Source organism: Escherichia sp. WS3063 (genome assembly GCF_046486595.1).
Taxonomy (GTDB): domain Bacteria; phylum Pseudomonadota; class Gammaproteobacteria; order Enterobacterales; family Enterobacteriaceae; genus Escherichia; species Escherichia coli.
On record NZ_JBJQKY010000026.1, the window covers coordinates 1 to 56,045 of the forward strand.

Annotated in this window: 64 protein-coding genes and 2 pseudogenes (1 of these 66 running past the window's edge); 22 read left to right on the forward strand and 44 right to left on the reverse strand. The window is 42.8% G+C overall.

The window, feature by feature from the left end; genetic code table 11:
- Window positions 1-852: RNA-guided endonuclease InsQ/TnpB family protein (locus tag ACJHYW_RS19965; protein WP_259637083.1), on the reverse strand; the 852-nt coding region annotated here is incomplete at its 3' end.
- Between the two features lie 58 nt (window positions 853-910).
- Between ACJHYW_RS19965 and tnpA the strand changes: the two genes are divergently transcribed.
- Window positions 911-1,315, forward strand: a complete 405-nt coding sequence (tnpA, locus tag ACJHYW_RS19970) for an IS200/IS605 family transposase (protein WP_001175008.1) — start codon at window positions 911-913, stop codon at window positions 1,313-1,315.
- Between the two features lie 131 nt (window positions 1,316-1,446).
- Here tnpA and pilV read toward each other — a convergent pair whose 3' ends face one another.
- From pilV to ACJHYW_RS20080, 22 genes are all read right to left on the reverse strand, one after another.
- Window positions 1,447-2,823, reverse strand: a complete 1,377-nt coding sequence (gene pilV / locus ACJHYW_RS19975) for a shufflon system plasmid conjugative transfer pilus tip adhesin PilV (protein ID WP_247821998.1) — start codon at window positions 2,821-2,823, stop codon at window positions 1,447-1,449.
- A 12-nt stretch (window positions 2,824-2,835) separates the two neighbouring features.
- Window positions 2,836-3,471: an A24 family peptidase gene (locus ACJHYW_RS19980; RefSeq protein WP_069684560.1), complete on the reverse strand. Its 636-nt coding sequence runs from the start codon at window positions 3,469-3,471 to the stop codon at window positions 2,836-2,838.
- 3 nt (window positions 3,472-3,474) lie between these two features.
- Window positions 3,475-3,957, reverse strand: a complete 483-nt coding sequence (locus tag ACJHYW_RS19985) for a lytic transglycosylase domain-containing protein (protein ID WP_001258095.1) — start codon at window positions 3,955-3,957, stop codon at window positions 3,475-3,477.
- Window positions 3,958-4,022: 65 nt separating this feature from the next.
- Entirely contained in the window at window positions 4,023-4,586 is a 564-nt protein-coding gene (locus tag ACJHYW_RS19990) for a type 4 pilus major pilin (protein WP_097479680.1), read from the reverse strand.
- 49 nt (window positions 4,587-4,635) lie between these two features.
- Entirely contained in the window at window positions 4,636-5,745 is a 1,110-nt protein-coding gene (locus ACJHYW_RS19995) for a type II secretion system F family protein (RefSeq protein WP_153674374.1), read from the reverse strand.
- Window positions 5,736-7,274 (reverse strand): GspE/PulE family protein, encoded by a 1,539-nt coding sequence (locus tag ACJHYW_RS20000; protein ID WP_000466225.1) that lies wholly within the window; start codon window positions 7,272-7,274, stop codon window positions 5,736-5,738. Before ACJHYW_RS20000 ends, ACJHYW_RS19995 begins: the two co-directional genes overlap by 10 nt.
- Before the next feature lie 24 nt (window positions 7,275-7,298).
- Entirely contained in the window at window positions 7,299-7,793 is a 495-nt protein-coding gene (gene pilP, locus ACJHYW_RS20005; RefSeq protein WP_112917650.1) for a type IV pilus biogenesis protein PilP, read from the reverse strand.
- Entirely contained in the window at window positions 7,777-9,087 is a 1,311-nt protein-coding gene (gene pilO2 / locus ACJHYW_RS20010) for a type 4b pilus protein PilO2 (RefSeq protein WP_001454111.1), read from the reverse strand. The genes pilP and pilO2 overlap by 17 nt, the downstream gene beginning before the upstream one ends.
- Window positions 9,088-9,137: 50 nt before the next feature.
- Complete coding sequence (locus tag ACJHYW_RS20015; RefSeq protein ID WP_054173908.1) at window positions 9,138-10,781, reverse strand: PilN family type IVB pilus formation outer membrane protein; 1,644 nt, start codon at window positions 10,779-10,781, stop codon at window positions 9,138-9,140.
- 50 nt (window positions 10,782-10,831) lie between these two features.
- The gene (locus tag ACJHYW_RS20020; RefSeq protein WP_259616538.1) at window positions 10,832-12,790 is read right to left on the reverse strand and encodes a type IV secretory system conjugative DNA transfer family protein; all 1,959 of its coding nucleotides are present in this window, start codon (window positions 12,788-12,790) and stop codon (window positions 10,832-10,834) included.
- 15 nt (window positions 12,791-12,805) lie between these two features.
- Window positions 12,806-13,861, reverse strand: a complete 1,056-nt coding sequence (gene virB11, locus ACJHYW_RS20025) for a P-type DNA transfer ATPase VirB11 (RefSeq protein WP_001059977.1) — start codon at window positions 13,859-13,861, stop codon at window positions 12,806-12,808.
- Window positions 13,862-13,879: 18 nt separating this feature from the next.
- Window positions 13,880-15,019, reverse strand: coding sequence for a TrbI/VirB10 family protein (locus ACJHYW_RS20030; RefSeq protein WP_054173905.1), 1,140 nt, complete (start codon window positions 15,017-15,019; stop codon window positions 13,880-13,882).
- Window positions 15,009-15,710 carry a TrbG/VirB9 family P-type conjugative transfer protein gene (locus tag ACJHYW_RS20035; RefSeq protein ID WP_000274524.1) on the reverse strand — a complete coding sequence of 234 codons (702 nt, stop codon included), beginning with the start codon at window positions 15,708-15,710 and terminating at the stop codon, window positions 15,009-15,011. Before ACJHYW_RS20035 ends, ACJHYW_RS20030 begins: the two co-directional genes overlap by 11 nt.
- A 65-nt stretch (window positions 15,711-15,775) precedes the next feature.
- Window positions 15,776-16,510, reverse strand: a complete 735-nt coding sequence (locus ACJHYW_RS20040) for a virB8 family protein (RefSeq protein ID WP_000432282.1) — start codon at window positions 16,508-16,510, stop codon at window positions 15,776-15,778.
- Between the two features lie 165 nt (window positions 16,511-16,675).
- Window positions 16,676-19,033: a VirB4 family type IV secretion system protein gene (locus tag ACJHYW_RS20045; protein ID WP_065304451.1), complete on the reverse strand. Its 2,358-nt coding sequence runs from the start codon at window positions 19,031-19,033 to the stop codon at window positions 16,676-16,678.
- Window positions 19,034-19,038: 5 nt separating this feature from the next.
- On the reverse strand, window positions 19,039-19,359 hold the full coding sequence (locus tag ACJHYW_RS20050) for a VirB3 family type IV secretion system protein (protein WP_000362080.1): 321 nt from the start codon (window positions 19,357-19,359) through the stop codon (window positions 19,039-19,041).
- A gap of 70 nt (window positions 19,360-19,429) precedes the next feature.
- Window positions 19,430-19,720, reverse strand: a complete 291-nt coding sequence (locus ACJHYW_RS20055) for a conjugal transfer protein (RefSeq protein ID WP_000865479.1) — start codon at window positions 19,718-19,720, stop codon at window positions 19,430-19,432.
- Window positions 19,720-20,304, reverse strand: coding sequence for a lytic transglycosylase domain-containing protein (locus ACJHYW_RS20060; protein WP_001177113.1), 585 nt, complete (start codon window positions 20,302-20,304; stop codon window positions 19,720-19,722). The genes ACJHYW_RS20055 and ACJHYW_RS20060 overlap by 1 nt, the downstream gene beginning before the upstream one ends.
- A gap of 20 nt (window positions 20,305-20,324) precedes the next feature.
- The gene (locus ACJHYW_RS20065) at window positions 20,325-20,723 is read right to left on the reverse strand and encodes a hypothetical protein (protein WP_072643816.1); all 399 of its coding nucleotides are present in this window, start codon (window positions 20,721-20,723) and stop codon (window positions 20,325-20,327) included.
- A gap of 118 nt (window positions 20,724-20,841) precedes the next feature.
- Complete coding sequence (gene pilM, locus ACJHYW_RS20070; protein ID WP_000539665.1) at window positions 20,842-21,279, reverse strand: type IV pilus biogenesis protein PilM; 438 nt, start codon at window positions 21,277-21,279, stop codon at window positions 20,842-20,844.
- A 5-nt stretch (window positions 21,280-21,284) separates the two neighbouring features.
- Window positions 21,285-22,520: a TcpQ domain-containing protein gene (locus tag ACJHYW_RS20075; RefSeq protein ID WP_410233372.1), complete on the reverse strand. Its 1,236-nt coding sequence runs from the start codon at window positions 22,518-22,520 to the stop codon at window positions 21,285-21,287.
- A gap of 2 nt (window positions 22,521-22,522) precedes the next feature.
- Window positions 22,523-22,822, reverse strand: a complete 300-nt coding sequence (locus ACJHYW_RS20080) for a TrbM/KikA/MpfK family conjugal transfer protein (protein ID WP_000835763.1) — start codon at window positions 22,820-22,822, stop codon at window positions 22,523-22,525.
- 143 nt (window positions 22,823-22,965) lie between these two features.
- Between ACJHYW_RS20080 and ACJHYW_RS20085 the strand changes: the two genes are divergently transcribed.
- Entirely contained in the window at window positions 22,966-23,679 is a 714-nt protein-coding gene (locus tag ACJHYW_RS20085) for a DUF5710 domain-containing protein (RefSeq protein WP_065304452.1), read from the forward strand.
- A gap of 222 nt (window positions 23,680-23,901) precedes the next feature.
- On the opposite strand, the gene ACJHYW_RS20090 is transcribed toward ACJHYW_RS20085, so the two are convergent.
- The 11 genes from ACJHYW_RS20090 to ACJHYW_RS20140 all read right to left on the reverse strand — a co-directional run bounded on the left by ACJHYW_RS20090 (window position 23,902) and on the right by ACJHYW_RS20140 (window position 29,539).
- Complete coding sequence (locus ACJHYW_RS20090) at window positions 23,902-24,126, reverse strand: EexN family lipoprotein (RefSeq protein ID WP_065304445.1); 225 nt, start codon at window positions 24,124-24,126, stop codon at window positions 23,902-23,904.
- Between the two features lie 8 nt (window positions 24,127-24,134).
- A complete protein-coding gene (locus ACJHYW_RS20095) occupies window positions 24,135-24,779 on the reverse strand; it encodes a type IV secretion system protein (RefSeq protein ID WP_065304453.1) in 645 nt (214 codons plus the stop codon).
- Window positions 24,780-24,784: 5 nt separating this feature from the next.
- Complete coding sequence (locus ACJHYW_RS20100) at window positions 24,785-25,780, reverse strand: type IV secretion system protein (RefSeq protein ID WP_065304446.1); 996 nt, start codon at window positions 25,778-25,780, stop codon at window positions 24,785-24,787.
- A 3-nt stretch (window positions 25,781-25,783) separates the two neighbouring features.
- The gene (locus ACJHYW_RS20105; protein WP_000739144.1) at window positions 25,784-26,041 is read right to left on the reverse strand and encodes a hypothetical protein; all 258 of its coding nucleotides are present in this window, start codon (window positions 26,039-26,041) and stop codon (window positions 25,784-25,786) included.
- Window positions 26,038-26,340: a hypothetical protein gene (locus ACJHYW_RS20110; protein ID WP_065304447.1), complete on the reverse strand. Its 303-nt coding sequence runs from the start codon at window positions 26,338-26,340 to the stop codon at window positions 26,038-26,040. Before ACJHYW_RS20110 ends, ACJHYW_RS20105 begins: the two co-directional genes overlap by 4 nt.
- Before the next feature lie 214 nt (window positions 26,341-26,554).
- Window positions 26,555-26,863 carry a hypothetical protein gene (locus ACJHYW_RS20115; protein ID WP_236492988.1) on the reverse strand — a complete coding sequence of 103 codons (309 nt, stop codon included), beginning with the start codon at window positions 26,861-26,863 and terminating at the stop codon, window positions 26,555-26,557.
- Between the two features lie 46 nt (window positions 26,864-26,909).
- A complete protein-coding gene (locus tag ACJHYW_RS20120) occupies window positions 26,910-27,080 on the reverse strand; it encodes a hypothetical protein (protein WP_044069355.1) in 171 nt (56 codons plus the stop codon).
- 3 nt (window positions 27,081-27,083) lie between these two features.
- A complete protein-coding gene (locus tag ACJHYW_RS20125) occupies window positions 27,084-27,527 on the reverse strand; it encodes an NfeD family protein (RefSeq protein ID WP_071961414.1) in 444 nt (147 codons plus the stop codon).
- Window positions 27,528-27,900: 373 nt separating this feature from the next.
- Entirely contained in the window at window positions 27,901-28,878 is a 978-nt protein-coding gene (locus ACJHYW_RS20130; protein WP_000564239.1) for an SPFH domain-containing protein, read from the reverse strand.
- Window positions 28,879-28,899: 21 nt separating this feature from the next.
- Window positions 28,900-29,094 (reverse strand): DUF1187 family protein, encoded by a 195-nt coding sequence (locus ACJHYW_RS20135; protein WP_001127356.1) that lies wholly within the window; start codon window positions 29,092-29,094, stop codon window positions 28,900-28,902.
- Window positions 29,087-29,539 carry a CaiF/GrlA family transcriptional regulator gene (locus ACJHYW_RS20140; protein WP_000101552.1) on the reverse strand — a complete coding sequence of 151 codons (453 nt, stop codon included), beginning with the start codon at window positions 29,537-29,539 and terminating at the stop codon, window positions 29,087-29,089. The genes ACJHYW_RS20135 and ACJHYW_RS20140 overlap by 8 nt, the downstream gene beginning before the upstream one ends.
- Before the next feature lie 1,131 nt (window positions 29,540-30,670).
- Here ACJHYW_RS20140 and repA point away from each other — a divergent pair.
- Complete coding sequence (gene repA, locus ACJHYW_RS20145; RefSeq protein WP_202979476.1) at window positions 30,671-31,699, forward strand: plasmid replication initiator RepA; 1,029 nt, start codon at window positions 30,671-30,673, stop codon at window positions 31,697-31,699.
- Between the two features lie 1,266 nt (window positions 31,700-32,965).
- Here repA and ACJHYW_RS20150 read toward each other — a convergent pair.
- The gene (locus tag ACJHYW_RS20150; RefSeq protein ID WP_071961415.1) at window positions 32,966-34,174 is read right to left on the reverse strand and encodes an RNA-guided endonuclease InsQ/TnpB family protein; all 1,209 of its coding nucleotides are present in this window, start codon (window positions 34,172-34,174) and stop codon (window positions 32,966-32,968) included.
- Between the two features lie 400 nt (window positions 34,175-34,574).
- Here ACJHYW_RS20150 and ACJHYW_RS20155 point away from each other — a divergent pair.
- From ACJHYW_RS20155 to ACJHYW_RS20165, 3 genes and pseudogenes are all read left to right on the forward strand, one after another.
- A pseudogene (locus ACJHYW_RS20155) lies at window positions 34,575-34,727 on the forward strand (DUF5431 family protein); the annotation flags it as partial.
- Complete coding sequence (locus ACJHYW_RS20160; RefSeq protein WP_223685802.1) at window positions 34,672-34,794, forward strand: Hok/Gef family protein; 123 nt, start codon at window positions 34,672-34,674, stop codon at window positions 34,792-34,794. The pseudogene ACJHYW_RS20155 and the gene ACJHYW_RS20160, both read left to right, overlap by 56 nt.
- A gap of 149 nt (window positions 34,795-34,943) precedes the next feature.
- Window positions 34,944-35,540 (forward strand): ProQ/FINO family protein, encoded by a 597-nt coding sequence (locus tag ACJHYW_RS20165; RefSeq protein ID WP_000125165.1) that lies wholly within the window; start codon window positions 34,944-34,946, stop codon window positions 35,538-35,540.
- A gap of 17 nt (window positions 35,541-35,557) precedes the next feature.
- On the opposite strand, the gene ACJHYW_RS20170 is transcribed toward ACJHYW_RS20165, so the two are convergent.
- Together ACJHYW_RS20170 and ACJHYW_RS20175 are read right to left on the reverse strand one after the other, a co-directional pair.
- Window positions 35,558-35,842, reverse strand: a complete 285-nt coding sequence (locus tag ACJHYW_RS20170) for a hypothetical protein (RefSeq protein WP_001162371.1) — start codon at window positions 35,840-35,842, stop codon at window positions 35,558-35,560.
- A gap of 73 nt (window positions 35,843-35,915) precedes the next feature.
- Complete coding sequence (locus ACJHYW_RS20175) at window positions 35,916-36,581, reverse strand: division plane positioning ATPase MipZ (protein ID WP_000532149.1); 666 nt, start codon at window positions 36,579-36,581, stop codon at window positions 35,916-35,918.
- A gap of 586 nt (window positions 36,582-37,167) precedes the next feature.
- On the opposite strand from ACJHYW_RS20175, the gene ACJHYW_RS20180 reads away from it, so the two are divergent.
- The 6 genes and pseudogenes from ACJHYW_RS20180 to ACJHYW_RS20205 form a co-directional block, all read left to right on the forward strand.
- Entirely contained in the window at window positions 37,168-37,497 is a 330-nt protein-coding gene (locus tag ACJHYW_RS20180; RefSeq protein WP_000855119.1) for a hypothetical protein, read from the forward strand.
- A 403-nt stretch (window positions 37,498-37,900) separates the two neighbouring features.
- Entirely contained in the window at window positions 37,901-38,416 is a 516-nt protein-coding gene (locus ACJHYW_RS20185) for a J domain-containing protein (protein ID WP_001025393.1), read from the forward strand.
- A 103-nt stretch (window positions 38,417-38,519) separates the two neighbouring features.
- The gene (locus tag ACJHYW_RS20190) at window positions 38,520-39,062 is read left to right on the forward strand and encodes a hypothetical protein (RefSeq protein ID WP_001083904.1); all 543 of its coding nucleotides are present in this window, start codon (window positions 38,520-38,522) and stop codon (window positions 39,060-39,062) included.
- Complete coding sequence (locus ACJHYW_RS20195) at window positions 39,059-39,313, forward strand: hypothetical protein (RefSeq protein ID WP_001230709.1); 255 nt, start codon at window positions 39,059-39,061, stop codon at window positions 39,311-39,313. Before ACJHYW_RS20190 ends, ACJHYW_RS20195 begins: the two co-directional genes overlap by 4 nt.
- Window positions 39,310-39,552, forward strand: a complete 243-nt coding sequence (locus tag ACJHYW_RS20200; protein WP_000151456.1) for a hypothetical protein — start codon at window positions 39,310-39,312, stop codon at window positions 39,550-39,552. Before ACJHYW_RS20195 ends, ACJHYW_RS20200 begins: the two co-directional genes overlap by 4 nt.
- A gap of 124 nt (window positions 39,553-39,676) precedes the next feature.
- A pseudogene (locus ACJHYW_RS20205) lies at window positions 39,677-40,021 on the forward strand (WbuC family cupin fold metalloprotein); the annotation flags it as partial.
- 46 nt (window positions 40,022-40,067) lie between these two features.
- Here ACJHYW_RS20205 and ACJHYW_RS20210 read toward each other — a convergent pair.
- Together ACJHYW_RS20210 and ACJHYW_RS20215 are read right to left on the reverse strand one after the other, a co-directional pair.
- Window positions 40,068-40,943, reverse strand: a complete 876-nt coding sequence (locus ACJHYW_RS20210; protein WP_063859951.1) for an extended-spectrum class A beta-lactamase CTX-M-132 — start codon at window positions 40,941-40,943, stop codon at window positions 40,068-40,070.
- Between the two features lie 252 nt (window positions 40,944-41,195).
- Window positions 41,196-42,458, reverse strand: coding sequence for an IS1380-like element ISEcp1 family transposase (locus ACJHYW_RS20215; protein ID WP_410233373.1), 1,263 nt, complete (start codon window positions 42,456-42,458; stop codon window positions 41,196-41,198).
- A 399-nt stretch (window positions 42,459-42,857) separates the two neighbouring features.
- On the opposite strand from ACJHYW_RS20215, the gene ACJHYW_RS20220 reads away from it, so the two are divergent.
- From ACJHYW_RS20220 to ACJHYW_RS20235, 4 genes are all read left to right on the forward strand, one after another.
- Window positions 42,858-43,076, forward strand: a complete 219-nt coding sequence (locus tag ACJHYW_RS20220; protein WP_154101533.1) for a hypothetical protein — start codon at window positions 42,858-42,860, stop codon at window positions 43,074-43,076.
- Window positions 43,077-43,207: 131 nt separating this feature from the next.
- A complete protein-coding gene (locus tag ACJHYW_RS20225; protein ID WP_000673430.1) occupies window positions 43,208-43,495 on the forward strand; it encodes a hypothetical protein in 288 nt (95 codons plus the stop codon).
- A 9-nt stretch (window positions 43,496-43,504) separates the two neighbouring features.
- A complete protein-coding gene (locus ACJHYW_RS20230) occupies window positions 43,505-43,921 on the forward strand; it encodes a phage tail protein (RefSeq protein ID WP_053882499.1) in 417 nt (138 codons plus the stop codon).
- Window positions 43,922-43,935: 14 nt separating this feature from the next.
- Complete coding sequence (locus ACJHYW_RS20235) at window positions 43,936-44,229, forward strand: hypothetical protein (protein WP_000954637.1); 294 nt, start codon at window positions 43,936-43,938, stop codon at window positions 44,227-44,229.
- A 421-nt stretch (window positions 44,230-44,650) separates the two neighbouring features.
- On the opposite strand, the gene ACJHYW_RS20240 is transcribed toward ACJHYW_RS20235, so the two are convergent.
- Window positions 44,651-45,094, reverse strand: a complete 444-nt coding sequence (locus tag ACJHYW_RS20240; protein ID WP_000192626.1) for a hypothetical protein — start codon at window positions 45,092-45,094, stop codon at window positions 44,651-44,653.
- Between the two features lie 296 nt (window positions 45,095-45,390).
- Here ACJHYW_RS20240 and ACJHYW_RS20245 point away from each other — a divergent pair, with 296 nt between their 5' ends.
- Both ACJHYW_RS20245 and ACJHYW_RS20250 read left to right on the forward strand, forming a co-directional pair.
- Window positions 45,391-45,573 (forward strand): type II toxin-antitoxin system HicA family toxin, encoded by a 183-nt coding sequence (locus ACJHYW_RS20245; RefSeq protein WP_000833470.1) that lies wholly within the window; start codon window positions 45,391-45,393, stop codon window positions 45,571-45,573.
- A 24-nt stretch (window positions 45,574-45,597) separates the two neighbouring features.
- Complete coding sequence (locus ACJHYW_RS20250; RefSeq protein WP_000466318.1) at window positions 45,598-46,035, forward strand: type II toxin-antitoxin system HicB family antitoxin; 438 nt, start codon at window positions 45,598-45,600, stop codon at window positions 46,033-46,035.
- A gap of 130 nt (window positions 46,036-46,165) precedes the next feature.
- On the opposite strand, the gene ACJHYW_RS20255 is transcribed toward ACJHYW_RS20250, so the two are convergent.
- The 4 genes from ACJHYW_RS20255 to ACJHYW_RS20270 are packed head-to-tail and all read right to left on the reverse strand — an operon-like array spanning window position 46,166 to window position 48,392.
- Complete coding sequence (locus ACJHYW_RS20255; protein WP_020806531.1) at window positions 46,166-46,492, reverse strand: hypothetical protein; 327 nt, start codon at window positions 46,490-46,492, stop codon at window positions 46,166-46,168.
- 19 nt (window positions 46,493-46,511) lie between these two features.
- On the reverse strand, window positions 46,512-47,219 hold the full coding sequence (locus tag ACJHYW_RS20260) for a hypothetical protein (RefSeq protein ID WP_000108796.1): 708 nt from the start codon (window positions 47,217-47,219) through the stop codon (window positions 46,512-46,514).
- 1 nt (window position 47,220) lies between these two features.
- Entirely contained in the window at window positions 47,221-47,973 is a 753-nt protein-coding gene (locus tag ACJHYW_RS20265) for a conjugal transfer protein TraL (protein ID WP_000797966.1), read from the reverse strand.
- A gap of 17 nt (window positions 47,974-47,990) precedes the next feature.
- Window positions 47,991-48,392: a hypothetical protein gene (locus tag ACJHYW_RS20270; RefSeq protein ID WP_000717860.1), complete on the reverse strand. Its 402-nt coding sequence runs from the start codon at window positions 48,390-48,392 to the stop codon at window positions 47,991-47,993.
- A 367-nt stretch (window positions 48,393-48,759) separates the two neighbouring features.
- Here ACJHYW_RS20270 and ACJHYW_RS20275 point away from each other — a divergent pair, with 367 nt between their 5' ends.
- The 4 genes from ACJHYW_RS20275 to ACJHYW_RS20290 all read left to right on the forward strand — a co-directional run.
- Window positions 48,760-49,101, forward strand: a complete 342-nt coding sequence (locus tag ACJHYW_RS20275; RefSeq protein ID WP_000730722.1) for a plasmid mobilization protein — start codon at window positions 48,760-48,762, stop codon at window positions 49,099-49,101.
- A complete protein-coding gene (locus ACJHYW_RS20280) occupies window positions 49,098-53,411 on the forward strand; it encodes an LPD7 domain-containing protein (protein ID WP_034169409.1) in 4,314 nt (1,437 codons plus the stop codon). Before ACJHYW_RS20275 ends, ACJHYW_RS20280 begins: the two co-directional genes overlap by 4 nt.
- 220 nt (window positions 53,412-53,631) lie before the next feature.
- Window positions 53,632-55,257 (forward strand): phosphoethanolamine--lipid A transferase MCR-1.1, encoded by a 1,626-nt coding sequence (locus tag ACJHYW_RS20285; RefSeq protein WP_049589868.1) that lies wholly within the window; start codon window positions 53,632-53,634, stop codon window positions 55,255-55,257.
- A gap of 71 nt (window positions 55,258-55,328) precedes the next feature.
- A protein-coding gene (locus ACJHYW_RS20290; RefSeq protein WP_052234578.1) for a PAP2 family protein crosses the window boundary here: on the forward strand, window positions 55,329-56,045 show its 5' portion. 57 nt of this gene lie beyond the right edge of the window; the window shows 717 of its 774 coding nt (coding positions 1-717); its start codon is at window positions 55,329-55,331; its stop codon lies beyond the right edge, outside the window.

Here is a 56,045-nt window from a genome sequence, read left to right on the forward strand (position 1 = left end):
CGCTGCTGACTTTGACATGTTGCTGACCTTCAAATCCTCAATGACTATCATTGCGTGGTTTTTGCTGACGGTCGTTGTGACTTTGTGAAGGTAGTCCCTGCGGATATTTGCAATACGGGAATGCAGTTGCTGTATTTTGCGTTTCTGCTTCTGCCAGTTGTTGCTGAATTTGACCTTGCGGCTTAACTGACGCTGGAGTCTCGCCAGCTTCTTCTGGTTTTTCTGAAAACTGTTTACAGGCTCAAAGACTGTGCCATCTGACAGCGTGGCAAGTTTAGCCACGCCAGCATCCAGCCCGACTATCGTTGTGCTTGTGTGATTTGGTTCTGCCGTTTCAATTTCAACCTGAAACGAGATATACCACTGTCCCGCTAACTGACTGATTGTCGCATTTTTGATTTTACCGTTCACACGTTGAGATTGCCGGAATTTTACCCACCCAAGACCTGACGGTAGCTTCACTCTGCGATTTTCAAGGCAGCAATATTTCTCAAAGTTCACAAAACGGATTGAGTCTCTGCCCTCATTTTTTCGTTTCCATACCGGAGCCTTAGCTGCGAGCTTTTTATCAAAACAACGTTTCCATGCGGTATGCAGGTCTTTCAGCTTTTGTTGCAGATTGTCGGTATAAGCATCCTGTAAGAAGATGTATTCCGGCATTTTTTTCCACACCGTAATCATCCGGTTCAACTCGAAAGCCGAAGGTAGCTTTTCGCCTGAGCCAAGTATGCGCTTTGTCTCCGCAAGACCTAAATTCCAGACAAAACGGGCGCAACCACATAACTGCCGCAAACGCTGCGACTGCTCATGCGTTGGTTCCAGTCTGAATTTGTAGGCTTTCAGGATTAGCATCATCATTCAGTGTGTAGTAGATTTGCTTACAATATTACTGCTTTTACGGCCAACCTCAATGCAAAAATATAAAATCAATCGTTCAAGACATGCTGCCTTCCTTTTGCATGTTCATCTTGTCTTTGTAACAAAATACCGTCGAAAGATACTGGGAGAGTTACACTGTGCAGCATTCCATCAGTATGCAGCAGAAGTCTGCCGTGATTTTGGGGCAGAACTTAAAGAAAGTAACGGAGACGTCGATCATGTCCACATGCTGATCGAATACCCACCAACAGTGCAACTTTCGGTACTGGTTAACTCACTGAAAGCAGTGACATCCCGCCGTCTGCGAAACGAATTTCTTGATTTGCGGGGGGCATACGGAAAAGCCGTGCTCTGGTCGAGGTCATACTTTGCTGGCTCCTGCGGAGGTGCGCCGCTGGAAGTTGTGAAGCAATACATTCAACATCAGCGTGGCTGATCACCTTTCGGGCTTTTCAAGCCCGTCCAAATTCCCCTCCCGCCTTATGTCGGCGGGAGTACCCTTTGGAAGTTAAGATGGTACAAATACGAGCACAAGACAGGTTGTATTGCGTCCTGTGTAACTCTCAATTAAGTTTGGTATCCAAATACTGAAAATACCCCTGAGCCACAAGAGTAGTTTTGGGCCGGATAAGAGGTGATCTGATAAGTTGCGCCAGCAGGGACAGCAAAAGAGATGAATGCTGTCTTCCCATAAGATGGGTTGTTGCTCGCATTTGTGCTAATCAATGCCCCTGCAACGTATCCCTGCAATCTGGATGTGTTAGCACAATCTCCCCCGGCGGAACCACCATTCCCTCCAGAGGCGTAAACAAACAGCGTACCACTTCCCGTATTGCGACCAGTAAATGATCCTCGGTGTGATCCAAGATTACTGTAACTACCGTTAGAGGAACCGGAAGTTCTCCACACACCGGATTGGCACGAAAGTATCGCCCCTGTACTGTCGCGGCCTACAAGCCCGTTAGGGGAGCAGGAAGCGCCAGCCGTTGCTGTTTTTTCAAGCTGTAAATACTCGCCTGTATAGAGGCGTCCATCAGCGCGTACAGTTCCACCTTTTACCTGGCCGCCAGTGTAAATCCCTTTATTATTCACGCTGCGCAACCAGGACGAATCGGACATATACCAGCCGCCACCATAGGTGCTGTTCATCCAGCCTTTGCTGTTTTTTGTGACCAGCCAGCCATTATTCGAAGTGATATCACCGTTGGTAGTGGCTGTATTTCCTGAAATTGCGCCAGAGAACGTACCGTTACGTGCGCTGATATCGCCGGAGAGCGCGGCGGCGTTGCCGTTTAAAGTGCCGACGTTGTTCAGATTGTTGCTGTTCATATCAATCGCCGTATGCATCCTGTTAAGGTCGGGACGATTAGTTATGGAGTAACGATACAAACGGTCGCTTTCCTGCAAATCAGCGCCAACAAGTGCCATTGCAATATGCCCGGTCGCGCAGTTCAGCCCATAGTTTGAAGGCGTGTCAGACCAGCCGCCACCCGCGCCAATCGCCTGCTTGCTGCTGTTGATGTAGCCGCCAAGCCCTTCAATCATGCTTGCTACCGAGCGCATTCCGGCTTCTGACAGGGACTGACCGCCATTACTACAGGTCAGGGCTTCCAGACGGGATGTTTTGCTGTTCTTTGCAATACCGGTAATGTAGCTTTGTCCAAAATTGGATTCAGAAAAACCAGATTTCAGATAGCCTTTCTGAATGAGTGTTGTTGGCGTGATTGTTTTGGGTAAAGATCCAGCAAGTAGTGTTGATGCATTGTCAGCAACATAATTACGAACAGCGGTGTTATAAGTATTTGCGTGTTCTGCTGCATTCTGCCAGCGAACATTATTCAGATGGTTTTCAATGTTTTCATAAACTTTAGGGATAACCATCACCATTATGCCGATGACAAGCAATACTTCAAGGAGAGATACACCTTTATCTGTCTTTTTCATTGCTCTTAATCCTCAGAATAATATTCCCGGTACGAGTGAGTAAACAAACATTCCGCCACAAAGAAATGGGCCAAATGGGATATATTTTTTTTGCTTGTTTAATCCGCCAAGAGTGAAGAAAATAATTCCGCCGATAACGGCAATAAATACAATTGAACAGGCAATCTCAGGCGTTGGAAACCATACGCCAGTTCCTGCAATAAGTAGCACATCTCCCATGCCGAAACTTTCCGTTCCGTTTTTATATGCAAAGTAAAGTCTTACAAACAGCATAATGAAGAACATCAGTATTGCACAAAACAAACCAGACAATATATTGTTATTCCATGCCTGATATAACAGGCCGGAGAAGATAAATGTCACGGTATAAAGGCGTGGTAGTAGAAATGAAAGAAGGTCTATACAGGCCATTAATGTAAGGAAAGCATAGAAAATAATCACTATTATAGATTGAATCAGTGATAGCTGATTTAATGAAAGATACATAACGGCAAGCGTTGTCAGTATCAGACAGTAATATTTCTCTGCTCCGGTTTTATAAGATACATTAAGTTTATTTAAACGGAATTTAACTTCATTGTAGGCGTAGCATTGACAGACGATATTTGCACAGCAAAGTATCGCCGTATTAAATATGCTGTTTAGCATAAGTTACCTTACCATGTATTTATTGTAGACATAGCGTGCGTATTTGATTCTTTTCTGTTCGTTACTTTCTTTGAAACCAGCGTTATAACTGCCAAGACAACTCCAGTTTATGCCGCATTTCTGAAAATGTGTTGCCAGAATCCACGCGCCAATCTGTATATTGAGACAGGGGTTATCAATAAGCTCTGATTTGTCTTTTATTACGCCAAGTTTTTTCAGGTTAGGGATGTGTGATGAATTAATTTGCATTAGTCCGTAATCGGTGCTTAATATTTTTCCTTTTTCTTTGTTGTGATTTATCCGGTCTGGTATGAGTGAACTTTCTACAGTGGCAATGCTTTTCAGAAGCAGGGGGTCAATCAGGTAACGTTGCCCGGCTTGTGCAAAGCAGGCATCAAATCGGGTCGTTGTCGCTGAATATGCGGGTTGCAATGAAAAGATTAATGATGAAATACATGATAGCAGGATATAAAGAACAGAACGCACAATACTCCTCCTTAAACATGGAAAAAATAAGCGCCCGAAGGCGCTTATCCGATGCACATGAAAAATCAGGAATCAGTGCTGAAGGTCAGCGTATTGCTGTCAGATGCGCAAACAGTTGCTGCACTGACGGTTGATGTGGAAGTGTTGTTAATTTTGGAGATTGCGCTGGAAGAACGCAGGGCGTTTACCAGAGCCATACAGTTTTTTTGCGGTACACTGGCTTCAATAACAGTGAAGGAATATTTATCTGTTGATGGAGTAATTGTGACGGAGCCGCCCCACGGGTTTTTCGCGCTTGCGCCAGTTGTATCCGCGATCATATCGGATGGCAGTAATCCTTGCGCGTAAAGAGTCTTAATATAGTTACTGTCAGTATAACGCCCCTGAAATTTCAGTGATTTCATGTTGGCAATCACTGTCAGGATGTTATTTTGTTCATTGGATGACTGAATGTTGGTCTGCACCATTGAATAGAGTTTATATGCACTTGCTGCAAGTACAACAATAACACCAACAACCAATAACACCTCCATCAGTGTTGCCCCTTTGTCCTGTTCTTTTTCTTTTCTACGATGTGCAGAAAAAGAAGATAAAACAGAACGCATATTTAAAAAATTAATAGAAGACATAATAAATAACTCCTTGTTTAATGAGGGGTTGAAAAGAATATATTAGGGATTAGTGTTGCAGGACGTTACTGACATCGTAGAGAGCAGTAATCATCATGACAATAAATGCGAAAACAATTAATGCGGATACTACAGTTATCCAGACTCCTGTTGATTTAACTTTTCCTTTTGCTTCCTCCAGCCATTTATCAGCATAGTTAGACATCATCAATGCATTGTCGGCATTTTCAGAATGAAGTAATAGTTTGTTAATGCATAATTTTGATGGGAAGTCATAACCGCAACTTTTCATTGCCATTGCAAGTGACTGTCCAAGTAAAACATATCTCCTGATTTCTTTTATTCGCTCGAGTAGCCATCTGTTTTGAGTGCAGTTTTTTTCCAGCCTTTCCAGTGCTTTTGCAACGGGAATCTCAATGCTTAACATGGAGGCCATGTTGAAGAGAAAACTTACACCATTAAATGTTTTATAAAGTGACCAGGGGGGAATGTAATCAAGATACTGACGACCCGGTCCTGTATAACGCGCAAGCGAATACCTGATACTGAAAAACAGCACGATGCAGAAACAGAGAATATACGTTCCGTTTTCTATCAGGAAACCAGACGTATCTGTCAGTAACCTCATAGAGCTGGTCCAGCGTTCTTTCGGTGCAAGAGAAAGGAAAACAGGTGTTATGGTATCGTGGACCATATACATGTTTGCCAGGCAACCAAAAACCAGTACGGATGGATAAATCATCGACATAACAAGAGTCATTATCATTTCAGAACGACTTCTGACAATTTTTATGGCCTGAACTAATCCTCCGGCTAGGTCGCCGCGAATTTCACCGCTTGATATTAGTTGGTATTCGTCCTCCTTTATATATTTTTTAAATGCTGAAGATATTGATCCTGTATTATTTAGTGCATTAAGGCACTCACAGCAAATATAGTAGGTTGCAGAAGAACCCGTTTTCTTCCCGTAGTCTGTTTCTATATCAATCAGGTGTGTAAGAGCACGTTTTACATTTATGCCATCATTTAACATCCCAGATAAATCTTCATATAAATTTATTCTGGAAAACCTGAATGTGTATTTTGCCAGCCAGTGGGATATTCCAGAGAAATCAATTTCTATCGAATTGAGTTTCTCAAATATATCTTTTATCGCCATGTCCCCTCCGGGAGCATTGAGTATTTATCTTCGTCAATGGGGGATATGAAGTGTGCGGACAGCGGATCTACCAGGCCATGATTAATCAGGTGTAATAAGTGCTGATTACGGGTAATTCCTCCAAGTTCATAGTGCCAGTATGATTTTGCTTCCAGACGCCCGGACTGACGATACAACTGAAAAAAACGTGCGTCGGGTGAGACGACTTCTGCTATAACCGTCCTTCCCGTTACGCCTTTATAACAGTGCTCACAACCGTCAAGATTGCGCAACCGGACCTGTTCCGGCAGGCAATTTTCCTCAATGAGTTTCCGTTCTTCTGTACTCAGTTTGTCTGCCATTTCAGCATAAGTGCGCTTACAGTAAGGACAGAGTTTTTGTACCAGCCGTTGACTCAGCAGACCGATAAACAGAAGAGGATCTGCAATCAGCCTGGCCTGAATATTCTCCATTTCAAGGCGCTCAATAATATTCAGGGCATCGTTGGCGTGTAAGGTCGTCAACAGAAGGTGGCCTGTCATCGAGGCTTTGATTGCCGCTAATGCCGATGCGTGATCACGAATTTCGCCGTTCAGTATCGCGTCTGGATCAAGTCGCATAGCGGATTTAATCGCGTCAACCCAGCCATCGACGGAATCCCTGACTGCCGTCTGTATTGCGCCGGGAATGCGGCCCTCCGGCGGTGATTCAATGGTGAAAAGGCGTTTTCGGGGGAGACGCATATTATCGTTATGGTTGAAACCAAACGTGCTCAGATAGGCTTCTGAAGCCGTTCTCAGAGTCGTTGACTTACCGGACCCTGTTGGGCCGGATAAAACGATAATTCCTTCCGGGCGTTGTAACATTCGCCTGATTGTCTGGATTTGTTGTGGCATGTAGCCAAGTTCTTCGAAAGTGGGAATATCCTCGCTGTCATCTTTAATCAGGCGGAAGACCGCGTATACACCACCCACGCACGGATAATGCGAATAGCGCGCCCCAAAAAGATTTACAGGCTTCAGAAAATTCTCTGCGATACGTGCATCCTGCGGTATTGCCGGGTCAAACTGCGTACCTTTGATAACATCGCTCATTCCAGAATAGGCAGCACCCAGCAATTCCAGCCCTTCTTTACGCGGGATGACATCCAGAATTTCCAGTTCCCCATGCACGCGTGCTTCGACATAAGTGAACTCGGAACCGTCCCGACCAGGTGTGATGTGCAAATCGGAACTTCCCAGGTTGTTTGCTTTCGCCAGGTAGCTAATGACCTTTTCCTGGTTGCTGTTTAAGTGTTGTGATGAGTTTGAATCAGACCTTCTTTCGCTGTCCTGGTAGCGGGATGCGATAACATCAAGAGTGGTCCAGGTTATATTTACCTTTCCGGGATATTTAACATTCAGAGTGCCAATATAAGCCTGAACAGCACGCTGTCCTTTACTGTTATCAGCGATATAAACATGAACAGGTTTATCGTCTTTTTCAGATATACTGACGTATACAACATCAGAAATATCTTTTCCGGGATAGTCTGCGTCAGAAAAAAACATTATGTGTCGTCTCTTTCAATAGCATTAAAGAATAAGCTGGCGTTTCTCTGTACCATTTTGAATCCAGACGCCATTACCAGTGATTGATGCCACCTTATAAGAAGTACCTGGAATACTTTGCCCGACCTTGACATCAGTTACTGACCCGTCCAGGAGAGAAATTCGTGCTGACATTTGTTGTGGTGTACCAAATATTTCAATAACACGAAGTGATTTAGCGGTTACACGTTGCGCTGGTATATCGGTATCTGCAAGGGAAGAATACCCGGAAGAGGGCGTTATTGCTGGCGTTGCGGACGCTACACCATTCAAATCAAGATTACGCAATTCACTGACAGCCTTCTGACGCGCCAGCTTTGCTTCGTAAATTACCGTTTCAGCCTGAATCTGCTCTACCTGTAAAATGGTCGGAGATGAATATTTTATTTCGTCTTTTGGCGTGCTTTCAGATTCTGTTGCGTAAGCAAGTGAACTGAAAAAACAGACAGAAATAATCGTTGGTTTAATTATTTTTAACATAGAATGCACCTTTAATCTCATAATTCAGTCTTCCTTCTTCCAGTTTTATTCCTGCATACTGGAAGCGAACGGCAGGTTCATGAAAGTTAGCGAAAAGTATTGAAGGCGGGGTGCTGGTCTGAATCATTAATTCATACTCGTTCCACGGGAGAATTATTGGACGGCCTTCTTCATCTGTTTTTGTGTTTTCAATTTCCTGCCAGGTGAGTTTTAACCTCATTTTTTGTGCAAATGTTGTCAGGCGTTCCTGAATATCTGTTGCCTGTGGCAATGTGTCCGGGGTAATTGGATCAGGCGAAACGTCAAAACTGACAGGAAGAGAAAATCCCCCGGCGCTGCCTTCTGGCAATACAAAAGTTGCTGTGGTTGTCCCCTGGAATATTTCTCGTATCCGTGTGCTGAAGTCCTCGACCGTAACGCCGCTCAGTTCCTTATATGATGTGCGTAACAGCCCGTCATTACCGGATGTGCTGCATTCAGCAAGGTCAAAACGCCATCCGGCGATCGATAAGGGCAGTGCATCCCATTTATCAATGCATTTATCAATAAATGGTTTTATTTCAGGTAAATGTTGCCACGGTGGGGCAATCTGTATTGCCTGTTTGTCTGCCATTTCTTTTGCCAGACGAAGACGTGCAGCTTCTGCCGCAGCTTCTTTTTCCCGGTATTCCTGGTACATGGTGATCCCGTTCCAGAGCAGTATGGCCAGAATGGCACTTCCGCCATAAATCATGAACTGACGTTTTCGGGATACGCGAGTAAACGCCGCCTCTTTCGGCGGTTTTTTTACGTCAATCAACGCAGACAGAGTGAGTGAGGGGAGTGCCTGGCTGATATCCCATGATTCAGGCTGGTATAGTTTCCAGCCGGGTTCTGGTGTTTCATTAAACTCAAGAAATGTTGTCAGGGCACTCATGATCTGACTTTTGTTACCTACAACATCGTTGACGAGAACGTTATTAACGCAGGAAACAAAGCCATAAAGATCACCGAGTTCGCAGATAGCGTATCCGTCAGGTTCGATGAGGGGTTTTATCATCAGTGCCAGTGACCAGAATGAGGACGCCCCTGTGGGAAGATCCTCTTTTCTGATAAATGCCACCATCGTTTTGGTTTCATTTTCTGAATCCTGATACTGACAGGAGAGAAAATATTCAGCGTCGTTTTTTCTTGCGAATGTACGCGCATTCTTTTCTTCTGAAGGAAGCGTTTTCCAGTCCAGACCGGAGAAAAAAGCACGCTTGTTTTTAATAACCGAAGTGAAATTCCGGTTATTCTGATTATTCTCAGACAAAGTGACCTCCAAAAAAACTCCCTGTGTTTTTTCAGGGAGTTTTCAGTTAATTAGTTCACATTTTTTATTACTGCACTGGAGCCGGAATTAAGCACATTTGGTGTAATTAAAACGACCAGAATCGTGTCGCCGTCTTCACTGTTAACGCCCCCCCCAAGTCCAAAGAAGGAGGGGGTTATTACACCTTGCTTACTGGTTTTCCGGTTTGATTGCTGGAATCCACTCAGAATGACTGTCTGGCCTGATTTCAGGTCAATAGTCTGATTAATCGTCTTCAAATCCACATTCGGTGTTTGTGCTTTACTGCCGCCACTTTCGAACACCTCAAAAGTAGGTTTGTCAGACAGACTCATTGAGAACAGCAATTGCAGGTTTTGTGAATCCGGCTGAATGTATGGAAGCAGAGTCATATTGAATCCGGTCGTTATTGTTGCCGCATTCAGTGACGTGGATGATCCCACATTGGCGGTGGAATCGGTTGTGACACTTTCAATGAAGCCCTGCTGATTGGCAATTTGCATAGGGACGGGCGTCAGGTTTTTAGTCACAGCGGAGTTTTGCGTTACGACACTGACGCTGCCTTGTGACGACAGGGCTTTCAGAAATGCTTTTGAGCCAGCCAGCTTACCGTCCACGATGGATACACCACTGGTAATAACATTCCCGGCGGCATCACCAAATGAGCCACCAAGACTCAGACCAAGATGACCATCATTAAATACAGCGTTCCAGTCGATTCCCGCCTGTTCCTGGCTTGATTTCTTGATACTCAGGATTTCAACGTTCAGCACAACCTGACGACTCATTTCATTATTGCGCTTGTTCACAATCTCCTGAACGCTGTCCAGTACATCCGGGGTATCTGTTACTGTCAGTGAACCAGTGGACAGATACATGCGCCCTGTACCTGGTGTCAGCATTGAGGAAACTTCGCTTTTCAGGTCGTTGTACAGCGATGATTTCATTTCCACGGTTGTAGTTTGCGTATTTGATGCGTCGCCAGTCATACCGCCAGAACTGGTAGAGCCGGTACTGCCACTGGAAGACATTGTGCCGCTCACAACTTTTGAGTTGTATGCCACATTGCTGTCCATATATGTGATCGGGAATGAGCGCGTTTCCAGATAGAAGAATGTGATACGGCCTTTATCGTATTTCCAGGATATTCCCAGCCGTGAAGATACGGTTTGCAGTAGGGCAGGAAGCCCGGAGATATTCAGTTCAGGGAGTGATGTACCGCCAGAAGAGACTTTTACTGGCTGACTGCCTACTGACGCCAGAGGAACCATTCCATTAGCATCCGGTGCTGGAATTGATCCTGTCATTTGTTGTGTTGAGCCAGTGCCTGTACCGTTCAGATAGGTCCAGACATCGGCGCTGATTCGTACCGGAATATGACAGGTTTGTGTGATGCGTTGTGCGATCTGGCGTAGCTCAATATCTGAACGAGTATTAATCACAATCGGGCAGGGCGGCGCTGATTGCTTTACCTGCTTTTCAATAATTGGCGTTGTATTAATCCATTGTTTTGTTGAGTCCTGGATAACCGGGTTATTACGAATTTTTTTCGCGTATTCAGTCGCTTTTTGTGCGTCTCTTTCGGCTGCAAGTTCATTAGCATTGATTTTTTTGAAGTTTGCACAGCCTGATAATAAAAAAGAGGATATTAATAAATAAAGCAATTTTTTATTCATGTTTAATTACCTTATGGAATATGCAAAATACTATTTGCTGGTTGCGAGAATTATTCAGATACGTCTGTTTTATCGTGATTATCAAGGTCTGGATTGGTAATTACATTTCCTCCGGCAACCATGACTTTTTTCTGGTCAGAAAGATAAATTTCCGCATCCCTGGCTATTTTATTCATGAGTTCTGTTTTATCTTTGAACAGGAGTGGGATCTCAACTGGATTATTACGGGCGATATCCACGCGGCGTTTAAACTCTGGTTCTTCAAACCAGATTATTTTGTTGGCAATAAATGGTCGGCTAAATTCACTGGTTATAATTTCACGGATTGCAATATTTCTGGCTTTATTCTTCTTATCCCGGAGAGACACAATTTCTTCAGGAAGAAGAACCGGGCGCTCTATTACATCATCATTCCGTGTACGTGAACCTCCTCCCTTACCACCACCACTGGAAATTGAGCGTTTGGATATTTTCATATCACGCACCCCAATCTCTTCTGAAATCTTCTTAGCCAGAGCATTTTTTGATTTCGGCGGATAGTAAAGCACAACAGCACTGTTTTCAGTGAATGTGGTCCATCCTTCCTGACCGTACATATCGCTTTTTTGCCCTTGTCCTTCATTCTGAAGAATGAACATAAAGCGAAGGTTATAACCTGCTGTAAAACCAACAGCGCGTTCAATGACCTCCGATTTACCCATTGATGTAAATTCATCCAGGAGAATAAGACACTGGTATTTCAGGTCCGGGTTGTGTTCCGGCAGTTCACGACAGTTTTCATTAACCAGTAATGAGAAGAAAAGGTTTACAATTTTCTCATGAGTGATTAAAGCATCCGGTGTCAGACCAAGATAAATTGACATGGGCTTTTTACGAATATCCCGGATATCAAAATCACTGAAATTCGTCGCCTCAGCAGTAATAGGGTTGCTGAAGATGCTCAGCGGTGATGAAAAGTTTGTTTCTATACTTCCCCTTGTGCGATCTGGTGCTGACATGAACTTAAAGAAGAATGATTTTGTTTTATCGCTAATCCAGCTACGGTTTTCAATTTCCTGTCCCATCCATGCGGCGAGATCTTTTCCATTATCGGGAATCGACGTTTTCAGTATGGCGCTGATGGAAACAAGAACGTCCGGTACATTATGACCTTTGGTTTTCTGTTCCAGGTGAAAACGCTCCTTGTCCAGCAGGTAAAGTCCTAACCCGACAAAAAGGTTTCGTGCAGAATCAGACCATATAGGATCATCACTTGCCGGGATAAGGATTGCGGCAATTTTTGCCAGGTCCGTTTCACGAAGTAAATCACTGCGACTGACGCAATCCAGAGGATTCCAGCGGTGAGAGCGTATCTGTCCTTTAATGGCCTGGTCGATAGTTTCCGCGTATCCGGCGGGCGCAAAGAGAAAGCATTCTTGCCCTAATTCTTTTTGCCTGAATCCGGCTGATAAAAACCAGTTTTCAAGTTTGATATCCAGTATGACCATACTTCCTGGATAGTTTACGCAGTTGGGGATAACAATACCCACCCCTTTACCAGAACGTGTCGGGGCATAAAGAATTAAAAATTGTTGTCCGGCGAAATAAATAAATTGTTTTTTGTATCTCCCCTTGAACATTTTACCGATGAGTATTGGTGGATGTTTGTAAGGTGATTTTTTATCCGGGAAAAAACCTGATTTACTCAGGTCCATATCAGTTGCGAGTCGGGCGTCACCGTAGATGACTTTTTTAGGCATAATCCCAATCACGACAATCAACATGAATATGGCGAAGAATATTAATGGAACGCTGAATCCAAACCATGCCATAAAAACGAGTTTTTTATATTGTGGGTTGCCAGAAAATGTTGAGATTACAGAATGGAATGTATCCCACTTGAGCAAAGACATATCAACGGATGAATATCTTAATGCTGTGTATCCACCGAGATAGTTTGAGGCTATAAGCACACCCACAAGAAGCAGTAACAGGAAGAGAATTAACCCCCCCGTCTTTTTTGCATCCATAGTTATCTCCAGAATTTACATTGTGCTCAAAAAGCGATTTTTTTCTTCGGGTTCGTAATACAGTTCAGTCATTCTGGTATGGTTGAAAAAAAGAATGACATCAATTGATGTTTTTATCGTGCGCATGATGAGGTCCATATCAACAGTCATGCCAACATCAGATTGTTTTACAATGCTTGCCAGTCGTGAAAATGAGGCATAAGTATTATTAGCATGAATGGTACTGATTGAGCCTTCATGCCCTGTATTAAGCGCCTCCAGATAACTCCATGCTTCGTTACCCCTAAGTTCAGCAAGAAAGATGTGATCTGGCTTTAATCGCATACACGCTTCAATGATTTCCTTCGCCTCAACGGTATTTTTTTTGTAGAAAAGCCGGATGTGGTTTGGATGCAGCGGCAGAGACATTTCCGGCACATCTTCAACGGTTATATAACGCCGTTCAGGTGGAAAGATATCTGCAATTGCCTTTGCTATAGTTGTCTTACCGGAGCCAGTCCCACCGACGATTAAAAAATTAAGACGGTCTTTAACTGCCTCTCTTAAAAATTGAGCTTTAGATTGACCATCTGGACGCCGGGATAATTCATACAGGTAGCGTTGCCGTTCAGTGAGGATGGCTTCGTGTTTCGTCGCAATCCTGACATTATCAAAACGCCCTGTTCGGACATAATCATCTATAGTAAAGCGCGTTAATGATGGCTTACGGATAGATATCACAACGCTGTTATTTTCTGTTGCAGGTGGAATGATGATTTGTCCACGTTCCCCACCGGGAAGAACTACCGATGCAATGGGATTATCATGGCTAAGTGGTATTTTTATCTTTGATAAGTTTGTCAGAGTTTTGGCAAGTGTCATTAAATTATCAAAAGTCGCGTCTGGCGCATCTTTAGATTCCCAGCCATTTTTCCCTTCAAACCATATTGTTCCTGGTTTATTCACAGATATTTCTGTGACATGTTCAATATTAAGAACAGACTGGATACCCGTCATATCCAGATATCGTCTTGCGGTTTTACTGTTATCTCGTGGTTGTGATGTATTACTGGTATCTCTGATGTTATTCATATCAATTGCTTTACTGAATTACTGAAGATCATATACGGATGAAAAGTCGATATTTCGCGGAACAATAACAGACAATACAGTCCCCTGATTAATATATGCCGTGGGGGGAATATTTATCGTATTGTCCAGCGTTGTTTTTGCCATTTCTTTTGTTGCGTCAGATGTGTTTTCGTAGGTGATATTGCTGTTTGAGCCTGTTTGTTGCGTGCTGTTTTTCAGAATATCTAAACCATCACCAAGTAATGACAGCAGCAATGCACCACCAAAACGCTGACCAAAATGATTATCGACCCATGCAGGAAGGCCTGAAGCGCCCAGACTGTCAGTGCCAAGTGCGCCAATGCGCACATTGACATTTTCATCTTTGAGCGTTGTCCAGTTAACGAACACACGGGCTACTCCCTGTGTCATGACTTTATTCTGCTCCCCGATCAGTAATGCTCCTTTACGGGCAAGAAGCACTTCGCCGTTATCCGACCAGACGTCTCGTGTTAACTGACACATTGTGATACCGGGATAAGAGGTTACGATTTTCGTTTTGAGCACACAGGATAATGCTGTTCCCGCAGATAACAGATATCGGCGGTTCAGCACAGGGGATACCTTTCCGTCTGCGTACTGACTGCCCTGTAAATCATCTCTTTCCTGGTTTTTTTCGCCTGGTTCCTGATTGTCGATCTTCACCATTGTGTCGCCCATCAGTTGTCGGATGGATTTTGGCAATGGTTGTGGTTGGTTTGGAGCGCCACTGGCGGTTTGGGGAGTGCCGTTGGCTATCACATTGACGGCTGTTTGATCGGCCTTTTGTGATGGTGGCGCTGACGGGGCATTGTCTGCCTGTTTCTGTTCTTGCTCCTCCTGTGCTTTCCTGCGGTTAGCGGCATCGAGTTTTTCCTTTTCTTCGATGTTTTTCATCATTGTTGTCAGTGAAACGCCATTGTTGCTATTTGTGACCAGTGTCTCGTCAGACTTCTCAATAGGTGTTTGCTGAACGACCTGTTCTCGTGAAAGAACTTTAAACAAGATAATGATCACAAATAACGCGGCAATCAGTAATATGATGAGGATTAATATTTTTTTTGGCGCTGCTTTACCTTTTACTTCGATAATTCCGCGATTTCCCGCGTCATTATTCTTTTCATCATCTTTATTTTTCATAGCTGAACTTCTCTACTCGTGTTTTTCCGTTTGACGTACCTTTTTTATTCCACGGACGATTAACGATTGATGATGTTCTGATATCTGCAACCTGATCACCCAGGCGCAAACGGAGATTTTCAGCCACGTCATAGTAAACCATTGTGTTTTTATTTCTGTCTCCGTTAACCAGATGTTCATTTCCATCGGCATCAACACGATAAAGGACCGGAATTTCCTGTTTATTAGTCCATCTCATGCATGTAAATTCGCCATTATCCCATACCTGATAAGGGAAAATTGATTTGTCCCCCTTGAGTTGATAATGACCATTAATTATTCCACCATCAGTGCATGGAAATGGCTTTTCAGTCATTACGGTAGCTGACGGTGGTTTCGGATAATTAAAACGCAGAATATACGTGGGTTGTTTCGTGGTTGATATCAGGTAAAGAGGATATATATGCTTATTGGTCTGAACGGTAACGTTTGTATCCGGTTCTTCTGCTTTTGGACGCAGAAACAGAGTGTTGTCCCTGACCGATACTGACCAGGCTTCTGGATCACCAATTCCGACATCTTTTATTGTTTCGTCTTGTCCGAACTTAATTGTTGTTTGTGCGCCTGCTTTTACGCGCACATTAAATACATCCTGCTCGTTATAATCTACGGTCTGAATACGCCCGTCTCGTTCCGATGGTGTGCCGTACATAGCTGCTAAAGCACCAGGTACTTGTAGCATCGACAAAAGAACTATCGCAGTAGTGCGTTTAAGCATCATTTTATAACCTCTGGATCAGGTTGGTAGCTCAGAACTTGCAGTCCCAGCGGATTCACAAGGCGCTCTTTTTCTGTTTTGATATCTTTATCCCAGTCAAAAGAAATCGTCGAAATCCACTCTGTTGCTCTGTATCCGGGGGCGGGTTTACCAGATAAATCCAGTACCATTTTTTTGAAACGCACCTGCGCCATATCCTTCCTTAGAAGGATTACTGAATTAATCTGGACCTTAATTTTGTAGTTGTTTTTCAGAATGTTCAGTGGTGAGGAATCAGCACGAATCATGGTGTCATAAGCTGAAAACACCTTTTGGGAAGACATTGTTTTTACTGTATCGGCCTGTTCCTGGATAGTCTGCCAGTCGTATGCTTCATAGTTAATGAGATATTTTGACAGGAAATATTTAGTCTCAACATCCTGATAACTTTCCTTAGCATCAGATAATTGAGGGGCAATATCAGTATATCCAGTGCTGTTATCCACTCGCACAAGGAACGGTACAGCGGTTTTTAATGGAGCAAGGGAGGCTATTGCGAAACCAAGAATGCAAATTACAACAAATTCACCAATGGCGAGAATGGTAAATGTTTTTGCCTTTTTCTTTATGATTTCAATTTCACTACGCTCAAAGTCACGTATGGCCTTGAAATAATCCTTTTTTTCGTTCTTTTCTTCAAATTTCTTTTTGGAGGCTTCTTTTTTTGAATGTTCATAATAGTTTGTGTTTTCCATTAATAATCACCTGCTTTGATCTGTTCAATTGCTGTGTTTAACTCAAACCATCCCCCTTTTTTCTGCACAGGATTGGGGGTGTGAGAACATGCACTAATTAATAGCGCGGAGGCAATTATGAGGGGGATTTTCATATTGTTTTCCGTTCTGTATAAAACAGAGAAATTAACCGTTCAGGCGTTTCAGGAGTTCTGGTATCCAGATATCAGGAGCTACATCTCCTTTTTCAGCAATAATCTCATCAAAAATAGACAGGCCAGTTTCAGAGCCAGAAAGCACGGGGATAAACTCATCGAATCCAAACAAATCCATTTTGGCGAAAACAGAAGAGCCAGATTGCTTGATGAGCATGGTCCTTGACTCCTTCGTCAGCTCTTTGAGTTTTTCAAACTCTTTTTCAGTAAGCCCAATTTCTTTATATCCTTCCCATTTTGCATCGGGATTGGGCAGGAGAATTTTCGTCGCGGTTTGTTGTACCAGCGCCGCAAAAATTGCGCAGTTTATGGCGTCTTCCGGGGACTGTGATGTTAACCACATCATTTCACCTTTCATGCGCCCCGCTTTCAGTGCGCTTTTAATCATGCTTTGTGTCATGGGAAAGTTTGCTGGCATCCAGAACTCTTCAATAATGGAGAGCATCAGATTGCCGCCGCGTTGCATGATTTCTTTGTAGAAAAACAGGACCGCGAGTAAAGGTTCACAGGCAGGATGAATACCGTTTTTTGTGTCCAGGACAACGGTTGTATCAAATCCCACTTTTTTATGATGCAGTGGATTGAAGGTATTCCGGGGGGAATCCACCGCCCAGGCATATTCGCCGTTGTCGCACCATTTGGCGAGACGCGTCTGAAGTTCAGGACTGACTATATCGAGAAGAAGGGCTGTCCGGCGTTCTTCGACAGGCATTCGCATAATGCTTTCCACGGCAGCGTTTAATTCAATGCCATGTTCATCAGAACAGGGGTTGCCCTGGTTGTCTCGTGCCAGAACCTGTGTCCAGCGTTTCAGAAATGCGAGAAGTCTGTGCCAGACGGGCGATTCCGGGCCTTCTGCCAGTTGCCACGGATTGCAGCCGGTATAGATACCTTCCTGCAATGTGAAATAGCTCCCTCCGTATGCGCGGACAAAAAGTTCGGTAGAACGGTTGTAATCCACAACAAACATTAAAGGGTCAAAGCGTTGAAGAAAGCCGCTGGCTGTTGCTTCAAATGTTGTTTTCCCTGTGCCTGTTGCGCCAAGAAACATTGCGTGTCCGGCAATTTTTTGTCCGGTAACATTTTTTTCCGGTGGGCTGTAATGTGTATTGAACCAGTAAACGCTGCCTGAATCCGTTTTTAAAGGCATTATGGCGGAGCCATCACCAATAGGATTGCCTGATTTTTTCCCGGAGGAATAATTGTGAAAAGACATCAGACAGGCCAGGTTGGTAATTGTTCTTCGGGTATCCAGTGGACGCCTCTTATTCAGCGGCATATGACTGAAAAAAACAAAAGGTGATGCGAGTGAGGCGCGACTGAAGCGGAATCCCTTACCCGAAGTAATAAACTCAGCAGAGAGCTTTATACCATTGCTTCTGGCCTGATCTGGTGTATCACCGAATACCGTTAATGCGCAGTGTAGTGAACCAAACAACGTAATTCCGGCTGCGACCGCTTCTTTACCAGCTTCGAGTTCTTCCTGCTGTATTTTGGCTGCATCATTAGCTGATTGTAGTTTGTTTAACTGTGAATCGATATTCTTCAGGGTTTTTGTTGGTGACTCAAAAATAAAGGATTGAGTAAGAATAAATTCATAGGGTTGTTTGAGAAGGAAATCCCATTGTCCGGGGGTTGTTTCTATCGGGAAATCCTTCAAAATATAATTCGTTGCGAATTTTTTACTATCCGATTCGTTGTTACGCAGTTCAAGAACATCAGCACCAAAATACCATTCAGAATCACAAATACTGGATGATAAGGGGGTGGATGATAAAGGAATCATGTTATGTTCTGCATTTAGCAATAGTGATAGATAGTCTGCCACCTCACTAATATAAGTATTGTAAACGGATAATAAAGAAGCGTTAAATGGTAGAAGTGCTTTTTGCGCCTGTTGTGTCATTTCATTCATGCGCTCGATTCCGGTATCAACATCATCGTAGGGAATCCCAAATGTCAGATACCATGTTGATTTATAGAATGCGCTGGATGTGAACAGAGCAAGGTATTTTTTTGAAAACCTGCTTAAAAAAGCATTGTCAAAATTCCATTCTCCATTGATGGTTGCTCTTTTCTTGATAAGATGAGTCCATAAATACAGGTCGCCTTCCTTTCCTAACCCAATCAGGAAGTTTTTAACGCTGTTAAATAAATTTGTAAGAACATTATCGTTCTCCGTCTCAAATGGAATGCCTGCTACAACAAGTGAAGCCAGCATTTTTCTGTCAGAAGTAAAGATAATACTGTCTGTTACATGGAAGCGATAATCTGGATATTCACGAGCAACATCCATATTGTCACTGTTTTTTAATTTGATTTTGTGCATATATGTTACCTGACAGATGAATAACCAATAATTAAATCTCTGTGGCGGATTTTTAACAAAAGCCCCATAAGGTTTAAACGGATGACTCTTAGTGCGTTTGAGTCATTTTCACAGGCCAGTTTTACTATAAAAAGAAACAGCGCACATATGACAGGAATAATTATCCCTTTTATACCCCAAAGGAAAATAGCGGGGAAGCCTGTCAGAACAGCGAAAAAAGCCGTGAACAATAACAACATTAAGGGTATACCAGCAATTAACGCAGGACGGTTAAACCCGTTATAAGTCATGAATGACTCACTGACATGTTCATTTACTTTGTCCATAACTCACCATGAAAAAAGCCGCAATTCACACATAAGGTAAATATGCGGCACAGTTGTATATATGGATTACTTATTTGAAGAGTTCCAGCGCCCAGTTCCCGGCGTAAAGTGCACCGCCAGCGAGGGAACAATAGACAAGCGCCATTCCTACATCAGACCAGCTTTTCTTCTCCATGAATGCCATGATGACGTTATAGATCAGGTAACACAAAGCACAAACACCACCAAAGCTAAATGCCCATGTCTTAAGTTCTGTCATGGTATTTGTTGCGGTGTCGAGTCCACCTGCATAGGCAACGGAGGCGGTTAGTGACAGGAAAAACGCCAGGATAAAATACTGCAAAGTTGATTTGACTTTCATTAATTAAAATCTCCAAAAACATCCCAGTCCGGTGATGTTTTCTCTTCATCATTCGGGGGTTTTATTTCTGATTCATCAGTTTTTTCACGGATTGATGGCACGATATAGTTATTCGCGTTACGAATAACCCGTTCCAGATAAGAAGTGTTGTTGAATTTCTTTTCTTTAATAAATCCTGTTGATTCGTTACCCGAATAATACAAAGATAAAGCGCGGAGAATTTTTTGATTACTACTACCCTCCTTTTGTCTCAGATAATTGTCCGTCAGGACTGCCGCTCCTGCTTTTATATTTGTACACGGGTCAAAAACTGTTTTATTAGTCAGATTGAGTGATGGGAAATTTTTGCTGTATATCTGTGTCAGACCTGCACTAAATCTTTTATTTTCTGCTGTTAATTTTTCTGCATATTCAATAGCTCCTTTTTCATCTTTAAAATACTTACTTGTTCCGTCAGAAACATTCGCTATTACATATGGATTAGCCCCTGATTCAGTCATAATCAGGGCATTCATCGTATCGGGTGATACATCAGGGGCACACTGACTTATCAGTGCTGCCAGAACAGCCGCTGATAACTGCATAAGGGATTTATCTCCTGATATTAAATTCGTGAAGAACGTTTTTTCCTGCGGGGGCGACGAACGATACTGTCCAGCTCATTAGCGCCGGAAAGAAGTTCTTTCAGCGAGACAATTTTTTCCCTGACAGGTATAAGGGATTTTGCCCCCAGACATTGTTCAAAGTCTGATTTGTACAGGTCGTATAAAACAAGCGTATGTTTTACATCCTGTGACAGATAATTATGTTTATTCTGGATGTTACCTTGTTCGATATTTTTGATAACATCTGCTGAACGATGAATTAAATCTGTATAGATTCGGGTGTTTTTAAGGGGATTTATTTTTATATATTCAGAAGCAAGCTGAATAAGATTGCATCGTAAGATAAGGACTTCACGAGTGGCAATATCAAGCTCGCTGAGATCATCATTATCCTGCATGGGTATCTCCGGTAAAGATTTTCTGGACTGAAGTCCGCGCCGTAGCGATATATCCGGCCCACATAATGATGTGTCGGATATGCAGACTCCAGTTCAGAATCCCCTTGTCAGGGGATATTTAGTTAATGAGTACAATAGCCTCTTCTGGAATGGAGGAAGGAACGGGAACGCCCATATCATTCCCCTGATTATCGACAATCTTCTTATTTTTTACTCTTCCTAACATTGCTGAATGTTTTGTTTGCTGCTGCAAAGCAGACATCAGACCTTCTGTATCGGCAGACCAGATATAAACTCGCTTACCGTAAATAATATGATGAATATCATAAACGGGTGTTATACCGATTTGCTCAGATGTTAACGTTCCTCCTGAATTACGTTTGTCTGGATATTTATAAAGATAGTCATTGATAACATTTGCGAAATGGACAAATTCAATTGCTTCCTGTTTTGCAGGAAGCAACTTCATTCGCTGTATGGTTTGGTTATTGTTATCTGTCAGATAGTAACTGCCTATTGACAGGAATATCAGGAGCAAGCTGAAGAACCAACCCATAGCGATTACTCCTGTTGTGTGTCTTTAATTGTGATTACGCATTGTGAAATATTCCTGAATGCGTATAACGGTTTATCTGCTGAAAGATAAAGCATCAGCGTATCTTTTAATGCAGATTCAAAGTTTCCCCGGAAAATAAGAGGAGCATCTATTCTGTAGTTCACAGGAGTATCCCATACAAGATTCCAGGTTGAATTACCACACGGTGAACTTGACGCCCATTCGGTGAGGCCATCCCGCAGCGTCGAACCTTTTTTAAGATTCCAGGTGAGTTTTTCTGTCTGTTTTTGCGGAACGGTGACAGGCGTTAGCGGTTTTTGAGGTAACTTGTCAGAGGAAACTGGTGTCCTGACAGGAGATGCAGGGGTTTTGTCAGGAGATACAGGTGCTTTTTGTGATGTTTTCCCTTTCTGTTGTTGAAAATCAATCAGAAGATGTCTTTTTTCGGTGTTCTTAATTACCGTCAGACCGTAGTTGCGAAGCATTTTATCCAGGACATAAGGCCATTGATCGTTGCCCTGCCAGGATATCGTGCGACGGAAAGTTTTCGTTACCTCCGGGGATATTTCAGCCGTCCAGTCCGATGGGACAATTTCTTTTAATGCTTTTTGCAGCGAGCCTTTACCATCATGGCGAACAAAGTAAATTTGCTTTTCAGGTGTTGATGGGCCTGTAAGCGTGGTGGCCGGAACAGCGTTGTTAGCGTTTTTTTTCAGAAAACCGCTTTTTGACATTAGCGGTGGTTGTTCAGGACGCGGTTTTGTCTGCTGATCAGTCTTTTGTGCCGTTTGTGCCTGATGGTTGTTGCTACTGATTGGCTTTGCGGGAGAGAGTGCTGGTTGTTCAGAATGCTGTTTAGTTGCTCCTTTGGCTGCTGTTTTTATCTCACCAGATGAAGTTATGCTGTTTGTTGTCGGCTTCAGAAAACTATTATTGCTGCCCTGGTTTTTTGGCGCTGTCGCTGATTGCTCAGAACGTGGTTTTACGGTTTCTGCAATACGAGGCGCGGGAGTTACGTTTATGGTTTCCTTTTTGAGATAATTATCATTGCTGTATTGAACAGTGCTGTTTGGCTGTGACACGGGCTGCTGAAGGGCCACCCCGTTATAGTATGTGTCTGCTCTTACCTGCTCAATTGTGGTATTCAGTTCATACCAACCTCCTTTTGCCTGTGCGGGTTCAGGGGCATGGGAACACGCATTCAGCAATAATGTGGTGGGAATAATAATGAGCTTTTTCATGGTTAACCCCAGGAACGTCCGAACTTACTCATGATTTTTGAGATCGCCGCAGGGTCTGCGGTCGTGCATTGATTAAGAAACGCTTTTCGGGCATCAAAGGTTTTGCTCCAGCGAATAGATCCCTTTTTCTTTTTGATGATATTAAAGAAGTCCTTTTCGGCGCTTTTGCATTCGCTCCCGCCGCCGCTACCGATAGCTTTACCGTACAGACAAAGAACGGAAGCACACGGATCAGACGCATATACGGGGGCAGAGAGTGCGATAGCACTTGCGGCAACCATCGATAAAATGATGGATTTCATGGAGTTCCTCCATATTTCAGGCAAAAGAAAACCCGCACGAGGCGGGTACGAATGAGCCATTAAAGGCGGAATTGCACTCTTTGTTTAGTTTTGATATCTATCCTGTTGCATCATCAGAACAGAATACTGGAGTTAAGTTGGTTATGGCGCGGTTTTATTTAAATGTACCTTTTGAAGAAAAGGATTTGGCTAAACAAAAAGGGGCGCAATGGGACCAAGAACAACGGAAATGGTTTGTTCCACAGGGGAAAAATCCAATTTATTTTATTCGGTGGATAAAAGAATTAAATGAACATGATTACAATGTTTTTTCGCAACGTTTTTATATTGCGGAAAGTCACCAGTCTTGTTGGCGCTGTAAGAAAACAACTCCTGTGTTTGGTATTTTTTTACCTCGTTGGTATAAGTATAGAGACGTTATTTGGGGAGTTGATCCTGCCGAATGGGAAGATTGTATATTAGATGAATGGTATGAAACATCCTCCCCTAAGGGTATGGAGTATTTTTATTCAAAGAAAAATATGATTTATCGGTGGTTAACCAGTAGAGTATGGTGGACTGATTTAACGAAAATTGAAATAATTTCAACCTCTGCTCTCTCAAGGATTAATGAGTATTCAAAATTATATTATCCATCCCATAGCAAAACAGCAAAAATGAAGTATTACGCGAATCATTGTTGTCATTGTAACGCAATGCAAGGTGATTTTATGATGTTTAATGAGCCAGGGGGCGTGTTCTTCCCTGTAACATATGAACAGGCGGAGAAAATAAGATTCCATGAAGTCAATGAAACAATATTTGCCAAAGCAAGTTATAGTTTAATACCCGAAGCCGGAGGTTTCATAGATCTTTAAGCAAGATAAGACCCGCACGAGGCGGGTATTCTTTTAAATAGAATCACCTTGCTATAGGGAAGGTGATTCTATTGTAAACGTTCCATTAGATCCCGCACTGTCTTCTTGTACTCTTCTTTTTGTGCGTTGTTCTAATGCAGCACGAACATTAGAACTATTTATCAACTGGTCACTGCGTACAGCCAAAAAAAGCCCGCTTTGCGAGCTGTTTTTAATGAAGGATTATTGCATCATATTTTTAAATGCTTTACCCGATTGCTCTTTTTGAATGGCTTCATGCGCATTTTCGCAGTTTTGACCAGACATATCCCCTTTGCTGCATTTTTCGACAACATCTTGGGCTTGTTCAAGATGTTCAGTGTAGTAACTGACATCATAAACTTTGTCTTCACAAGCAGCTAAAAGGAAGCATGACAAGATAGTTAAAGTGCTTATGAATTTTTTCATTCGAACACCTATTGCATCATTAATTTAAACTTTTCTCGACTAACAGCCTCTTGTCTTGCATTTTCAGACGCGATTAGCTGTCTCTCTGCAATATCATATTGCTTCAATTGTAGCTCCATTGTCAATTTTTCTGTATTCAATTGGTTAGATAAGTCAGCTTTTTTTTGCGGAGTATCTGCTGACGCGAACTCCTTCTGTAACGTGGTTAATCTCTTAGCCCTTTCCTGCATTTCATTGTTGAAATTTTCATAGAATTTGATCTTAGCCAGGATTGCATCATATTTTTGTTGCGTCTCTGCAATGTTGCTTGATAAGTCATATTGCGATCGCAAAGAGCTAAGATCTGATTTTGCACTATCAGTGATTGTGGATAATGAATCCTTCATATAGCTGGATGCGCTATCAAAGCCATTGCTGAAATCAGTGAAGCCTTCGAGTCTTTTCTTCTGTTCTTCAGCGTATCTTATGGTCTGTTCATATTGTTGCTTGAGTTGCTCAAGCTGTCTTGCCGCTTCAGCGGCACGATTTAGCCCTTCTTCAACTGTTTTAGCTATCGCTGTAACGTCTACTACTGGAATACCAGATGCAAAGATTGATGGTGATGTTACGGTAATTATTCCAGCAAAGAGAAATGATAATACTTTATCTTTCATGTTAATCACCCCGCTTTAAGTTTACTTCCACGGTTTAATCCCTGAACTAATGCTGATGCAGAACGACTTCCTGCATTAAAGAATGGATTTGGCATTTTGCTGGCAAATCCATTGGTGAAAGATCGGAGTCCTGATGCTCGCATAAAACCAGATGCAACCTTACCTCCAAAGCCATTAGCGGCTGATGTAAGGCCATTTATACCTACCCCACCTGTTAATGTAGAACAGAGTGTGCCAACTTGTTCTATAAGGAATATGGAAATAATAGTAATAAGGAAAAAGTAAACTACAATAGATAGTTTTATATCTCCATTAACAGGGACAACTGATTCAACGAAACTAATTAAGAAACTAAATGATATGCTATAGAATAAATTTAACAGTATATAGTTGAGACAACTGCCGACCCATGCAGTAAACATATTTCTGGTCGATGAAAATAGAGCGAAACAAATGAATAAAATGCCAGCGGAAAGAAGAATTCCAACCATGAAAGTTGATAGTGTCAAGAAAACAGTAGTGTAATAGATGAGAAGCATTCCGCCGATATAGCCAATCCCCCATACTAGATAAACCCCCATTTTCTCAGCAATTTGGAACTTTCCATAAATACTCATACTTGTATCAAGGAAGTTGTTTAAATTCGTAGATAGAGCGTTCCACAAATTATCAACACTGGTTGCAGTTCCTGAACCTCCAGTAACAGCAGCAGAAAGGTCGGAGCCAGCGTGCATTACAAAAGGAATAACAAACTGGCTGTAATAAGGCGCTGAATAAGTGAATGCACCAACCAGGGCGAATGCACCGATATTCTTAGTTACCTCGCTCATCAGGACGTCACGTTGGGCATACGTGATTTCATATATTAGATAAATAACGTATAAGGCTATAGCAGCAAAGAATGTAGGAGATATTGCCTGTGCGACCTTAGCGGCGTTCGTCGCCGCTGTGGATTCAACAATGGTTGTTACTTTCTCAAGAAATTCTGAAACAATGTTCATAGCTTAGTCCTTCTGGCAGATGAAGAGTTCACCAGAGGCACTAATATTTGGCTTCAGCTTAATTACCAGGTCTGTGCCGAAAAAAATTGCTTCTCCAATTTTTTGGAAATTTAATGTGGATTCTTCTTTATTGTAACTATAAACGTTGTGGGTCGCTGTCGATGTTTTGGTTTTACGTGGTGTAAACGCTTTTTTAATGATGTAATCGAGAGCGTGGCTGTTATGAGATGGTAAAGTGATTAAATCGTCGTTTTTTTTCATAATGTAGTTCTGATTTTTGAGGTTGAAGATAATTGTCGGTCAATGCTTTTGATTTTTTTTCGTATCTCAATTGGATTCGCCTCAGATAAGTTAGCAATGGATAAAGCCAGTTCGATTTGTAAAATTTTCCTTGTTTCGATGAGATTGATTTTTACTTGTGGTATATCACGGAAGACACCACAGCCGGTAATTGCTTTTGAAACGACACGTTCTGTATTCGCTATGCTTTTCTTTACTGTCCGAGTGGGAACATAACGTGCACGGCGAAGTTTTCTCAGATTAGCTTTTGCTTGAGTCATGTAATGTGTCCAGAGTTATAATTTTATTTCTTTGCATGATTCCCCTTTACGGCACACAGCTACACGGTTATTTATCACATTCACCACTGTCACAGTTCCGTCGTCGCATTGAGTGACGATGAAAGGGTATTCGTTGATTTTTGTACAGTGAGATTGTTCTCCTGCTATTGCAACCACAACCGGGCTAATAAATAACGCCAGAACAGATGCCAGCTTAATAAAAGCACTCATTTTTGTATGCCCTATATAAATAAATGCTTTCTTCAAATCCTGAATAAGCATAAACCAGGTACATGGTGGCTAAAGGCAAAGAAAAGATGAAATGAATAACGGCATTAAGAACTGATCCGATTAATGTATAAAAGACAAACGGTGCCGAGAGTGTGAAAGCACCCAGCAGGAAAGAAAAAATATTGAACGCCATATTTAATAAAAGCATTTTCATTAGGTGGTGTTTTTTTGTACATTTCATCGTATCCTTCAGGGTTTTGTCACCTTCTTCATGAGACGTTGTTGCTTTCATCAGTAAGTGCCTCAATAACTTTATGGCGTTTCGCATTTAATTTTCCTCATACTATTCCTGTGACACTTAACACCATCAATAAAATATGTAATGCAGTAATGTTTTTTAGCGTTTTTTTGTAGACTTCAATAAAATCCTTATCCAGAAGTCTGATAATAAAAATACATAGTGCATTCATCGCTGCTCCTGTAAGCGGAATTAACAACGAAAGATGCATGATTTATTCCTTGTTTTCACTCTTGTCTTCGATGGTCATTACTTTAAGAGTTATTCCTTGCATGTCTGTAACAATAACTCTTGTTCCCGCAGGGTAGTTTTCATCGTGTAACGTCTCAACAGGCCAGAATGTATCACCAATAAGTAATTGCCCCTTGCCGTTCACAATATCGTCACTGAGAGTAAATTCTTTTCCTTTAAAACGTGTATGTCCTGTGTTCACCAGGGGTGTATCTAATTTCTTATGTTTTTTGTCATAGACGAACTTAATTATCGACGTCAGTATGCTGATTGACGCAAAGAAGCATATATTGGCTTCTTGTGATATCGGAAGAAAAAAGCCCATAATGGCGCTTGATAATGCACCAAGACTGATTAAGAGTAACCATCCCGTTCCGGTTATAATTTCAAGTGCAATACACAGAAGAAACAGTGTAAACCATAACATGGCTAATCTCCATGATAAAAGGCGGAGAGTGAATAAAGATAATAAAGGTGGTAACAAACGGCTAATACATTAAACAACAGACATAAACCGAAGAATATGCCATTCAAACTCCATATAAGCAGAGGCATCGTTGCTATCATGAGCGTCGAAGATCCCCAGTCTAGCCATCTTGGAAATATGGAGTCGATAATATGCTGTAGTCTTTCTCTTTCATTATTATCTCTTGTAATAGAAAGGAGAAAAAACCATGTTGACATGGGAATTATATACAAAATGATAATGATGCATGTATAAGTTTTCATTTTAATGGCTCACTCAGGAGTTAAGATAAGGACGGTGATTAAAATAATATTGTCACCGTCCGCTATCTTTTTTAAGACAAATATTGTTGAGCCTGTTTCATATCAACTTTGGGAGTATCCTGTGATACGTTTTTTAGCAGTTCACTGATACCTGCAACCGAACTCACCAGGCTACTTGAATCAAGAGGCATCATAACCAGTTTACTGTTTGATGCAGTGCCAATTGCCTGGAGTGCTTCAGTGTATTTCTGCGCAATAAAGTAATTAACAGACTGAACATCACCTTCAGCGATTGCATCCGACACCAGTTTTGTTGCGCGAGCTTCCGCTTCTGCCTGACGTTCGCGTGCTTCAGACTGAAGAAATGCTGATTGCCGTTCCCCTTCCGCTTTCAGTATTTGGGACTGTTTTTCCCCTTCTGCCTTCAGAATTTCTGACTGGCGTATACCTTCCGCTTCAAGAATCCGGGCACGCTTAGTTCGTTCCGCTTTCATTTGCGCGTTCATCGCTTCAGTCAGTTCTTTTGGTGGTTTAACATCCCGAATTTCAATACGTGTGACCTTAATTCCCCACGGGTCAGTCGCATAATCGACAACCGTTAACAGTTTAGAATTGATGCTGTCACGTTGAGAAAGCATATCGTCGAGATTCATTCCACCAACGACAGTTCGGATATTGGTCATAACAAGATTTGAAATAGCTGATGCAAGATTATCGACTTCATAAGCTGCCTTCGCTGCATCAATGACCTGGACAAAACAAACAGCATCGATAGTTACGTTTGCATTGTCTTTCGAAATAACTTCCTGTTTAGGAATATCCAGGACGGTTTCCATCATGTTGATCCGTTGACCTATGCGGTCCATAAACGGGATCAGGAAGTGAAGACCGGGGGAAAGCGTATGGGTATATTTACCAAAGCGTTCCACTGTCCAGGCATTACCTTGTGGCACGATTTTGACGGCAGATTTAACGAATATCAGCGCAACTAAAATTAATAAGAGTAACGGAATAGATGTAACTATTGGCGTAATTATAGCGTCAATCATGATTAATCCTCTCCCAATTCATCACTGTGGATGTATCTCTTTGCAAATGAAATCTGAAATATGAACATCAACAGAAAAACACTTTCCTGCTTCTTTTTCTTTTGAGAAGTTTTTTCTGCATTCTTCAGCGGTCATAGGGAAGTCGCTGTAATGAGTCCATTTCACGGGGCCACCACCTGGTTTTTTGATGGTTGCGTTTATTTGGTACTTAGGCATTCAAAAATACCTCCACTCGATCACCTGTCTTTCTTGAACACATCCAGCGGCGCAGTTCTGTAAAACTATCCTGGATCTCACAACGGGTACTTTTCATTGTGACAGTTGGTATATTGTCGTAGCTGGCATATGCAATCTCTTTTTTGGGTGTGCGCAATATGCCTTTGTCAATATCAAGAATCCTGAACGCGCTAATTCTTCTTTTGTGCTCGTTAAATAGTGTTCGTTTAGTTGCTGTTATCTGCTTCTGTGCTTCCTGGTAAATGTAGGTAAGCACATCATAAGATTGTTGCTGTGTAATAAGGAAATTACGGCTAACATCCGTTGTTGTGAGCGTTTTATTATTTCTTAATCCCCAATAAGCCACGATGATATAGAGTGGATATCCTTTCAAATCTGCCACACATTCAGGAATGACAGGATTAATTTTTAACTTACGCGCCATATTTTCTCCCGGTTGTTTGTCTGAAATAGAAACATCCCCGGAATACAGCGTCATAAGCTAATTATGAAAAGTTGCAGCCACTCACTACAGGCTCTTTATCTGATTGTTCATCATCATGCATAGCTAAACCCCCTTACCTGGAGTGGAGACTGGCAAATCTGGTGTACTTCTGCGTTGCAGCCTGTACGACTTGCTCAGGGAGAGAGTGAGTGAGATTAACTCAACGCGAGTTCACCAAATAAGGGGGTTTAAGTATGCAGAATGATATTTGCGGATAAAGAGTCGTTACCTGTGTAGATGGCGCGGCACGTCACTCTGTTACGTAGCCCGTTGCTGACAGATGCCAGCGGTGCTTGAAATGCACGAATAATAACCTCCTTATGCCAGGGCTTTAGGCAATGACCGCTGTCCGGGGTTGTTAAAGAGCATGAGATGACAAGCGTTCTAACGGGCGTCAAAGAGTGCTCATTTTCCAGGCAATGAGCACAAAAAACGCGATGAACGAGCTTTTTACAATCATCTGGATAGTATTGTGTGTGCGACATTTAAAACCTGTCAATGCCACAAGAGCGATCTAATGATCTGGATAACATCCAAAAAACAGAATAATATTCTGTTTGTTAAATGATGTACGATCTAAAAATCTAGATAATACTGTTTGTGTGGTTTATTCGATCGTGTGAGTGGGTGTATGTAGTCAAAAAAACTTTTTTGAATATACAAAATTCTGAATTTCTGATTTTGTAAGGTTTTGTATGGGGAACGTCAGTAAAGAAGGGGCTTCAGTAGCTGTTCTGAAAACGATTTTGAAGCTGTCAGAGATGTGTGCTGAATCAAAAAGGAAACGAGCCAGGCTTGAACATCGTTGATCGATTGCGCCCATGCTGCTAAATTTGCAGGCAAGTTTTCCGCGATTTGTAAATGCAGAAAACGAGGTGCTGAAATTTTGTTCAAGAACGTAAATTTCAGATAAAGAAAACCCCCGTAATCTCGTGTTTTCCAGGCAGCGAAGATTAGCGGGGGCTGACATCAAGGCAGAGCCTTGAGCTTATTTATTTCAGGTATGCTTGTTACCTGAAGTGGAGTTTAATTCCATGAGAAGGAAATATCAACTCTTACAGTGCAAGCTAAGTGCAGCTTGCTGTGATTAGCAAACGTCACTGGTCTGAACTATCACCGGAAGAGCAGATCCGTTTCTGGCAGGACTACGAAGCGGGAATTGAAAGCTCATTCCTGGTCCCCCGGGAAAACAAAGGCGGAACAACAAAACGTCGCCGGGGTGAACATTCCACTAAGCCAAAGTGTGAGAATCCAGCCTGGTTCCGTCCCGACAACTATAAGGCGCTGGGCGGACAGTTGGGCCACGCTTACAATCGTCTCGTTAAAAAAGACCCGGTCACTGGTCAGAACACACTCAGAATGCACATGTCGTTGCATCCATTTTATGTACTGAAACGTCAGAGTGTCGGTCGCAAATATAAATTCCGACCGGAGAAACAGCGGCTGCTTGACGCAATATGGGTTGTACTTGTGAGTTTTTGTGATCGTGGATTGCACACTGTCGGCATGTCTGTCTCCCGCCTGGCAGAAGAAATAAGCCCAAAAGACAGTAAGGGAGACGTGATTCCTGAAACCGCAGTCACAGTATCGCGCCTTTCCCGTCTGCTGGCAGAGCAGGTTTCCTTTGGCACGTTGGGAACGTCAGAAAAGACGATATGGGATCGTGAATCCCGCCAGCGACTGCCGAAATACGTCTGGATCACCGAAACTGGCTGGAAAATGCTGGGAGTTGATCTGGTGAAACTTCAGGAGCAGCAACGTAAGCGCCTTGCAGAAAGTGAAATCCGTCTGCAATTGATTAAAGAAGGCGTTATCCGCGAGGGCGAAGAAATCTCTGTTCACTCGGCTCGTAAACGCTGGTATGCGCAGCGTTCTCTCGATGCCATCAAGTCCCGACGTAAGAAAGCAGCGGAGCGCAAACGTGCTAATCGCCTGGCAAAACTTCCGTATGATGAACAGCGAAACGAAATTGCGCGGTTTATTCTGAAGCGTATGCCGCCGGACGAAGCGTACTGGTGCACTAAAGAAAGATTAGAGCAACTGGTAGCCAGAGATCTACGTCAGCTTGAACTGGCTCTGACAGCTTCGCCACCCCACTAGTTTAGCTGCCTGATACAATCGGCACTCTCTTCAGCCCCTTCGGGGCTTTTCGTGTTGCCTGCATTTCATGAAATTCCTCATATTTGACGACCGTTTTTCATTTTGTCCCGCTCTGACAGTTTTTTGATGGCCACAATCGGGTATCGGAGCTAAACCGCCTTCGGTTATTAACAAAAACCCGCAAACGAATAACTTCAGAAAGCAGCAAACGTAGAAGATCAAACCCGCAATATATTCTTAACCCCTGTTCTTTAATCCCCTGCGTTGCTTCGCCGCAGGGAAAATATTTATCTTTGAAACAACTGTGGATAATCACAAAAATGCCTTCGCTTGCAGCGGCTACCGCCGCGCCGCTTAGAATATAAAAGTACCTCCCACCGCTTCGCGGCGGGCATATGGACATCTGCCCAATGAAAAACAAAGCCCCTCCAACCCTCCAAAAAACACTGCAAATACTCAGCAACAGCGCCCAACCCATCACTGCAAAGCGCCGCCGCCCCCGCCCAAAGGGCGGGAACAACATCGCTTTCAATAATGGATGTTGTAACTAAGAAATCTCATCGCTGTCAGCCTTCTGGCTGGAAGTACCAAATACACGCTCGTAAGCGGCCCTGACGGTCCGCTAACGCGGAGATACGCCCCGACTGCGGGTAAACCCTTGTCGGGACCACTCCGACCGCGCACAAAAGCTATTTCATGGCTGAAAGCGGGTATGGCTTAGCAGGATGGGGATGGGTAAGGTGAAACCTATCAATCAGTACCGGCTTACGCCGGGCTTCGGCGGTTTAGCTCTGTGCCATATAAAACAACAGAGTGCCGCCTTACATGCCGCTGGCGCGGCATCAAAAAGAAAGCCCCCCAATAACGGGGGAAATAGCGTTTTGATCAAAATGATAATGCTAGTGTGCTTCTTGCGTGCCATTCCAGGCACAAACTAAATTTAACGTTTCGTTAACTACAAAGAAATCCGATGAGTTAATCACTTGCGGAATAAAAATCATATAGTAAATTACTATATGATTTTGCGTTGTTTCGGAGAATTAAAAAATGCCTTTGATTGAATACATCAACAAGTTCTATCGGGGGAATCAGGCATCGTTCGCCAGGCTGACCGGAGTTCAACCTGCGCAGGTCACACAGTGGATCAACAAAGGATTCATCGTGGTGAATCACACACTGTATAGTCCACGCCGAAAGCTGGGAATTTAATTCCAGGTCAATATTTGACATCCTCCACGCCCTAAAGGACGTGGATTCCTACGACGTTCAGGCTGTCGCCTGAATCATTTCGGTGGGTTCCTGCTTCAACGGGCGGCCTGACTGCACCATCCCTCCACAGGCAAGTACGGCGTGCCCCGCCGCTAAAATGTTACGAGCGCCGTTTACATCGGCGTTCGCTGTATATCCACATGCCTGACACACGAATTTACTTTGTGTCAGGCGGTTTTCTTTCGCTGTATGACCACAGCACGCGCAACGCTGGCTTGTGTACGCTGGCGGAACAGCAAGCACCTGACCGCCACGCCAGAGCTGCTTGTACTCAAGCTGGCGGCGCATTTCATACCAGCCCTGATCCAGTATCGAACGGTTTAAACCTGATTTTGCCCGGACATTCCGCCCCGGCTGGCTGATCGTTCCCGCCGCTGACCTGGACATGTTGCTGACCTTCAAATCCTCAATGACTATCATTGCGTGGTTTTTGCTGACGGTCGTTGTGACTTTGTGAAGGTAGTCTCTGCGGATATTTGCGATACGGGAATGCAGTTGCTGTATTTTGCGTTTCTGCTTCTGCCAGTTGTTGCTGAATCTGACCTTGCGGCTTAACTGTCGCTGAAGTCTCGCCAGCGTCTTCTGGTTTTTCTGAAAACTGTTTACAGGATCAAAAATAGTGCCATCTGACAGCGTGGCGAGTTTAGCCACGCCAGCATCCAGCCCGACCATTGATACTGAAGGGTGAACCGGAGTTGATACTTCACTTTCTGTCTGAATACTGATGTACCACTTACCGCAGGACTGACTGACAGTGACATTTTTCACAACGCCCGTGACCTGACGGCTGTTCCGGTAGCGCATCCAGCCAAGTTTTGGCAGAAAAATTCGGCTGCTTTCCTGATCGAGCTTAACGCCCTGCGGGTAGCGGAATGCATCATTCTGTCCCCGCTTTTTGAATCGGGGAAAAGCCGCCCGCTTCTGGAAGAAATTTTTGTAGGCCCGCTCAAGGTCTTTCAGTGACTGCTGCAATGGCTGTGATGGGGCATCTTTAAGCCATTGGGTTTCAGTGGCATTTTTCCACTCAACCAACCACGAGGCCATCCTTGGGTAAGGAATATATTTGTTCCCTGCCTCATGGTTCTCATTCTGAAGCGCCAGAGCACGATTGAAAACGAAACGACATGCGCCTGCGAAGCGCCTCATTTCTCGCTCCTGTTGACCACCGGGTCTTAACTGGAATTTAAATGCCTGTAGTCGTTTCATTCGACCATTTTAAACAAAAAAAGCCAGGTGGAAAAACTCGCCTTATATCCTCGCCCTGAAGGACGGGGTTTTACGGCGCACTGGATAATGCTGTTGGCGCTTGAGGCTTTCTGCCTCATGGCGAAAAGGTGGTTTGTATCTTGTCGTGTGGCAGAAAGCAGAAAGCCCCGTAGTTAATTTTCATTAACCCACGAGGCGATCCCAATGCTTCAACAACATCAGGATAGACTTTTACCGCCCTTTACGCAATACCCTGTATTTTCAAGTTTCTGGTCGATATATAATGCTGTTGGCGCTTGAGGCTTTCTGCCTCATGGCGAAAAGGTGGTTGTATCTTGTTGTGCGGCAGAAAGAAGAAAGCCCCGTAGTTAATTTTTCATTAACCCACGAGGCGATCCCAATGCTTGAACAACATCAGGATAGCCTCTTACCGCGCGTTACGCAAGGAGAAGAAGGCCATGAAACAGCCGAAAAACGCCCTGACCTGGTGTTTATTAATCGTGTGCTGCACATTGTTAATATTCACGTATCTGACCCGGAATCGTTTGTGCGAGGTCCGGCTGAAAGACGGAGACAGGGAGGTTACGGCAAGTCTGGCTTACGAATCCAACGGTAAGTAGCAACCCGGAGGCGGGCGAAAGCCCGCCTTTTTGGGGATGATGTGGTTCTGGCATTAAGCGCCTTTACAAAGGGGGTATTCTGTACGGATACCCCCTTTTTCCATGTATTTTCAGGATATTAACTGCTGAAAATGGTATAATTAGTCAATATGACAGCAATTATTGAGGCGAGTATGCAGCCAAAAAAAACACCCGTGATTGTGGTCAAAAAACGCCGCGTTCTGGTCATGCCAGAAAATCCTGTGGTGAATGAAAAGCCGCAGGAAGTACAAAAATCAGCAGTTAATGAAAACAAGAAAGTACAGAAGAAAGATGCTGTAGCAGAGAAAACACGTAAAAAGCAGCCTCAGCCCTGGTATTTGAAAAAACAAATCACTTTTCCCCCAAAATATCCGAAAGAATATTTTGAAAAGTGTTTCAATAAAGTTCGTGCTGTTTTTCCTGAACTATGGACAGACGAAAAAAAGAACTTGCCCCTGAAAAGCGGGATTCTCCAGGACGTTGAGAAATACCTGGCGGATAACCCGGATGTGGATCTGACGATTGAAGAGTGGAATTGTGCGGTTCAGGTGATGACGTTCCGGTGGCAATATCTTCAGAATTGTACTGTACCAGGCGCAACACGTTACGACCTTTACGGGAAACCTGCTGGTACAGTAAAAAAAGCACACGCAACTTATGCGCAACTGGTTCTCGATGCCCGTAAGAAAGCCAGCGAGAAGAAACAATTAAAACGTAAGGGATAAAGCCCCGAAGGGCTTTATCATTTCAGCCTGGCTGACTGTAGAATCCAGTGATTTTTTCCGTTTTCGTCCAGGCCGTGTTCGTAAGCTGCAAGAGCCGCTTTCATTATTGCTGTTTTTGTCTGGCCTGTTCGCAGTGCTTCCCGTTCCAGAATATCTTCGTAAACGTCCCCAAGCCGGACATTGGTCACTTTAGTTGCTCCCGATTTTTTGCGGGTAGCTTCATTGATGAATCGGGCTGTGTCTGCATTGGTTTGTTCTGTTTTTTGTCCTGGTATTACCGGAGTTTTCAAGTCAAGAGCCATTATATCACCTTTCGTGTGTTACATTAGCTTTACTGTGTAAAGCTAATGATGTAAAGCGATCGTATTACATCCATTAGGGATTGATGCCTAACTCTTGCGCCAAAAGCTCTATTTGTGCTTTAGCTGTAGAAAGGCTGGATGCGCGACGTACATCATGAACGCCAGCGCCTTCATTACAGGCCGCTTCAAAAATATCTAAATCTGAAATACGTGTACGAAGTGGCTGTATCCACACCGGGTTCTCCCGGAGTAACTTGTCGAGATCAATCGCTGCTTTTCTGTGGCGTGGTTTTGTCGTGTTAATTCTCGTGAAAAGTACCCAGGGTTGCAGGTCTGGATTGATCTGTTGAGCTGTGCGAACTTTTTCTGTTACATGAGTCAGCGTTTCTGCTTCGAAATCTGAAGACGGCTTAACGAGAGTAAGCAGAGTGTCAGCTACAGTTAAGGCGCTGCGAAATTCCTTGCTGTCATGACCTGGACAGTCAATGATCAGCACTTCACATATTTTTTTCAGGCGCTTAATGACTTCTGATACATCGCCATACTCTTCATAAACAGGAACCGGTAATAAGCCATTCTGCTTTCTTTTTTCGTTCCAGCTAAGAATATCATTGTTTTTATCGGTCTTCAGAATGATGACCGTTCGTGAATTATTTACCAGATAAGAAGCCAGGTTTGTTGCTGTGGTGCTTTTTCCTACACCGCCTTTATCTGATGCGACAAGTAATGCTCTCCCCATAGAAACCTCGGATATACAGTGTAAAGGTTTATTTGTCTTTACATTGTATTCATTATAGTTACGCTGTAAAGATATTTGTGTCTTTACAATGTAATTTTTTGTGCTTTACATTGTGTGTATGTTACAGGGTAACTTTTCAGGATGCGATTTTGCCTGGTGTGTTGTTGCGCCCGTAGCTCGCTGACGCTCACACGCGCAGTACAGCGCCCCGCCCTGCTGCAATGCACCAGGACGGCGTGAACTCGCTGGCGCTCGCGCTAACTGCGGCATTCTGCGGCGCAAATCAGCATGATCATAGCCTGTTGGTCTGTTCTGGCTTTGCAGGGCGAAGGGATGGCCCTGTGCATCCTGGTATGTTCGTCAGCGGCTGCGCCGCGCTTCGGGGCGATGTGGCCCCGCTGCTCCCTGGTATTTCCTTTCGCCCCTTCTATCCGCTGACGCGGATTAAGAAATGAGCAAATCATCAAGTAAATTGCTGTTTTCAGGCAATAAATCTTGATAATACATCTAAATAGATGTATTATTATTTCATCGAAAGGGGATTGGTTCCTTTCCTTCTTAAGTCCAAACGGACAGGAGATTTAAAATGAAAACATTGACTTTTAATAACGGCACTGTTTCTGTTGGCGATGTGTTTGTATCTTCCTGGGGATATGAGCAAACGAACGTTAATTTCTACCAGGTTATTTCTGTTCATGGCAAAAAAACAGTAACTGTTCAGGAGATTCGCGCTTCAGTTCATCGGACTCATTCAATGAGCGGATATAAGACTCCATTACTTAATGATTTCTGTGGTGAGCCATTAAAACGGCGAGTGCGTGATTATTACAGTACGCCAGCAATTGAAATTGAGGAATTCGAAACAGCATATAAAGGATCACCGGAAGAAAAACACGAGTTCACATCATACTACTAAGAAAATAGTTGCAGGGGGTATCCCCTGCAACCATGTTAAAAATGTTAATAGTAGTAGTATTTACCCAGGGGGGTTTAGTATGAATGATGGGGTAAAACTCCGTCCTTCAGGGCGTGGAGAATGCCGGGCTAATGCAGCAATGTAATGTTGCGCCCGTAGCTCGCTGACGCTCACACACGCAGTACAGCGCCGCGCTTCGGGGCGATGTGGCCCCGCTGCTCCCTGGTATTTTCTTTCGCCCCTTCTATCCGCTGACGCGGATTAAGAAACGAGCAAATCATCAAGTAAATTGCTGTTTTCAGGAAATAAATCTTGATAATACATCTAAATGGATGTATTATTGTTTCATCGAAAGGGGATTGGCTCCTTTCCTTCTTAAGTCCAAACGGACAGGAGATTTAAAATGAATATCCAGGAAGCATTAAACGTTTTTGGATTATCCGGCGAATTAACTGAAAAAGATATCAAAGCAGCATACAGAAAAGCCGCTTTAAAATATCATCCAGATCGTAACCCGTTAGGGGCTGAACTGATGAAAGCGGTAAATGCAGCTTTTGATGTCTTGATGGCAAATATTGATAAAATAAATCAGTTCCAGAGCGCTGATGAACATGCACGATATAATTACGGTGATGACCTGGAAAAAGTATTAAACGTTCTTTCTGGTTTATCTGGTCTGGTATTTGAAGTGATAGGTAACTGGGTATGGATTAGTGGAGAAACTATTACACATAAGGAAACTTTAAAAGAAATCGGGTGTAAATGGGCGGCAAAGAAAAAACAATGGTTTTATCGTCCAGACGAACATAAAAGTTACTGGAATCGTGAAGAACACACGATAGAAGAAATCCGCGCAAAATACGGTACAACCGGACAGCGCAGGGCGACAGGGTGGCAACGCGTGGAAACCAGAGCGTAACCAGAACGGGGGCGAGAAGCCCCCGATATCATACCAGCCCGTCTTTTGGGGCATCGAACCCAAAAAGACGGGAACAGCAGCCACGTAGCAAAAAGGGAAACAGATGAACTCTTTTTTTGAACAGTATCACCCTGTCTTTGAAGTTGTCTGCCGTATCCTGGGGAACGGCTGGCGCGTGAACAAACTTGATGATTGTCCGTCTCGTATAAAACTGACGTCACCGCAGTTTAAAAATTACTCTGTGCATATTCGGATGGAAAAAGACCGATTTTCTGTTGTGGGGAGTGTGGATAGTCGTTCCTGGAGTAGTCCGTATCATGTTTGTACGTTATCCAGGAAGCGGAATCCCGTTGATATAGCAGCCAATATCGAGCGAAAAATTTTGCTAAATGCTTCGCAGGAGGTGTTACAGGCGATTGAGTATGAGAAACGCCAGGCGGCAAAAAAGGACGAAATTCTGATCCTGAAAGGTATGTTATCGCAACTTGTCCAGCTTGAAAGCTGGTATGGGGCATTGACAGGCTTTAAAGCTGAAAATGGATTGAACGGTAAAGTCACCGAGCAGGGCGAGCGTTATGATTTGCAGATTAGGGGTTTGAGTATAGATCAACTTGTTAAAATTACAGGATATTTGAAACAGTTATGAGAAAAAATAAAGGGCGATTGACTTATTATCTTGAAGTGATTGATAAAAAATACCATTTTGTAAAAAAAATAAGCAGTTATTCAAAGGAGTTCACTGACGGAAAAACAAAAAGAACAAAGAGAACGTTAAGTGAGCTGGTTTTTAATGAAAGTGAGGTCGAGGCAATAGACTTTACAAAAAATGGTTTAAGACCTGTTGATAAGAATATTCTCTTAACTATGGTGAAAGAATATAAGGAGAGTGATGCATGACTATTGAAAATACACCGGAAAACATAAAGAAATTACGAAAAAAAATTGGCCTTACCCAGACAGAGTGCGGTGAGATTTTTGGCGTAGGCTTAAGTACATGGCAGAAAAAAGAAGCTAAAACCCACAACCAGCTTAATTTATCGAAAGGTGAATTTGAGTACCTGTTATTACTTGCAGGGGAGCACCCTGAATACGTCCTGCATAAAAAAGCTGAATCCCGCTCACCGGAGGAACCGTGAGCGAGAAGAAAACCTGTTTTCGTAGGAGCATACTGATGATTTGAACATGGCGTCCTCCATCATAGATGGGGCGCACCATGCTCCCATCAGGGGCCGGTTCGCCCCTGGTTAGGGATTAAGATCACCTGGGACCTACGTGCGCCCGCACCGACACCCTCACACCTTCGAGCTACTGTTGCCATTAAGGGGTCGTTTCGTGGTGCTGAATTTTGACGATCGGGGTACCGTCACCCATCGGGCGATATTGGGGGAAACCTGTACGGTGCTGGAGATGGCCGCAGGAACCTGGCATGCCGTGCTGTCGCTGGATACCGGTGGCATAATTTTTGAAGTAAAACACGGTGGCTATCAACCCGTGGCTGCCGATGACTATGCGCACTGGGCTCCAGCGGAAGGAGAACCAGGAACCACGGAGCTTATGGCCTGGTATGCGCAAGCGCAGGTGGGCGACAGCACTTTTGCCGTCTAAGGCGATAAACAAAAACGGAATGAGTTTCCCCATTCCGTTTCCGCTATTACAAACCGTCGGTGACGATTTTAGCCGCCGACGCTAATACATCGCGACGGCTTTCTGCCTTAGGTTGAGGCTGGGTGAAGTAAGTGACCAGAATCAGCGGCGCACGATCTTTTGGCCAGATCACCGCGATATCGTTGGTGGTGCCATAGCCACCGCTGCCGGTTTTATCCCCCACAACCCAGGAAGCAGGCAGTCCAGCCTGAATGCTCGCTGCACCGGTGGTATTGCCTTTCATCCATGTCACCAGCTGCGCCCGTTGGCTGTCGCCCAATGCTTTACCCAGCGTCAGATTCCGCAGAGTTTGCGCCATTGCCCGCGGCGTGGTGGTGTCTCTCGGGTCGCCGGGAATGGCGGTATTCAGCGTAGGTTCAGTGCGATCCAGACGAAACGTCTCATCGCCGATCGCGCGGGCAAAAGCCGTCACGCCTCCCGGGCCACCGAGCTGGGCAATCAATTTGTTCATGGCGGTATTGTCGCTGTACTGCAACGCGGCCGCGCTCAGTTCTGCCAGCGTCATTGTGCCGTTGACGTGTTTTTCGGCAATCGGATTATAGTTAACAAGGTCAGATTTTTTGATCTCAACTCGCTGATTTAACAGATTCGGTTCGCTTTCACTTTTCTTCAGCACCGCGGCCGCGGCCATCACTTTACTGGTGCTGCACATCGCAAAGCGCTCATCAGCACGATAAAGTATTTGCGAATTATCTGCTGTGTTAATCAATGCCACACCCAGTCTGCCTCCCGACTGCCGCTCTAATTCGGCAAGTTTTTGCTGTACGTCCGCCGTTTGCGCATACAGCGGCACACTTCCTAACAACAGCGTGACGGTTGCCGTCGCCATCAGCGTGAACTGGCGCAGTGATTTTTTAACCATGGGATTCCTTATTCTGAAAGAGACGAAATAACAACAACATGAATACCTAAATTCCACGTGTGTTTTTTATTAGCTTCAAAAATCACTATTTCACGAAGAATTTAGACTGCTTCTCACACATTGTAACATTATTTACAACCACCTTTCAATCATTTTTGATAAATCATTGATTTCATCTTTGCTGCAATGATACTTAATAAACTCTGCAAGTTATCCACAGAGCAACACTCAATTTTATTGATGATATTCTTATTATACCAGACATTTTTCATACACTCCCTTGTACGGATAGTTTTCCGACAACTTCATGATTACATATCTTGCGGTTTTGATTATTTTTGCTGCAAGAAATACATACTTCAAACGAAAGGTCTTTATTTGCTGTCTGTATTCTGAAGAGTCCAAGGAATCAAACCTGAACAACAAAAATAGGTTATATGAAAGCATCATCATTTGAAACACGGCTTCATTCGCCCAAAATGACTTTAGCAAGAGATGACCCACCGCCATGTCGTATTTGGCTTCTTTGATATAGTTTTCAGCATTACCACGCTTTTCATAGTATATAACTACTTTTTCAGAAAGCAAGGTAGTATTTGTTACAAAGAAAAAGTAGTCGTATTCGGAACCTTCTAAAAGTGATAATTGTGCTCTTTCTTTTTCTGGTTTCAGTACGCGAGATACGACAAATCTTCTGTCTTTTTCCCATTTAACTAATTTTGTATACAGTTCTGTAGTTTCTCTACCTTCTTCTCCTTTAACGAATACAATTGATGAATTCGTTGCTTGTGAGGTGAGTGTAGAATAACTTTTGGCTTTAATTAAATATTTGCATCCAAGAGATTCTATCGTTTCGATAATTTTTTCATCAAAGTAGCCACTATCCATTCGAAATAAAATTTCTAAATCGTCTGATTTGATGTTAGCAACAATTTCTTTGATCATTTCCGCAGCACCGTTTGCAGTGTAAGTATTGCCACTTCTTACAAATCCGGTAACATATGCTTTTAATTCGTCGCAAAATGCAAATTGGATATTGTAGCATCGGTTTCCCAGTTTCTTAGGATTATATCCTTTTGACGCACCTTCTTGATGACCTTCTACGTTAATTACACTACTATCAATATCAATCGTAATGGATGTCAATTTACTTTTAGTGAGCAGTTTTTTAAAGACTTTAAAATTAATGTCTCTAAACATTTGGGTTGTCTTGAAGTTGAAGTTTCCTAGAAACCGTGACACTGTTTCAGGTTCTTTTACGGAAATATCAAACTCGTTGACGAGGGGATCATTTTGAAGTAGCTTTAGACGTTCTAACTTATCAATGCCAATGAAGTGACCGCAGAGCATGGTCTTTATATGATTCATCTTGATTTTATTTGTTGAGTCATTATCAAATACGAGGTCATTTTCAATAAAATCAAAAATCCCATTGCTTTTTGCATTCTCAAGGAGCAGAAAAAGACCTGCATTTGATGTTAGATTCTTAGCTTTGAAATCAATTTTATTAATCATAATTAGAACCCCTTTTTACTACTTTTCTTACTATTATTTTACCATATATCGAGTCATAAAAGCTGATAATTTAACATATTTTTGAGCACTTTTCTTTCACCCAATGGGTGAAAGCTGAATTTCGAAGGAATGCATATTTATCAAGGCTTTGATTATGCTTTTTGAAGTACTGACGTAGAATCTAGGGAAAAACACCACGACGCAGAAATCTAAGATATACAGTGTAAAGGTTTATTTGTCTTTACATTGTAATTGTTCTTTGTCTTTACACAGTGTGTGTTTGTAACAGGGCGACTTTACATAATTGCGATTTTGCCTGGTGTGTTGTTGCGCCCGTAGCTCGCTGACGCTCACACGCGCAGTACAGCGCCCCGCCCTGCTGCAATGCACCAGGACGGCGTGAACTCGCTGGCGCTCGCGCTAACTGCGGCATTCTGCGGCGCAAATCAGCATGATCATAGCCTGTTGGTCTGTTCTGGCTTTGCAGGGCGAAGGGATGGCCCTGTGCATCCTGGTATGTTCGTCAGCGGCTGCGCCGCGCTTCGGGGCGATGTGGCCCCGCTGCTCCCTGGTATTTTCTTTCGCCCCTTCTATCCGCTGGCGCGGATTAAAAAATGAGCAAACCATCAAATAACTTGCTGTTTTCAGGCAATAAATCTTGATAATACATCTAAATAGATGTATTATTGTTTCATCGAAAGGGGATTGGCTCCTTTCCTTCTTAAGTCCAAACGGACAGGAGATTTAAAATGAAATTCACTTCAACCACGAATCATGTTTTCACATTCGAACGAGTAACGCTTTGCACGATTGTTCTTATTCATAAGGATACGGGACAACAGTATGTTGTCATATTTACGGATAACAATAACATTCGTGACTATAAAACCGGAATTGTTCCTCAGTTTGGCAAACTTAAGCAGAGTGATATTGATTTAGTCCTTTTCTACAGGGACGAATATGAAAAATATTTTGATTCATTAAAAGATGGCGATGAATGCTTGAGTTTTAAAGATTTTATTGAGTGTCTTTGTTAAGCATTATGAATGCAGGGGCATCCCTGCATTTTCCTGAAAGGAGTTGATTTTATGAAAAGTGTTTATGTTGTTGGCAAAGGTTTAATCGTTGCCGGTAATAAAATTACAATCGATGGAAAAGAGCATGTCTCGGTAGAAAATAGTGAAAACATTGTTATCACTGATGATTGTATTAAAATTGGTAATAAAACAGTGGTTTTTAAAGGCAGGAGTATTAAGATAGAAATACATGGAAATGTAAATAAAATAGTAACCGAAAATGCTGATGTCAGTATTCATGGGAATGCTGGGGATGTTGAAACCGTGAGTGGTGATGTTGATTGTCGTCAGGTTAATGGCGATATAACCACTGTAAGTGGTGATGTTACTTGTGGCGATGTTTTTGGTGACGTAACCACTGTCAGCGGAGATATAAACAAAAAATGATCACGGAATCGGATATGCTTACTGAAGCTAAAAAAATGGCAGTAGAGATGATATTCTGGCCTGCTTGTCCTGTAGATGATGATTATTGTTTCGACGCTATAATGTATACATCAGTTATTGACAAGAAGTTTGAAGATGAACATGGGGTATATCTTCATCAGGTTTACAAAGAACTATGCTCAACACCTGAATTAAAAAAACTTCTAAAAAAGAAAGCAATAAAATTGATTGCTTTTAAGTACGATATTGATCTTGATTCAGCTAACAAGATTTTAATGAAAAATATGCTAAGGAGGATTGAAAACTGAAAAAGTGAAAGTGATCAGGTTGCTGGAACAACCTGATCACGTTATCGACAATCAAAACTGAATGAGGTTTTTAAATGTCAACGCGGCAGATCGTACAGCTTGCTGACTCCCTTGTCAAAGGCTGGGAAACCAGAATTCCGGCAATGACGTGCACGGAGTGGGATCAATTCCGGTGGTGGTTAAACTACCTGCAAGGGTATGAAATGTTTTAAATAACCGGGATAATGCTTTAGTTTGAGTCATATATGGGGAGAGTGTCATGCTCTCCCTTTCTTATTGTGTAGCGCGTTGTATTACATAGTTAGCTTTACGTTGTAAAGATTTTATTGTCTTTACAGTGTGGTGCGTTTTCCGGCGGTTGCGCTGCGCTTAGGGGTATGTGGCTTCGATGATCCAGGGTATTTCGACGTAATGCGTTGTATTACGATGTATACTCTTTAATTGCTTGCAATCTCTTTTCACGTTCGTTGCTTTGTTGGGCCTTTTCCAGTTGGCTGTATATGTACTCTTCATCTTTACCCGTGAGTATTGAGCCGGAGAGCAGACGATTAATAACTATACGTTTAATTTCTGGGTAATCTTTGGTTTTATCGAGTATGGACAATATGTGGTCACTGCTAAGAATTATCCCACTCCATGAGTCTAAATAGCTCTTAAAAATCACAATCATAAACACACCGAAAAGCATTATGATGATTGTTACCACATTAATGCTAAACGTTGATATAAAGGTATACGCGGCCACACCAATTATTGCTAAACAGAGACATAAATAAATGAAACCGATTTTGTTGCGTTGCTTTTTTTCTGCACGATCATGATCATCTATGATTTCCAGTATCTTTTCTGGGATTAGTTGAGTCATTTTCTTTCCTTATTTGGGACACGGAGTGTTTAATTACATAGCTTTACATTGTAAATCTATGTTTGTCTTTACGATGTAAATGATGAGATGTGCAGTTAAAAGTGTCAATCAGATATCATATAGTAAAATACTATATTATTTTCTATGTATCACATACACAGCGATAAAACTGGATAAATGACTTACACTGTAAAGATTGAGTTGTCTTTACAGTGTGGTTCATAAGTCATACGAATGAAATAATTTGCCTTTGTGTGTATGCGTGTGTATAATTATCCTCAGGTTAGGGAGGACATATGAAATCTGCTGACCTGTTGAAAGAACTGATAGCTGCTGGTTGCGAGTTGAAACGGCATAAGGCAAGCAGTCACCAGATATGGTGGTCGCCAATAACAGGAAAAACTTTTCCTGTTCCTCATCCTAAAAAGGACTTGCCGCTAGGTACTGTCAGATCGATCAAAAAAATGGCGGGGATTTAATCCCCGCCGACTTTGGAGGTAGCCATGTTCTTTTCTGTTGGTGTCGAAACACCGAAAGATGATCATACAGCATACGGTATCACCGTTCCGGTTTTTGATTGCTTTGATTTTGGATGTGTTTCTGCTGCTGATTCTCAGGCAGAAATACCCGCAATGGCGCGTGAAGCGATATTGGCAATCGTGGAAGAGATGGTAATAAGCGGTGCTCATTCTGTTGATGATATTCATGATGAAGGGTGTTTGACTTATTCCGCCAACCCAAATTATAACCACTGTGATAGCTGGTTTGTAATTGATGTTGATTTGTCAGAAATTGAGGGCAAACAACAACGTATTAATATTTCATTGCCTGATGTATTGATTCGTCGTATTGATGGATATGTGAGAGAAAGTGGTGGCGTATACAAAGATCGTAGCCATTTTCTGGCTCAGGCGGCACGTCATGAACTTGCATATAAATAAAACTATCCCCGCGTTGTGCGGGGATAGTTTTTGATAGCTAACCGCTCGCCGCAGTCCAGCGACCGAGCATAGCGAGCGAGCGACGAGGAAGCGGAAGATCCACCGTTGCCAGGAGAAAAGCAGGTACGCACTATGCGTTCTGCCCTAGTGATGCTTTCACAAACCACGCAGCCTGAACTATTACGCCATGAATCCAGCGTAAATCGGCATCACGATTTTCTTTTTTCATTTTTTCGCCACTTAATGCCTTGCTTACGTGACTTTTTACCAGATTTTCGTGTAATTCTTTTGCTTCTTCAATTGTGAAACCACCAGGCAAATTTGGCGCTTCTGCTTCCAGTGATGCCAGAGCAATTTCATAAGCCCGACGCTCAATATTGTCTCGGACGTCCAGGCTGCCGATTCGCTCTCTGATTTCTTTAATTAGTTCCTTGTTGTCGTTGGTAAAAGTGGTCATTAGTGACTCCTTTTCATATTTATGGTTTTCTTGAATCAATTTCTTCTAGTTTGAGTTTTATATTTTGCTGGTCTGATTTTGGTAATTTTCTCATGCTCTCTTCAGTTATTTTTTTCATATCAAGAAATGCTCTTGCATAGAAGCGCAGACTTGCCTCCTTTTCATGTTGTGCAACATACCAGGTTGCGCCAGAAAATGCCGCAGACAGGCATAATGTGCACAGAGCACAAATTGCAATGGCTGTTCTTGTACTGAAGGGCTTTACAGCCTTAGATAATGAATTCAACTTTTCTTCATATAATTTGTTGTTTTTTTCCTGGTTGCGTTTAATTCCAGATATGAGTTCAATAATATCATCTGTTAATTTTTCTTTTACCTCAACGCTTGTTTCTTTTAGATCGTTTTTTCCCTCTTCTACTTTTTCTTTTATTTCATTATCCAGATCGCCGCACGTCTCAACGATATTTTTGAATCTTTGAATATAGTCATTTTCTACAGATGAAACGACCTGTCTGAAGCCTTCAGACAGAGCTGTGAAGTTAGCTTGTAACTCATTGCTGAATTTTTTCTGTATCTTTTGGTTTAGAAAAATCAATGAAATAACTGGATCATCTTTAGATATTTTATGCCCTGTCTCCTTGAATACATCAACAATAAAATTATCAATATCTTCACTGGAAACAGCCTTTTCAGGCTGTTTTAATTCTGGCTGATTAACTGTACTCATATTATTCACCGTGTTCATCGTCATAGATGCTATCTAATTGTTTGTAAATGTCATTGAAGACTCGTTTTAATCGTGATTTAGCCATTAATCCAAAATGGTCAGACTCAAGAGCTTCTTTCAGTGTTAGTGATTTTTCTGTTAGCTCTTTGATATCAGAGGCAAAGGCATCACTTTTTCTGTCCTGAATAACAACAACGCCAGCGATTACATCCTTGTTTTTTTCAATGAATTTAGTTTCTATCAATGGGATATTTTCAAGTGCTGGAATACCCTGAAATTCATTTATCCAGACAATAAGTTTTACCTTACTTCCTTTAACCAGTTCTTTCAGTTCTTCAAATCCCTGTAAGGTATCCGCAAGAGCTTGTCCACCAACGATAACAGTATGGATATAAACGTCTTGTTCTACATCTTCAAACATGTCCATAACACAGTTATCATTGAAATACTGAATTAACGGTAAAAATGTAGATGCGCCATTGTCAATAACAAAAGTATTCTGACTATTAGTCAGCATTGATTCGAACATTGGATCGAATTTGGATTGTATTACTTTGCTGTTTTCAGTGATTTGTATCAAATCTGCATTTAATCTTTTTACTTTAACCGTAGTTGTATTAACCGGGTCTGTGTCACCGACTACGATATTATCCATGTGATTTTCATCAATAAAGTATTGTGCTAGTATTGCGGTCGCGAATGATTTTCCAACACCACCTTTACCCTGAAGGATGAAATTGATTGAGTTTTTCATTTATAATGCTCCTTTACTTAAAGATATTTATTTATGAATTTTTCATTCGTAGCACTTGGATCGTGCTCTATTTCTTTTTTGTTCTCACTAATGTTTGAAAAAAAACCTTTTACCCCCCCTCTCGGTTCATCGTCTTTAGCTTCATTCTGATCAATTACATCTATGGTTTTTGCCTGTTCTTTTGGTTCAGTGCATTTTTGTCTTTTTTTAGCCCTCTCTGTCATATTTATATAAGTCTTTTGGGCTAGTTCTGTCTTGGTGTTGTTGTTTATGTAATCAGCTATTTGCTCCCATGTATAATATTTCTTTGCTTCAAGTATATTTTGCAAATACATATTGAAGACAGCCTGTTTTGATTTCGATTTTGTTTCGTTTATAGCCTCGCATATTGGAGATAATAAACTCTCGATCTTTTTCATTTGTTACATTTCCTCTCTCTCTCTACCTCCTACATTGGCATAATACCTTATTTAAAGCAATTTGCTCGCCGTTTGTGTGGGTGATTATGTGGGTTGTTTTGTGGGTTGTCAATGGGGTTGCGGTCTTTTTTGTGGGTTAAAGTGTGGGTGATTGTGTGGGCTGTGTGTTTTGAGTTGTGGGTTATTATGTGAGTCATTGTGTGGGCTGTATGCACGGCATTTTTTGTTCTTCTAAAACACAGGCACGATACCGATTGTACACAAGACCGTTCCGGTCATGTTACAATCGTGTGCCAAAGGGGGACGCCCCTTTGAAACCCCGAACGATGCAGCCGTTCTTATGCGGTTCTACGAACCTTGAGGACATATGAAGAAAAAAACCAACAAAAACGTTCATGTAACATTCAGACTTACCGAAGAAGAATATGCTCCGTTCGATAGGGCTATAAAAGAGCTTAATATTAGTAAGTCTGAATTTTTCAGGCTGCTTACTATTGGTAAAATAAACACATATGCATCTGATAAACGTAACATACCAGAATACAAACGTTGTCTTTCTCAGTTGAGTTGGGCAGGAAACAACATAAATCAAATAGCGCACCGATTAAATTCAGATCATTTAAAAGGTATTATATCAGAATCGCTTTATAAAAAGGTTTTAAATGGACTAATCGGTATTCGTGATCGCCTTCAGGAGATAGCTAAATGATTGTCAGATACGGTGGTGGTAATGATGGTATCGTTGATTATCTGATAAATGGTCGCAAAGCAGAACGCCAGTACACGCGTGATGAACTTGATCATCGTGTTGTTCTTGATGGTGATTTACAGACTACAGATAAGATTATTGATTCTATTGAAAACAAAAGTCAGGAACGTTATTTGCACATTACTCTGTCTTTTCATGAAAGTCATGTGTCGAATGAAGTGTTAAAGGCTGTTGTTGATGATTATAAAAAATTATTGATGAATGCTTATCATCCTGATGAATACTCTTTTTATGCGGAAGCTCATTTGCCTAAAATTCGTCATATCCAGGATAATAGCACTGGTGAACTTGTTGAAAGAAAACCACATATTCATATTGTAATTCCTAAAGTAAATTTGATTACTGAAAAGTTCCTGAATCCAGTGGGAGATGTTACCAAAGGGCATACAATTGAACAGCTTGATGCTATACAGGAATTTATTAATAATAAATATAATCTTGATAGCCCTAAAGACTATCCGCGTAAAGATGCGGATTACGGAAAAATTATAAGTAGAGTTAAGGGGGATCTTTACAAAGAGCATCACTCTGAATTGAAAGGTGAGTTGCTTTCGCGTATAGAGAACGAGAAAATTGAAAATTACTCTGTATTCAAAGATATTGTTGCAGAGTATGGTGAACTTCGTATAAGAAATGCTGGTAAAACCAATGAGTATCTGGCTGTAAAATTGCCTGGAGATAAAAAATACATAAACTTAAAAAGTCCTCTTTTTCGTCAGAATTACATTGAGACAAGGACATTAACACTTGAGAAACCAACACACAAAGAGATAGAAAAGAGACTTAATACCTGGTTAAATAAAACAAGCCAAGAGATTAAGCATATTTTTAACCAGGCGGAGAAAACAAGGGAACTTTACAAGACATTAAGCCCTTCACAACAAATTGATTTCCTGCAAGAGAGGATAAAAGAATATGACTCAAGAGAAAAACTTAACGAAAGAAATTCTCAGCAAACGTCAGGACGAGCGGGAGGTTACAAGTCGTGTCCTAAAAAGTTTGCCAGAATCCGTCAATCTGAAGCAACAGTCGGATTGTCACGTATGCCCCAACGCGGTATGGTTTACGGAATCAATGGATTCACAAGACCCGACTCTGTCAGTGTATTGTCAGATATTTCGCAGCGTGATCTGGCAGAGCAATTATCGCAAAGAGAACATCCTGGTCAGGATGTGCGACGGGATTATGATAGACAATTCACAGAGTCAGGAATAAAAAGTCTTGAACGCTCTTCTTTTTTGTGTGAAACGATGTTTCAGACTCTGAATGAGGCGGCAGAGAAAAACGAAATTGCAACGATGGCAGAAATTCGCAGAAATATTGATCCTGTCAGGTTTCTGTCTTCTGCCGCCGAGCGTTTTAATATTATTCCAGCGCAGCATAAAATCAGAACAGCAAAGGACGGTTCCCCCCGGTTTTCTGTGGGGAATCGTAATATGAACGCATCTGATTTTCTGACAAAGCATATTAATCTTGCCTGGAAAGATGCGAAATCCTTTCTGCTTGAAGTTTATTCACAGCAGTTAGAAAACACGCCATATACGCGCTATCCAACCTACAGACGCCTTACGCATCATGAAGCCCGTGAGCGTCTTAACTCACTGAATTTATCGGAAAAAACATTACGAAATACTATCAGGTTTGAGCGTGGCAAGCTGTATAATGATCTGCGAGAGATGAGACGCGAGTTGAAGTTAATACCACGTGAACAGCGTGATATTGCCGTGGGTGTGATTGTTTACAAAAAACTAACCACACTTGAGCGTCTTTCTGAACTCGACACAGAGGGGCGACACATAATTCGTCAATATCATGCTGACTGGCATAAGGATAAAGATGAAATGAAAGCCCTTGAACGTCTCAAAAGCTATCTCAACTTCGATGAAATCAACGCCATTTCTGCTGACGAACCCGAACTTTCGCTTCAGAAAGCGGTGGATTCCCAGCGCCGCTTAGAAGAGGCGAAAAAGGTTAACTCCAAACTAAAAGATCTTGTGATGGATAAGCAGGATTCCAGGATTGTTTATCGCGATCAGGAATCGGAAAAGCCTGTCTTTACCGACAAAGGGAACTTTGTCGTTGCGGGTAAAAATCCTTCAAAAGAAGAGATCGGAATAATGCTTGAGTATTCCAGGGAAAAGTTTGGTGGTGTACTCAAACTTACCGGCTCTGAAGATTTCAAAAAAATGTGCGCTGAAGTTGCCGCAGAGCAGGACATGAAGATTATTTTACGCCCGGAGCAGTATCAACAGATGATGCTGGAATTAAAAGCAGAACTTCAGGGTAATAAGTTTGAGCAGGTGGAAACACAGGAAAATAGCCAGGAGTCCGAATCCAGAATAGAGAAAGGTGATGCATTGAAGGAACAGGCCACCGAACAGGAACAGGCTACAGAGCAGGCACAGGCTACAGAGCAGGCACAGGCTACAGAACAGGCACAGGCTACAGAGCAGGCACAGGCTACAGAGCAGGAACAGGCCACCGAACAGGAACAGGTCACCGAACAGGAACAGGCTACCGAACAGGAACAGGCTACCGAACAGGCACAGGCCACAGAGCAGGCACAGGCCACAGAGCAAGCACAGGTCGCAGCGCAGGCCACATCTTCATATGATCCTGGTGTTATTACCAGGGCAAACACCCTGGATTCACAGATGCTTAGTAAAGGCACAAATGGTGAATTTGGCTATTTGAAATCTCTGGATAGCGATGAAAATGAGATTTGGGAAGTGCTGGGACATGTACCTGGAGACAGCGATGATATTTTTGACGTTGCCAGTTTTGATAATGAAAACGACGCAAAAGAATTTTGCAAAATTGTGAATGAGTTAGGTATTGACAGAACACAGGCTCTGATTCAGGAGCAGCTTACTACTCAACACGATCAGGCTACTGCGCAGGTGCATAATAAACAGGAAATTTATTGTATAAACTTTAGTCGCTTCCATGATTTGAATGAAGGTATCGTCTTTCATTCTAAAGATGCGGCTATTCAGTGTTATGAGGAAAGCAAATCTTCTGCAATAGAAAAATATGAAAGCAATTATTTAAATGGTGATGGTTTTGATACTGTTGTGCTTATGTCTAAAACTGTCTCAACCGATGAATTATCCTCTTATCCAGAGGGGGCATTAGTAACGTTTGATAGGCCATTTGAAATAATTGCCAATTCATATGAAGAATACCGTACTCCAGTGTATGCGGTTTCTTTTTCGAAGGATGAGTTTAGTGAAGATATTAAGACTTTTGAGTCATTGCACGACGCATCTGAATATAAAAATAAGATGCTTCAGGAGCACGGGCTTAACCAGGATGATATCTTAATCACACCTGTAACAAGAGAAGAAATCGCCTTTAAAGGAATTAAGGACGCTGTTAATGACGCTAATATGGCAGTGATGGAACAGGCGGGGGATTCGTCCAGAGAATCACCAGAAGAGATACTCGCCAGTATTTCAGCTAACGAGCATATGATCTCCGGGCTTGAAAACTTCCTGGTTAAAGACCGTTCTCAGTTCAGTTCCTGCAATGGGGATATCGTTGTGGAGGCGGAAATTACCAGGGGGGAAGGTGGTCTTTATCACCTTGCGGTCGCTGGTAAGCATGGCTTAGAGCGTGGTGATGCAGTTGCCAGAGTGGATGTTACGGAGCAGCAATTTGCCGCGATCACTGGAAAAACACCTTCTGAAGTTTTAACGGGGGACCAAACATCGGCTCGTGTTCCGGTAATTACAGGTATCCATTTCAGTACAAGGGCTATTGAAAATGTGAATAAACTGGAACAACAGAAGGATTATGTCTATTTCTCAACACATGAAGGCCTGAATGCTGAAATAAAAGATTTCAGCTCTCTCAAGGATGCTATTGAGTGGGGCCGGGTTGAATGCGAGCTACATGATCTCAATAAGCGCGATACTGTCATTTATCGCGTCGAGTCTGAACATATTTCTCAGGGGATTGACGCTGTAATGAAAAATGCTGAACGCGTGGAGCGTCATGAAATTGAGAAAGCACAGGGACGGGATTGCACGCCGGAAGACGGCAAGATTCTTGAGGCAATTGATCGCTTTGAGGACAAGTTCAGAGGGGAAGGACTGAAGTTCGAAAGGGAGAAGGCCGAATCCGATTTGCTTAATCACGGATTCACTCGTGAAATGGCAGAAGATGCTCTTGGAAAACAATTTGTCCAGGCCAGAGAAGAACATCTGGAATTGCAGCAACAGCGTGACAATTCACAGGACATGCACTAATTAAGAAAAAAGCCCGGTTTTCGGGCTTTTTAAGATACAAATTATAAATACTCTCAAGTGTATATTCAGTATGGGATTGCGCAATGATTGCCTAATAAAATTTCTGAAATATTTCTGTATCGCATAATTTTTTATATCAGATAAATTGTACTGGATTTCTTAAAAAATTGCAGTAAAATTGCCGCAATTATCCCACCGTTTATTTTTTGAGTAGTTTCTCATGATGCAGCATACTTCTGTGTGGTACCGACGCTCGGTCAGTCCGTTTGTTCTTGTGGCGAGTGTTGCCGTTTTCTTGACCGCGACCGCCAATCTTACCTTTTTTGATAAAATCAGCCAAACCTATCCCATCGCGGACAATCTCGGCTTTGTGCTGACGATCGCTGTCGTGCTCTTTGGCGCGATGCTACTGATCACCACGCTGTTATCATCGTATCGCTATGTGCTAAAGCCTGTGTTGATTTTGCTATTAATCATGGGCGCGGTGACCAGTTATTTTACTGACACTTATGGCACGGTCTATGATACGACCATGCTCCAAAATGCCCTACAGACCGACCAAGCCGAGACCAAGGATCTATTAAACGCAGCGTTTATCATGCGTATCATTGGTTTGGGTGTGCTACCAAGTTTGCTTGTGGCTTTTGTTAAGGTGGATTATCCGACTTGGGGCAAGGGTTTGATGCGCCGATTGGGCTTGATCGTGGCAAGTCTTGCGCTGATTTTACTGCCTGTGGTGGCGTTCAGCAGTCATTATGCCAGTTTCTTTCGCGTGCATAAGCCGCTGCGTAGCTATGTCAATCCGATCATGCCAATCTACTCGGTGGGTAAGCTTGCCAGTATTGAGTATAAAAAAGCCAGTGCGCCAAAAGATACCATTTATCACGCCAAAGACGCGGTACAAGCAACCAAGCCTGATATGCGTAAGCCACGCCTAGTGGTGTTCGTCGTCGGTGAGACGGCACGCGCCGATCATGTCAGCTTCAATGGCTATGAGCGCGATACTTTCCCACAGCTTGCCAAGATCGATGGCGTGACCAATTTTAGCAATGTCACATCGTGCGGCACATCGACGGCGTATTCTGTGCCGTGTATGTTCAGCTATCTGGGCGCGGATGAGTATGATGTCGATACCGCCAAATACCAAGAAAATGTGCTGGATACGCTGGATCGCTTGGGCGTAAGTATCTTGTGGCGTGATAATAATTCGGACTCAAAAGGCGTGATGGATAAGCTGCCAAAAGCGCAATTTGCCGATTATAAATCCGCGACCAACAACGCCATCTGCAACACCAATCCTTATAACGAATGCCGCGATGTCGGTATGCTCGTTGGCTTAGATGACTTTGTCGCTGCCAATAACGGCAAAGATATGCTGATCATGCTGCACCAAATGGGCAATCACGGGCCTGCGTATTTTAAGCGATATGATGAAAAGTTTGCCAAATTCACGCCAGTGTGTGAAGGTAATGAGCTTGCCAAGTGCGAACATCAGTCCTTGATCAATGCTTATGACAATGCCTTGCTTGCCACCGATGATTTCATCGCTCAAAGTATCCAGTGGCTGCAGACGCACAGCAATGCCTATGATGTCTCAATGCTGTATGTCAGCGATCATGGCGAAAGTCTGGGTGAGAACGGTGTCTATCTACATGGTATGCCAAATGCCTTTGCACCAAAAGAACAGCGCAGTGTGCCTGCATTTTTCTGGACGGATAAGCAAACTGGCATCACGCCAATGGCAACCGATACCGTCCTGACCCATGACGCGATCACGCCGACATTATTAAAGCTGTTTGATGTCACCGCGGACAAAGTCAAAGACCGCACCGCATTCATCCGCTGATTTCTCCCTGTATTTTTTCCAAACCCACCGCACACTCCATTCGTATTATGGGCGGTGGGGTGGGGTTTGTTATGCCGTATTTATCAAATAAACGCCTACTTGCTGAGATGAGTATCGCTCTTGTCATGGCGATCGTTGCCACGCTGACCCTTGAGCACAGTCAGATTGATCTGATGGTCGCTGATTGGTTTTATCTGGGTATGGGGCATTGGATGGTTGCCAAGCAAGCTTTTTTGCCAGATTTGCTACTGTATTCTGGACTAAAAAAGCTGCTGATGGCGATGCTGATCTACTTGCTGGTTGCGACCATTTGCCGTGCTTATCATGAGAAAAAGGGCAATGCTATCACTGCCAAGTGGCTTGTCCCAGTGACAAAATTTCGCGTGCGTGAGCTTGCGTATCTGGTGCTGACTTTGATCCTAGTGCCGACAGTTGTCGCGTCATTGAAGGCATATACTCATGTGGTCTGCCCTGTGCATTTGACGATTTTTGATGGTACGCTGCCGTATTTGCCGATGCTTGATAGTATGCGTAACACCATTCCTGATAAGTGCTTTCCTGCGGCGCATGCCAGTAGCGGATTTGCGCTGTTTGCCTTTGCGTTTGCGCCAAGTTTGCGCCGCCGTCGTGGTGCGATCATCATCGTGGTGATGGCATTGGGCTGGGCGATGGGCTGCTATAAGATGATTATTGGCGATCATTTTTTGAGCCATACGGTGGTGTCGATGATGCTTGCGTGGGCGATGTCGGCAGGGCTTGCGTGGGTGTTTTTTAAGAAGGGTGAACAA

Coding starts and splice junctions, on each gene's coding strand:
- ACJHYW_RS20115 (WP_236492988.1), bottom strand. CDS start 26,863: ATGAAAGCAACAACGTCTCATGAAGAAGGTGACAAAACCCTGAAGGAT.
- ACJHYW_RS20105 (WP_000739144.1), bottom strand. CDS start 26,041: ATGAAAAAAAACGACGATTTAATCACTTTACCATCTCATAACAGCCAC.
- ACJHYW_RS20195 (WP_001230709.1), top strand. CDS start 39,059: ATGAGAAAAAATAAAGGGCGATTGACTTATTATCTTGAAGTGATTGAT.
- ACJHYW_RS20280 (WP_034169409.1), top strand. CDS start 49,098: ATGATTGTCAGATACGGTGGTGGTAATGATGGTATCGTTGATTATCTG.
- ACJHYW_RS20035 (WP_000274524.1), bottom strand. CDS start 15,710: ATGTACGGCACACCATCGGAACGAGACGGGCGTATTCAGACCGTAGAT.
- ACJHYW_RS20225 (WP_000673430.1), top strand. CDS start 43,208: ATGAAATTCACTTCAACCACGAATCATGTTTTCACATTCGAACGAGTA.
- ACJHYW_RS20110 (WP_065304447.1), bottom strand. CDS start 26,340: ATGACTCAAGCAAAAGCTAATCTGAGAAAACTTCGCCGTGCACGTTAT.
- ACJHYW_RS20125 (WP_071961414.1), bottom strand. CDS start 27,527: ATGTTATGGTTTACACTGTTTCTTCTGTGTATTGCACTTGAAATTATA.
- ACJHYW_RS20120 (WP_044069355.1), bottom strand. CDS start 27,080: ATGCATCTTTCGTTGTTAATTCCGCTTACAGGAGCAGCGATGAATGCA.
- ACJHYW_RS20090 (WP_065304445.1), bottom strand. CDS start 24,126: ATGAAAAAATTCATAAGCACTTTAACTATCTTGTCATGCTTCCTTTTA.
- ACJHYW_RS20230 (WP_053882499.1), top strand. CDS start 43,505: ATGCAGGGGCATCCCTGCATTTTCCTGAAAGGAGTTGATTTTATGAAA.
- ACJHYW_RS20285 (WP_049589868.1), top strand. CDS start 53,632: ATGATGCAGCATACTTCTGTGTGGTACCGACGCTCGGTCAGTCCGTTT.
- ACJHYW_RS20190 (WP_001083904.1), top strand. CDS start 38,520: ATGAACTCTTTTTTTGAACAGTATCACCCTGTCTTTGAAGTTGTCTGC.
- ACJHYW_RS20165 (WP_000125165.1), top strand. CDS start 34,944: ATGACAGCAATTATTGAGGCGAGTATGCAGCCAAAAAAAACACCCGTG.
- ACJHYW_RS20135 (WP_001127356.1), bottom strand. CDS start 29,094: ATGCCTAAGTACCAAATAAACGCAACCATCAAAAAACCAGGTGGTGGC.
- ACJHYW_RS20075 (WP_410233372.1), bottom strand. CDS start 22,520: ATGAAAAAGCTCATTATTATTCCCACCACATTATTGCTGAATGCGTGT.
- ACJHYW_RS20140 (WP_000101552.1), bottom strand. CDS start 29,539: ATGGCGCGTAAGTTAAAAATTAATCCTGTCATTCCTGAATGTGTGGCA.
- ACJHYW_RS20265 (WP_000797966.1), bottom strand. CDS start 47,973: ATGAAAAACTCAATCAATTTCATCCTTCAGGGTAAAGGTGGTGTTGGA.
- ACJHYW_RS20020 (WP_259616538.1), bottom strand. CDS start 12,790: ATGGATGCAAAAAAGACGGGGGGGTTAATTCTCTTCCTGTTACTGCTT.
- ACJHYW_RS20100 (WP_065304446.1), bottom strand. CDS start 25,780: ATGAACATTGTTTCAGAATTTCTTGAGAAAGTAACAACCATTGTTGAA.
- ACJHYW_RS20175 (WP_000532149.1), bottom strand. CDS start 36,581: ATGGGGAGAGCATTACTTGTCGCATCAGATAAAGGCGGTGTAGGAAAA.
- ACJHYW_RS20000 (WP_000466225.1), bottom strand. CDS start 7,274: ATGTTTTTTTCTGACGCAGACTATCCCGGAAAAGATATTTCTGATGTT.
- tnpA (WP_001175008.1), top strand. CDS start 911: ATGCAAAAATATAAAATCAATCGTTCAAGACATGCTGCCTTCCTTTTG.
- ACJHYW_RS20130 (WP_000564239.1), bottom strand. CDS start 28,878: ATGATTGACGCTATAATTACGCCAATAGTTACATCTATTCCGTTACTC.
- ACJHYW_RS20240 (WP_000192626.1), bottom strand. CDS start 45,094: ATGACTCAACTAATCCCAGAAAAGATACTGGAAATCATAGATGATCAT.
- ACJHYW_RS20055 (WP_000865479.1), bottom strand. CDS start 19,720: ATGAAAGTCAAATCAACTTTGCAGTATTTTATCCTGGCGTTTTTCCTG.
- ACJHYW_RS20210 (WP_063859951.1), bottom strand. CDS start 40,943: ATGGTTAAAAAATCACTGCGCCAGTTCACGCTGATGGCGACGGCAACC.
- ACJHYW_RS19980 (WP_069684560.1), bottom strand. CDS start 3,471: ATGCTAAACAGCATATTTAATACGGCGATACTTTGCTGTGCAAATATC.
- ACJHYW_RS20050 (WP_000362080.1), bottom strand. CDS start 19,359: ATGGACAAAGTAAATGAACATGTCAGTGAGTCATTCATGACTTATAAC.
- ACJHYW_RS20270 (WP_000717860.1), bottom strand. CDS start 48,392: ATGAAAAAGATCGAGAGTTTATTATCTCCAATATGCGAGGCTATAAAC.
- ACJHYW_RS20185 (WP_001025393.1), top strand. CDS start 37,901: ATGAATATCCAGGAAGCATTAAACGTTTTTGGATTATCCGGCGAATTA.
- virB11 (WP_001059977.1), bottom strand. CDS start 13,861: ATGAATAACATCAGAGATACCAGTAATACATCACAACCACGAGATAAC.
- ACJHYW_RS19990 (WP_097479680.1), bottom strand. CDS start 4,586: ATGTCTTCTATTAATTTTTTAAATATGCGTTCTGTTTTATCTTCTTTT.
- ACJHYW_RS20250 (WP_000466318.1), top strand. CDS start 45,598: ATGTTCTTTTCTGTTGGTGTCGAAACACCGAAAGATGATCATACAGCA.
- ACJHYW_RS20235 (WP_000954637.1), top strand. CDS start 43,936: ATGCTTACTGAAGCTAAAAAAATGGCAGTAGAGATGATATTCTGGCCT.
- ACJHYW_RS20275 (WP_000730722.1), top strand. CDS start 48,760: ATGAAGAAAAAAACCAACAAAAACGTTCATGTAACATTCAGACTTACC.
- pilV (WP_247821998.1), bottom strand. CDS start 2,823: ATGAAAAAGACAGATAAAGGTGTATCTCTCCTTGAAGTATTGCTTGTC.
- ACJHYW_RS20260 (WP_000108796.1), bottom strand. CDS start 47,219: ATGAGTACAGTTAATCAGCCAGAATTAAAACAGCCTGAAAAGGCTGTT.
- ACJHYW_RS20060 (WP_001177113.1), bottom strand. CDS start 20,304: ATGCAGTTATCAGCGGCTGTTCTGGCAGCACTGATAAGTCAGTGTGCC.
- ACJHYW_RS20200 (WP_000151456.1), top strand. CDS start 39,310: ATGACTATTGAAAATACACCGGAAAACATAAAGAAATTACGAAAAAAA.
- pilM (WP_000539665.1), bottom strand. CDS start 21,279: ATGGGTTGGTTCTTCAGCTTGCTCCTGATATTCCTGTCAATAGGCAGT.
- ACJHYW_RS20080 (WP_000835763.1), bottom strand. CDS start 22,822: ATGAAATCCATCATTTTATCGATGGTTGCCGCAAGTGCTATCGCACTC.
- ACJHYW_RS20040 (WP_000432282.1), bottom strand. CDS start 16,510: ATGGAAAACACAAACTATTATGAACATTCAAAAAAAGAAGCCTCCAAA.
- ACJHYW_RS20255 (WP_020806531.1), bottom strand. CDS start 46,492: ATGACCACTTTTACCAACGACAACAAGGAACTAATTAAAGAAATCAGA.
- ACJHYW_RS20065 (WP_072643816.1), bottom strand. CDS start 20,723: ATGCAGGATAATGATGATCTCAGCGAGCTTGATATTGCCACTCGTGAA.
- ACJHYW_RS19995 (WP_153674374.1), bottom strand. CDS start 5,745: ATGGCGATAAAAGATATATTTGAGAAACTCAATTCGATAGAAATTGAT.
- ACJHYW_RS20150 (WP_071961415.1), bottom strand. CDS start 34,174: ATGAAACGACTACAGGCATTTAAATTCCAGTTAAGACCCGGTGGTCAA.
- ACJHYW_RS20215 (WP_410233373.1), bottom strand. CDS start 42,458: ATGATTAATAAAATTGATTTCAAAGCTAAGAATCTAACATCAAATGCA.
- ACJHYW_RS20015 (WP_054173908.1), bottom strand. CDS start 10,781: ATGAATAAAAAATTGCTTTATTTATTAATATCCTCTTTTTTATTATCA.
- ACJHYW_RS20045 (WP_065304451.1), bottom strand. CDS start 19,033: ATGCACAAAATCAAATTAAAAAACAGTGACAATATGGATGTTGCTCGT.
- ACJHYW_RS20030 (WP_054173905.1), bottom strand. CDS start 15,019: ATGAAAAATAAAGATGATGAAAAGAATAATGACGCGGGAAATCGCGGA.
- ACJHYW_RS20180 (WP_000855119.1), top strand. CDS start 37,168: ATGAAAACATTGACTTTTAATAACGGCACTGTTTCTGTTGGCGATGTG.
- pilP (WP_112917650.1), bottom strand. CDS start 7,793: ATGTTAAAAATAATTAAACCAACGATTATTTCTGTCTGTTTTTTCAGT.
- ACJHYW_RS20170 (WP_001162371.1), bottom strand. CDS start 35,842: ATGGCTCTTGACTTGAAAACTCCGGTAATACCAGGACAAAAAACAGAA.
- ACJHYW_RS20085 (WP_065304452.1), top strand. CDS start 22,966: ATGGCGCGGTTTTATTTAAATGTACCTTTTGAAGAAAAGGATTTGGCT.
- ACJHYW_RS20245 (WP_000833470.1), top strand. CDS start 45,391: ATGAAATCTGCTGACCTGTTGAAAGAACTGATAGCTGCTGGTTGCGAG.
- ACJHYW_RS20095 (WP_065304453.1), bottom strand. CDS start 24,779: ATGAAAGATAAAGTATTATCATTTCTCTTTGCTGGAATAATTACCGTA.